Raw genomic sequence first — 55,834 nt, 5'->3', positions numbered from 1 at the left:
TGCCGCGGGAGAGCCGGGAGGGCGCGCTCTACCTGGACGCCGTCGAGCACGCCCGGGCGGCCTGCCCCGAGCACCCCAGCATCGTGCACGGCTCGGTCGCGGCGGCGCTGCGCGGCGAGTTCGGCGACGTCCGGTTCACCGAGCGGACGAAAGGCGGCGAGCTGTTCGTCAATCCGCTGATGACGATCTGGTTCGGCGCCACGGTGGAGGCGCTCGCCGCCCGGCACCTCTATCTGGACCGGATCGAACGCACCGTGCTGATGCGGCAGATCAGTTCGGTCGTCGAGGAATTCCGGGACGGGCTGCCCGCACAGCGCCCACCTCGGGTTTTCCCGCACTGAGCGGCGGGGCCGCGCCCGCCGATGGGCGCACGCCGGCCAATGCGCGCCGGGTTTGCGAGAGTTCACGCCCGGCGCGCACCGGCACTTCGTGCCTCCGCGCCCGCTCCGCCGACGGCGTGTCGCCGCCGCGCCTCGGGCAGACTCCGGCGCGATCATGACTGTCGGCCCGGACGACCCCGTCCGGCGCTCGCCGACGGCCGAGGAAAGGCGACACGGCAGTGCCACAGCCCTTCGAGCTGCCGGACTTCTACGTACCGCACCCCGCCACGCTCAACCCCCACCTCGAACACGCCCGCAGCCACACCAAGCAGTGGGCCCGCGGCATGGGGATGCTGGAGGGCTCGGGCATCTGGGACGAGCACGACCTCGACTCCCACGACTACGCCCTGCTGTGCGCGTACACCCACCCCGACTGCTCGGCCGAGGAACTCGCCCTCGTCACGGACTGGTACGTGTGGGTGTTCTTCTTCGACGACCACTTCCTGGAGCTGTTCAAGCGCACCCAGGACCGCAAGGGCGGCAAGGCCTACCTGGACCGGCTCCCCGACTTCATGCCGATGGACCCCTCCGCCGGCATGCCCGAGCCCACCAACCCCGTCGAGGCCGGCCTCGCCGACCTGTGGCTGCGCACCGTGCCCGGCATGTCCACGGCCTGGCGCGAGCGGTTCCGCGAATCCACCGAGCACCTGCTGTACGAGTCCATGTGGGAGCTCTCCAACATCAACGCCGGCCGGGTCTCCAACCCCGTCGAGTACATCGAGATGCGCCGCAAGGTCGGCGGCGCCCCCTGGTCGGCCGGCCTGGTCGAGCACGCCGTCGGCGCCGAGGTGCCCGCGGCGATCGCCGCCTCCCGGCCGATGCGGGTGCTGCGGGACGCCTTCTCCGACGGCGTCCACCTGCGCAACGACCTCTTCTCGTACCAGCGCGAGGTCGAGGACGAGGGCGAACTCTCCAACGGCGTCCTCGTCCTGGAGACCTTCCTCGGCTGCTCCACCCAGGAGGCCGCCGAGCGCGTCAACGACCTGCTGACCTCCCGGCTGCACCAGTTCGAGAACACCGTCTTCGCCGAACTGCCGCTGCTCTTCGTCGAACACGGCCTCGACCCCGCGGCCTGCACCGACGTCATGAAGTACGTCAAGGGTCTGCAGGACTGGCAGTCCGGCGGCCACGAGTGGCACATGCGCTCCAGCCGCTACATGAACGACGGCGGCGCGATGGCCGAACGCACCCCCCACCTCCCCGGCCCCACCGGCGTCGGCACCCAGGCCGCCGACCTGCTCAAGTCACTGCGCGGCCCGGGCGGCCCCGCCCGTGCCCGCAGCTTCGGCCACACCCCGTTCCGCAAGGTCGGGCCCTCGCTGCTGCCCGACTTCGAGATGCCCTTCCCCACCCGGCTCAACCCGCACCTGGAGGCCGCGCGGCGGGGCGTCGTCGACTGGGCCCACCGGGTGCAGCTGATGGACCCGGTGCCCGGCATCTGGCACGAGGAGAAGCTGGCCGACTACGACTTCGCGCTCTGCGCCGCCGGCATCGACCCGGACGCCACCCCCGAGGAGCTCGACCTCGCCACCGGCTGGCTCGCCTGGGGCACCTACGGCGACGACCTGTACCCGGCCGTGCACGGCGCCGCCCGCGACCTCACGGGCGCCAAGCGGCGCAACGACCGGCTGCTGGAGTTCATGCCGCTCGACGGCCCGGTCACCGCCGTCCCGCTCGACGGCCTGGAGCGCGGCCTCGCCGACCTGTGGGCCCGCACCACCGCGCCGATGGACGACGGCTCCCGCCGCCGCTTCCGCGCCGCGGTCGAGAGGATGCTCGACGCCTGGCTGTGGGAGCTCCTCAACCAGGCGCAGAACCGCATCCCCGACCCGGTCGACTACCTGGAGATGCGGCGCCTCACCTTCGGCTCCGACCTCACCATGAGCCTCGCCCGCCTCGGCCACGGCCGCAGCGTCCCCGACGAGGTCCACCGGCACGCCTCCGTGCAGGCCCTGGAGAACTCCGCCGCCGACTGGGCGATGCTCGTCAACGACGTCTTCTCGTACCAGAAGGAGGTCGAGTACGAGGGCGAGGTGCACAACCTGGTGCTGGTCACCCAGAACTTCTTCGACTGCGACTACCCGACCGCACTCGGCATCGTGCACGACCTCATGAAGTCCCGGATGAGCCAGTTCCAGCACATCGCCGCCCGGGAACTACCGCAGCTCTACGACGACTTCGAACTCGACGCGGCTGCCCGCGCGGTGCTCGACGGCTACACCGCCGAACTCCGGGACTGGATGGCAGCCGTCCTCACCTGGCACCGGCAGTGCCACCGCTACGCCGAGCCCGACCTGCTGCGCCACCACCGCCCGCCCGTCCCGCTCGGCCCGACCGGCCTCGGCACCTCGGGCATCCGCCTTTTCGCCCCGGCTCTGCGGTAGCCGCCCGGGCCCGTCGGCGGACACCCGCCGACGGGCCCGCGGTTCACTTCCGCGCCGCCGCGAGGATCTTCACGGTGGTGTGGAAGAACCGCGAGGTCGCCGTCCCGGCGTAGGCCTTGCCGAAGAGGGCGGCCGGGTTGCCGCCCATCCGGCCGTCCCGCAGGTGCAGCACCACGAAGGCGGCGTACGGCAGGGCACCCACCAGCTCCCAGTCGCCCTTGGGCGAGGCCGTCGGCGGGGCGAGCTCCTCCGGCAGCGGCTCGGACAGGAACAGCACGCACAGCCGCAGCTCCGGGGTGACCTCGATCCCGGCGAACGGGCCGGCGTCGACCACCGCGGCGAGCTCGTCCACCGTGCACAGCACGGTCGGCACCGCGTAGCCGAGCGCCTGCTCCAGGTGCTCCTCGATCCGCGCGGTGAGCGCCGCCCGGTCCTCCTCGCCGGTGGTGAAGAAGACGTTGCCGCTCTGGATGTACGTCCGTACGTCCTGCAGCCCGAGCTCCCCGAACAGCTCCCGGAGCCGCTCCATCCTCACCGTGCGCCCGCCCACGTTGACCGCACGGAGGAAGGCGATGTACGTCTGCGTCATGGCGCCAGTGTGACAGCGACCACTGCCAGACTGGCGCCATGACGACATGGCAGGACTTCGAGCACGAAGCGCCCGACCTCGCCCCGCTGGTGCGGGCCAGGTTCGAGGCCAACAAGCACCACGTGCTGGCCACCCTGCGCCGCAGCGGCGCGCCCCGGGTCAGCGGCACCGAGGTGGAGTTCGTCGGCGCCGACCTGACCATCGGCTCCATGTACGGCGCCGTGAAGGCCCTCGACCTGCGCCGCGACGGCCGCTTCGCGCTGCACAGCAACCCCGGCGACGAGACCATGGCGGACGGCGACGCCAAGGTCTCCGGCACCGCCGTCGAGATCACCGACCCGGCCGAGCTCGCCGCCTACGAGGGCGACCTCCCGCAGCCGCCGCCCGGCCCCTACCACGCCTTCCGGCTGGAGCCCGGGGAGGTCGTGCTGACCACCGTGGAGGGCGACCGGCTGGTGATCCGCTCCTGGCGGCCGGGGGAGCAGGTCCGCGTCTTCGAGCGGACCTGACGGCTCACCCCGGCAGCACGGCTCACTCCGGCAGCACCGAGCGGACGGCCTCCGGCGTCCGCGCCACCACCGCGTGCCCGTCGTCCGCCGTGATGATCGGACGCTGGATCAGGATCGGCTGCCCGGCGAGCGCCGAGATCCAGCGCCCGCGCTCGGCCGCCTCGCGCGGCCACTGCTTCATGCCGAGCTCCTTGGCGGCCGGCTCGTCGAGGCGCGTGATGTCCCAGGGCTCCAGGTTCAGCCGGGCCAGCACGTCCTCCAGCTCGGCCGAGGTCGGCGGCTCGTCCAGGTAGCGCCGCACGGTGTACTCGACACCGGCCGCGTCCAGGTCCTCGACGGCGCTGCGGCACTTGCTGCACCGCGGGTTGATCCAGATCTCCATGCCGTCACCCTATCGAGCGGCCTCCGGGCTGCCCGGGAACTCCCACCCCGCTCGCCGCGGTTGTACCCCCGGGACGTGTACCACCGGGACGCGAGAGGGGAGCCGCGGGTGGACGGCGAGGCGATCATCGAGCAGTTGATGACCCCGGAGGGGCGGGCCGACCCGTACCCGCTCTACGAGCTGGCGCACGGCCTCGGCCCGGTCGCGCCCTGCGGCCCCGGCCTGCTGATGGCCACCGGCCACCGCGTCTGCGACCAGGTGCTTCGCACCCCCGCCTTCGGGGTCGCCGACCCGCAGCAGCGCGAGCTGTGGGAGCCGGACTACGCCGACCACCCCGCCAAGGTCCTGCTGGGCCGGTCGATCCTGGAGACCAATCCGCCGGACCACGGCCGGATGCGCTCGCTGATCGCCTCCGTGTTCACCGCCCGCCGGGTCGCCGCCCTGGAGCCCGCCGTCACCGCCGCCGTGCACCGGCTGCTGGACGCGATGGCCGAGCGGGGCGCCGACGGCACCCCGGTCGACTTCATGGAGGAGTTCGCCTTCCGGCTGCCGGTCGGCGTGATCTGCGAGCTCCTCGGCGTGCCCGAGGCCGACCGCTACCGCTTCCGCGGCCTCGCCGCCGACCTCACCACCACCCTGGAGCTGATCTACGACACCGAGGAGCTCACCGCCGCCGACGAGGCCGCCGAGGAGCTCGCCGACTACTTCACCCGGCTGGCCGCCGACCGCCGCGCCCACCCGCAGGACGACCTGGTCAGCGCCCTCGTCCAGGTCGCCGCCGCCGAACCCGGGCGGCTCTCCGGCCACGAGCTGCTGGCCAACCTGGTGCTGCTGCTGGTGGCCGGCTTCGAGACCACCACCAACCTGCTCGGCAACGCGGTCGCGCTGCTCTTCGAACACCCGGAGGCCGCGGCAGGCCTGCGCGAGGGCACCATCACCCCCGCCGGGCTGACCGAGGAGGTGCTGCGCCACGACTCGCCCGTCCAGTTCACCTCCCGGATCGCCCTCGCCGAGGGCCTGGACGTCGGCGGGATCCCCGCCCCGCCCGGCACCGGCGTCTTCCTGCTGCTCGGCGCGGCCAACCGCGATCCGTCCCGCTACGAGCAGCCCGCCCGCTTCGACCCCGCCCGCAGCAACAGCCACCCGCTGAGCTTCGGCGGCGGCCCGCACTACTGCCTGGGCGCCCAACTGGCCCGGCTGGAGGCACAGGTCGCGCTGCCCGCCCTGCTGCACCGGTTCCCGGCACTCGCCCCCGGCGGCCCCGCCGAACGCAGGGACCGCCTCGTCCTGCGCGGCTACCGCACCCTCCCGGTCCGCCTGGCCTGACCGGGTGTGCCGTTGCGTCCTCAGCCCTCCGGCCCGGCCCACTCCATCAGGTTGGCGAACAGCTCCGCCTGCTCGCGGGCGTCGTCCAGGGCGTGGTGGGTGTGCGGCAGGTCCGGGCGCAGCCCGGCCGGCATCGACCGCTTGCCGATCCCCGCGAACGGCACCCCGGCCCGGGTCGCGTACAGCGTCTTCATGTCCAGGCACCCGGAGTGCCCGAACGGGCTGCGCCCGGCGAACTCCATCAGGTACCAGTACAGGAACAGCCAGTCGTACGGCGCCGGGTACCCCACCATGACCGGCCGCCACCGCTGCCCGTCCGCGCCGCGGCACACCTGCTCCACCCAGGCGCAGAAGGCCTTCATCGCGGCGGCCGGCTCGGCCCCCTCGCGCAGCAGCACCGCCCGGTCCAGCCCGGAGACGGCCAGCGCCGGCGGGTCGAACCGCTCCGAGACCGGCCGCAGCTCCCGGTAGAACCCCGCGGACTGCAGCCCGGCCCGCCGGAACCCGTCCGCGTCGTGGTACCCGGCGACGACCGCGCCGAAGGAGATCATGGAGAAGGAGCCGGGGATCGGGCCGTCGGCCTCCACGTCCACGGAGATGTAGAGGGTCGGGGTGGTGCGGCGGGCAGTTGACATGCTGCGGATTCTTCCCGCCCCGAAGACCCCACCGCGACCGCTTTTACCGCGAGAATCGGCGCATGGCCCAGCCCGCCCTGATCCCGCCCGTCCCGTCCCGGCTGCCCGAACGCGTCCGCTGCCGCCGCTGCGGCCGCGCCCTGCACGACCCGGTCTCCCGGATGCTGCGGCTGGGCCGCGAGTGCCGCGCCCTGCACGACCCGGTCTCCCGGATGCTGCGGCTGGGCCGCGAGTGCCGCGGCCCGCAGGATCCGGTGCGGGTCGTCGCCGGGGAACAGGAGACCCTGCCCGGGCTGGCAGCCCCCACCGCGACGGAAGGCGCTGCGCCGTGACCGAGGACCTCCGTGCCCGGCTGGACACCCTGGCGACCGAGGCGTACCGCCCCGAACTCGCCGGGCTGGACCGGCTGCCCACCCTGGAGATCGCCGCGCTGATGAACGGCGAGGACCGGACCGTCCCCGAGGCGGTCGGCCGGCGCCTGCCGGAGATCGCCGCCGCGGTGGACGCGATCGCCGAGCGGCTCGCCCGCGGCGGCCGGCTGGTCTACGCAGGTGCGGGCACGGCGGGGCGGATCGGTGTGCTGGACGCCGCCGAGTGCCCGCCGACCTTCGGCACCGACCCCGGGCTGGTGGTCGGCCTGATCGCGGGCGGCCCGGAGGCGGTGCTGAACGCCGTCGAGGGCGCCGAGGACAGCCGGGAGCTCGCCCGCGCCGACCTGGACGGGATCGGCCTGACCGCCGACGACGCGGTGATCGGCGTCTCCGCCTCCGGCCGGACGCCGTACGCGGTGGCCGCCGTCGCCCATGCGCGGGCGCGCGGTGCGCTGACCGTCGGCCTGGCCTGCACCGAGGGTTCCGACCTCGGCGCGGCGGCCGAGCACCCGATCGAGGTGGTGGTCGGCCCGGAGATCCTCACCGGGTCCACCCGGCTCAAGGCCGGCACCGCCCAGAAGCTGGTGCTCAACATGGTCTCGACGATCACCATGGTCCGGCTCGGCCGCACCTACGGGAACCTCATGGTCGACCTGCGGGCCACCAACGAGAAGCTCCGCGCCCGCTGCCGCCGGATCGTCGCCCTGGCCACCGGCGCCGACCCCGAGGCCGTGGACGAAGCCCTGGACGCGGCCGACGGCGAGGTGAAGCCCGCGGTCCTCGCCCTGCTCACCGGCCTCGGCCCGGCCGGGGCGGCCGCCCTGCTCGCCGAGCACGGCGGCCGCCTGCGCGAGGCCCTGGACGCCGCCGGGACGCAACCCGGCCCCCGCCCCGCGAAGGGGGACGGGGGCCGGTGACCCGTGGGCCCGCAGGAACCGTGGGGCCTACAGGTCGAAGTAGAGCTCGAACTCGTGCGGGTGCGGCCGCAGCGCGATCGGGGCGATCTCGTTGGTGCGCTTGAAGTCGATCCAGGTCTCGATCAGGTCGGGGGTGAACACCCCGCCCGCGAGCAGGTACTCGTGGTCGGCCTCCAGCGCCTCGAGGACGGCCTCCAGCGAGGACGGCACCTGCGGGACGGCGGCGTGCTCGTCGGGCGCCAGCTCGTAGAGGTCCTTGTCGACCGGCTCCAGCGGCTCGATCTTGTTCTTGATGCCGTCCAGGCCCGCCATCAGCATGGCGGAGAAGGCCAGGTACGGGTTGGAGGACGGGTCGGGCGCGCGGAACTCGATGCGCTTGGCCTTGGCGTTCGACCCGGTGATCGGGATGCGGATCGCGGCCGAGCGGTTGCGCTGCGAGTACACCAGGTTGACCGGCGCCTCGAAGCCCGGCACCAGGCGGTGGTAGGAGTTCACCGACGGGTTGGTGAAGGCCAGCAGCGAGGGCGCGTGCCGGAGCAGGCCGCCGATGTAGTACCGGGCGGTGTCGGAGAGGCCCGCGTAGCCCTGCTCGTCGTAGAAGAGCGGGGAGCCGTCGCTCCACAGCGACTGGTGGACGTGCATGCCGGAGCCGTTGTCGCCGAAGATCGGCTTGGGCATGAAGGTGGCGGTCTTGCCGGCCCGCCAGGCCACGTTCTTGATGATGTACTTGAACAGCATCAGGTCGTCGGCGGCGTGCAGCAGGGTGTTGAACTTGTAGTTGATCTCCGCCTGGCCGGCCGTGCCGACCTCGTGGTGCTGCCGCTCGACCTGCAGGCCGGCGGCGGCGAGCTCCAGCGACATCTCCGCGCGCAGGTCGGCGAAGTGGTCCACCGGCGGCACGGGGAAGTAGCCGCCCTTGTACTTCACCTTGTAGCCGCGGTTGCCGCCCTCCTCGATCCGGCCGGTGTTCCACGCGCCGGCGATCGAGTCGATGTGGTAGTACGAGGCGTTGGCGCTGGTCTCGTAGCGGACCTCGTCGAACACGTAGAACTCGGCCTCCGGGCCGAAGAACGCGGTGTCGGCGATGCCGGAGGAGGCGAGGTAGGCCTCCGCCTTCTTGGCCACGTTCCGCGGGTCGCGGCTGTAGGCCTCGCCCGTGATCGGGTCCTGGATGAAGAAGTTGATGTTGAGGTGCTTCTCGGAGCGGAACGGGTCGAGCCTGGCGGTCGCCAGGTCCGGGACGAGGGCCATGTCGGACTCGTGGATGGCCTGGAAGCCCCGGATCGAGGAACCGTCGAACATCAGGGTCTCGGACGGGTCGAAGGTCGACGCAGGCACTGAGAAGTGCTGCATGACGCCCGGCAGGTCGCAGAACCGGACATCGACGAACTTGATGTCGTTGTCCGTGATGTACTGCCTGACCTCGTCGGCGTTGGTGAACATCCATCCTCCTCAGCGTGCGGTACGGCCCACCGTAGGAGCCGGCCGTTTCCGGTTGGTGATTTCCCCGTCCTCTGCATGTTAACCAGCGGCACCTGCCATGTGGGCAAAGTCATACGGCCCGGGGCAAATCACCCACCCGGTGCCGCGCCCACCGCGCAGTGGTCCAGACCACTCGGCGCGGCGCGGACACGCGCCGGGGGAGGCCGCCGAAGATCGCCCGTAACGCCCGGATACTGTGGATTTCGTGGATACCAGAGATGCGTTGGGATCGTGGCTGGACGGGCCGAAGGCCGCCGCCGAGAAGATGGGCGCCGAGTTCGGCTACCGCGGCGAGCGCCTCGGCCTGCCGAAGGAGGGCCCCGGCTCCGTCGCCGGCCCGGGCCGCCGCCTCGGCGCCCTGTTCGTCGACGGCTGGCTCTGCAGCCTCGTCGCGTACGGGCTGCTCGCCGGCGGCGACCAGGGCTCGGCGAACCTGTGGACGACCCCGCTGTTCTACCTCGTCACCGTGCTCCTGCTGACCACCAGCGGCACCACGGTCGGCAAGCGGCTGTTCGGCCTGCGGGTCGTCCGGCTGGACGGCGCCCGCGCCTCCATCCCCCAGGTGCTGCTGCGCACCCTGCTGCTCTGCCTGGTCGTCCCCGCCGCCATCTGGGACCGCGACACCCGCGGCCTCCACGACAAGGCCGTGGGCTGCGTGGAGGTCCGCATCTGACGCAGGGCACCACTCGGGGGCGCGGGGAACCGCGCGATCCGGATGCGGTTCACGTTCGCTGGTCGAGGTGAACCACACACGGGTTGCGCAGTTCCCCGCGCCCCTCGGGTTTCCCGCGGCCCCTCGGTATTCGCCTCCGGACGTCGAACGGCCCCGCCGCAAGGGATGCGGCGGGGCCGTGGTGTGAAGTCGGGTGGAGCCGGTCTCAGCGGACCTGGCCGCCCTTGGGCATCCGGGCGCCCTTGGGCATCGGGCCCTTGGGGATCGGCGCCCGGGAGAGCAGGTCGCCCAGCGCGCGGAGCCGGTCGTTGGTCTCGGTGACCTGCGCCGGGGTGATCGCCCGCGGCAGGCGCATCAGGTGGATCTGCAGCTTCTTCAGCGGGATCTCGCCCTCGCCGTTGCCCACCATGATGTCGTGCACCGGGATGTCGCCGACCACACGGGCCATCTTCTTCTTCTCGGCGACCAGCAGCGCACGCACCCGGTTCGGGTTGCCCTCGCCGATCAGCGCGATGCCGGGGCGGCCGACCGCGCGGTAGACCGCGTCCTGGCTGCGGGTGACCGCAACCGGGGTCGGGTTGGCGCTCCAGCCGCGCCGGATGTTGTTCAGCACCGCCGCGACCGCGCCCGGCTGGCCCTCCATCTGCCCGAAGGCGGCCCGCTCGGCACGGCGTCCGAAGACCACCGCCATCGCCAGGAATCCCACGACGAAGCCGAGGATGCCCAGGTAGACGGGGTGTCCGATCGCAAAGCCGATGGCGAGGAACACGCCGAAGGTGATGAGGCCGACGCCGGCGATGATCAGGCCGATCTTGCTGTCGACCTGCTTGGTCATGGTGTACGCCTGGCGGATCTGCTTCAGCCGCCCGGGGTTCTCGGATGTTTCCCTCGCCATAGGGCTCATGGTACGTGCCGGGGGGGCGGGATATCCAAGGGCGGTGCCCCTGGGGCGCCGCACGCCTCCCCGCGAGGGATCAGGCGTGCCGCCGTGCGGCCGACAGCGGGCCCTCCGCGGCCGCGTCCAGCTCGCGCTCCGCCGCGTGCCGCCGGTTCTCGCAGACCGCCGCCCAGGCGTTCCTGCGGGCCTGCCGCTGGCCGCCCGCCAGCAGCACGCTCTCGGCGTACCGCAGCGCACCGGCCACCGACGGCACCCCGGCCGACAGCAGACCGCGCGGCGCTCCGCTCACTGCCTCCATGCTCAACAGCTCCCCTCAAGACCGACGGACGGCTGACTGTTCCAGGCTCGCCCGGCGGTGTTACCGATCGGTGACCTGCCGGTCAAAGTCGCATGAAAGCCGCACGACCGCAAGACGGCCGCGCCGCAGGTACGCCGGAGGGCGGCAGGCCGAGCCCGCCGCCCCCGGAAAGTCCGTACACACCCGCACGGGCCGCCTCAGACCGCCGCCCGCTCGCGGTGCTCCAGGGCCTGCCGGTACAGCCGCCCGGCCCGGTACGAGGAGCGCACCAGCGGGCCGGACATCACACCGGCGAAGCCGAGCTCCTCGGCCTCCTCCTGCAGCTCCACGAACTCCTGCGGCTTCACCCAGCGCTCCACCGGGTGGTGGCGCAGCGAGGGCCGCAGGTACTGGGTGATGGTGATCAGCTCGCAGCCGGCGCCCACCAGGTCGGCCAGCGCCTGGCTGACCTCCTCGCGGGTCTCGCCCATGCCCAGGATCAGGTTCGACTTGGTCACCAGCCCGGCCGCGCGGGCCTGGGTGATGACGTCCAGCGAGCGCTCGTAGCGGAACGCCGGGCGGATGCGCTTGAAGATCCGCGGCACGGTCTCCACGTTGTGCGCCAGCACCTCGGGCCGGGAGGAGAACACCTCGGCGAGCTGCTCCGGCACCGCGTTGAAGTCCGGGATCAGCAGCTCGACGCCGGTGCGGCCGCCCTCGCGGGCCGCCGTCATCGCGTGCACCTGGCGGACCGTCTCGGCGTACAGCCAGGCGCCGCCGTCCTCCAGGTCGTCGCGGGCGACACCGGTGATCGTCGCGTAGTTCAGGTCCATCGTGACGATGGACTCGGCGACCCGGCGCGGCTCGTCCCGGTCGAACTCGGCGGGCTTGCCGGTGTCGATCTGGCAGAAGTCGCAGCGGCGGGTGCACTGGTCACCGCCGATGAGGAAGGTCGCCTCGCGGTCCTCCCAGCACTCGAAGATGTTCGGGCAGCCGGCCTCCTGGCAGACCGTGTGCAGCCCTTCCTTCTTCACCAGCGAATGGAGGGCGTTGTACTCCGGGCCCATCTTCGCCCTGGTCTTGATCCACTCGGGCTTCCGCTCGATGGGGGTCTCGCTGTTGCGGACCTCCAGGCGGAGAAGCTTCCTGCCGTCGGGCGCGACAGCGGACACGTGCAACTCCTAGAACTAGACGGGGTACCCCCAGGGTACGCCTGTGCTTTCAGGGCCTGTACCGGGCCTGCGCCCGGCAATCGCAGGCAACCGGGCTACCGATCGGTAGATTCCCGGGGTCAGTGGGCGAGCGCCGGCTCCGGCAGTTCGGCGAGGACGGCCGCCAGGTGCTTCTGCACCACCGGCAGCGCATCCGCGACACCGAACGGCCGGTCCAGCTCCCCGGCCAGCGAGCCCACCCCGGCATCCCGGATCCCGCACGGCACGATCCGGTCGAACCACGTCATGTCGGGGTCGCAGTTCAGCGCGAACCCGTGCATCGTCACCCCGCGGGCCACCCGCACGCCGATCGCCGCCAGCTTCCGGTCGTCACCGCGCTGGCCCGCGTTCGACGGCGCGTACTCCGGGCCCGCCAGCCGCGGGTCGATCCCCAGCGGCAGGCCCATCCGCAGCGTCAGCTTGCCGATCTCCACCACCTGCGACGGGTCCACCACCGCATCCGGGAGCTCCTCGCCCAGCACCCACACCCCGCTGCGGCCCTCGACCCGGGACGTCGCCACCCCGAACTCGCCGCAGGCGCGGATCAGCGCCTCCTCCAGCCGGCGCACGTACGCCACCACGTCGATCGGGTCCGGCAGCTTCACGATCGGATAACCCACCAGCTGACCGGGGCCGTGCCAGGTGATCTCACCACCGCGGTTCACCTGCACCACCGGGGTGCCGTCCAGCGGGTAGTCCTCCGGGTTGGTGCGCCTGCCCGCCGTGAAGACCGGCGGGTGCTCCAGCAGCAGCACGGTGTCGGGGATCTCGTCCGCGACGCGCAGGGCGTGCAGCCGCTGCTGCTCCTCCCACGCGTCCGGGTACGGGACGGCACCCTCGCCTATCCCCATCGTCACGAACCGTACGTTCTCGCTCACCGCTGCTCCTTGCCAGGCGTTCGAGACCAACCCGGTCACTGTACGCCTGCCCCGGAACGAGTCGGTCGCCCCTACGGGCTCGCCAGGAGCTGGAGCCTGAGGGCGAGCTGCAGTTCCAGTGACCGCTCCGGGGAGTTCCAGTCGGGGCCGAGCAGTACCTCGATCCGGTCCAGCCGTTGGACGACCGTGTTCACGTGCACGTGGAGTTCGTCCTTGGCGCGGGTGAGGCTGCCGCCGCAGTCGAAGTAGGCCCGGAGCGTCCGCACCAGTTCCGTGCCCCGCCGGGCGTCGTAGTCGACCAGCGGGCCGAGCACCGAGCCGACGAACGCGCCCACGTCGTGGCCGTCGCCGAGCAGGACGCCGAGGAAGCCGAGCCCGGCGGCGGAGGCGCCGTGGCCCTCGCGTCCGAGCACCCGCAGGGCCCGCACGCACCGCACCCCCTCCCCGTGCGCCGCAGAGAGCGCGGCGGGCCCGGCGGCGGGGCCCCCTGCGCCGACGGTGACGGGGCAGCCGGCGAGCCGGGCGAGTCGTTCGGCGGCCTCGGCGGCGGCGCGGTCGGGCGGGCTGCCGTCGTCGGGGAGCAGCAGGACGACGGCCTCGCCGTGCTCGGCGCTGATGCCGCGGGTGCCGAAGAGGTAGCGGGAGGCGGCGCCGGCCAGCCGGGCCCGGTCGGCGGGGTCGGTCGCGGCGACGAGGACGAGGTGCGGGCGTCCCAGGTCGACGCCGAGCCGGCGGCCGCGGGCGGCGAGACCGGCCGGGTCGCGGCCGGGGGCGGTGAGCAGGTCGGCGAGGAGTTCGCCGCGGACGCGGTTCTCGGTCTCGGCGACGGAGCGCCGCAGCAGCAGGAGCAGGGCGGTGACGACACTGGCCCGTTCGAAGATCCGGCGGTCGGCGTCGTCGAGGCCGGGCCGGCCGCGCAGGACGAGGCCGCCGAGCAGGTCCTGGCCGGCGAGGACGGCGCAGATCCAGTCCTGGCCGCGGCGGACGGCGCGGCCCTCGGTGCGGGAGGCGGAGAGCGCCTCGGCGAGGCCGTCGTGGCCGCCGGGGCGGCCGGTGAGCTGGTGGCCCTCGGTGTCGTGGACGGCGACCTCGCCGCCGAGCAGGGTGGCGACCTCGGCGGCCACGTCGCCGACCTCGGCGCCGCGCAGGACGAGGTCGGTGAGCCGGTCGTGGGCCTGTTCGGCGCGCTGGACGGCGGCCGCGTGGGCCTGGATGACGTGGTTGGCGGCGGCGAGGTCGGCGAGGGCGTTGCGGGTGTCGGCGAGCGCGTTCGCGGTGTCGAGGGCGACGGCGGCGTGCGCGGCGAGGGTGCAGAGCAGCGCGACCTCCTCGGGGGAGAACGCGCGGGGTGTGCGGTCCGCGGCGAACAGCACGCCGATGACCTGTCCGCCGAGCAGCAGCGGCACGCCGATGATCGCGACCAGGCCCTCGTCGAGGACGCCGGCGTCGATCGTCCCGGTGTGGTGGAACCGCTCGTCGGTGCGGTAGTCGGGGGTGGCGTACGGCCGGGCGGTCTGGGCGACCAGGCCGCCGAGGCCGTCGCCGAGGCTGAGCCGCAGGTTCTGGAACAGCTGGGAGACCGAGCCGTCGGTGACCCGCATGTACGTGTCGCCCGCCTCCTCGTCCGGGAGGGTGAGGTAGGCGGTGTCGGTGCCGAGCAGCATCCGGGCCCGGCGGACGATGGCCTGCAGCACCGCGTCGAGGTCGCGGGAGGCGGCCAGGTCGCCCGCGGTGTCGAACAGGGCGGTCAGTTCGGCCTCGCGGCGGCGGTGCTGGCGGAGCGTCCGGTGCACCCGCAGGGCCTGCCAGGTCGCGGTGTCGATCTCGGCGAGCACCGGGGCGGGGGCGCCCTGCCGGCGGGCCTCGGCGAGCACCTCGGCGAAGTCCTCGGTCGCCGCGCCGGAGGCGAGCAGGTCGATCAGCCGGCGCAGGGCGGGTGCGGAGCTGTCGTGGGGCTCGTTCATGGTGCGGGCCATCGTGCCATTCATCCGTGCCGTTCGGGAGCGGAGCGGCCCGGGGCGCCCGGGCACGGTGGCCCCGGGCGCCCCGGACTGTTCAGCCGACCGGGACGGTCTCGCGGGCCGTCTCGGCCTCGGCCAGGTCGCCGCCGCGGGTCTCCCGGGCGCAGAGCACCGCGACGATCGTGATGACGGCGGCGATCGCCACGTACACCGCGATCGGGGTGGCGCTGCCGTAGTCCTTGAGCAGGGCGGTGGCGATCAGCGGCGCGGGGGCGCCGGCCGCGACCGAGGAGAACTGGGCGCCGATGGAGGCACCGGAGTACCGCATCCGGGTCGCGAACAGCTCGGAGAAGAACGCCGCCTGCGGGGCGTACATCGCGCTGTGGAAGACCAGACCGACGGTCACCGCCGCGACCAGCGCGCCGAAGGACCTGGTGTCCACCATCCCGAAGAAGACGAACGCCCAGATGCCGACGCCGGCCGCACCCACCAGGTACACCGGCCGGCGGCCGACCCGGTCGGAGAGTGCGCCGAACAGCGGGATCAGCGCGAACTGGATCGCGGAGGCGATCAGCACCGCGTTCAGTGCGGTCTGCTTGGGCAGGTGGACGTGGCCGACCGCGTACGCCAGCACGAAGGTGGTCATCACGTAGTACGAGATGTTCTCGGCCATCCGGGCGCCCATGGCGACCAGCACGTCACGCCAGTGGTTGCGCAGCACCGCGACGATCGGCGGCTGCTCGGCCGTCTTCCGGGCCTTCGCCGCGGCCAGCGCCTGCTGGAACAGCGGCGACTCGTCCACCGAGAGCCGGATCCACAGGCCGACCATCACCAGCACCGCGGAGAGCAGGAACGGCACCCGCCAGCCCCACGACAGGAAGGCCGCGTCCGACTGCACCGTCGTCATCAGCGACAGCACACCCGCCGCCAGCAGGTTGCCCGCCGGGGCGCCGCCCTGCGGCCAGGACGCCCAGAAACCGCGCCGCCTGCGGTCCCCGTGCTCGGAGACCAGCAGCACCGCACCGCCCCACTCGCCGCCCAGCGCGAAGCCCTGCACCAGTCGCAGCGCGGTGAGCAGCAGCGGCGCGGCGACACCGATCTGGCGGTACGTCGGCAGACAGCCGATCAGGGTGGTCGCGCCGCCCATCAGCAGCAGGCTGAGCACCAGCAGCTTCTTGCGGCCGATCCGGTCGCCGAAGTGACCGAAGACCAGGGCGCCCAGAGGCCGGGCGGCGAAGCCGATGGCATAGGTGAGGAAGGACAGCAGGGTGCCGGTCAGCGGATCGCTGTCCGGGAAGAACACCTTGCCGAAGACCAGTGCGGCGGCGGTGCCGTACAGGAAGTAGTCGTACCACTCGATCGTGGTGCCGATGAGGCTGGCACCGACGACCTTGCGGAGCGGGGCGCCTGGTCTCGCGACGTCGGGAGAGTGGGCCATGGTGTCACCTGATTCTCGGGGGAGGGGCTGTGCAGGAGGGTCGGGCACCGGGCGGGGGCACCGGCCGGCGGGGGTCAGTGGGCCGTCCAGCCGCCGTCCACGGGGAGGCTGGCGCCGGTGATGTACGAGGCGGACGGCGAGCACAGCCAGAGCGCCAGCTGCGCCACCTCGTCCGGCTCGATCAGCCGCTTGACGGCGGTGCGGTCGAGCATGATCTGCTCCACCACCTCGTCCTCGCGGATGCCGTGCGCCAGCGCCTGGGCGGCCACCTGCCTCTCGACCAGGGCGGTGCGCACGTAGCCGGGGTTGATGCAGTTGCTGGTCACGCCGTAGGGGGCGCCCTCCAGGGCGGCGGTCTTGCTGAGCCCCTCCAGCGCGTGCTTGGCGGTCACGTACGCGGACTTGAAGGCGCTGGCGCGCAGGCCGTGCACGGAGGAGATGTTGACGATGCGTCCCCACTCGTTCTCGTACATGTGCGGCAGGGTGCGCCGGATGATCCGGAACGGGGCCTCCACCATGACCCGCTGGAGCAGGGTGAAACGGTCGGTGGGGAACTCGTGCAGCGGCGCGACGTGTTGCAGGCCGGCGTTGTTGACCACGATGTCGGCGTCGTCCGGCAGGGCCTCCACCGCCCCGGGGTCGGAGAGGTCGGCGACGACGGCGACCCCGCCGATCCGGTCGGCGAGCTCCTCTGCCGGGCCGGTGGCGAGGTCGACGACGTAGACCTTCGCGCCGGCCGCGGCGAAGGCCTCGGCGCAGGCCCGGCCGATGCCGGAGGCGGCGCCGGTGACCAGCGCCGTCCGGCCTTGCAGCGGCCGGCGCGGGTCGGTGGCTGAAGTGGTGTCCATGGCCGAGAACGGTAGGAAGGCGGCGGCCGCGCTCCTATGTGCCAGGTGGACACAGGGCTGCGCCGCGGGGTGTGGGGTTCTCACATGGGCCGGCCCCGGGCGCACCGGTGGTGCGTCCCAAACACCGTGTGCGCCCGCTTCCCCGTATTGGGCGCCCTTGCATCACCCGTTCGGAGGATTGCACGCCCGAATCGACCCATAGCGCCCGAATGCTCGCTACTGTCACGCCGATTCCCGACAGGGGCGTCGCCCGAAAACCGGGGGGACCGGAGCGGCGCCCGAGAGGTGTTGACTGACATGCCCCAACGGCCTGTGACCGACAGCCCGGCGTACGGACCGCTCGATGCGCTCGACCCGCACGAAGTGCAGGCCGGGTCCCCTCCGCACGTGTCCGGCGAAGACGACGACCGCCCGGCGGAGGCCGGCCCGGGCGGCCACCGCACGCAGAACCCGCAACTCGCCGCGCTCATCGAGGAGTCCGGCTTCTCCCACGCCGGCCTGGCCAGACGCGTGGACCAGCTCGGCCTGGAACACGGCCTCGACCTGCGCTACGACAAGACGTCCGTCACCCGCTGGCTGCGCGGCCAGCAGCCGCGCGGCGCCACCCCGGCACTGATCGCCGAGGTCTTCACCCGGCGGCTCGGCCGCCGCCGGCTCACCGCCCAGGACGTGGGCCTGGACGCCTGCGCCCCGGTCTACGCCGGGCTGGAGTTCGCGGAGACCCCGCAGGAGGCGGTCGACATCGTCGCCTCCATGTGGCGCAAGGACAACGGCCCGTACGCCGAACTCCGCAAGATCGCCTTCACCCCGGCCGGCCTGGTCGTCCCCAGCCGGGACTGGCTGATCGGCCGCACCGACGAGCGGGTCGCCCGGGACGCCACCACCCTCTCCCCGGAGGAGCTGGCCGGCCACCGGCCCGCGCCGGGGGCGGCCCGTCCGACCGCCCGGCCCGTCCCCGGGCGGGTGCCGCAGCAGGCCCGGCGGCCGCTGCCCGGCGGAGAGGGCTCCGAGGGGTCCGCGCCCGGCCGCGACAACCGCCCCGCGGTGCGGGTCGGCCGCGGCGACATCGCCGCGATCCGCGCGGTCGGCGACCTCTTCCGCGCCCTGGACCACGCCTACGGCGGCGGGCACGCCCGCCAGGCGCTGGTGCGCTACCTGGAGTCCGAGGCCGAGCCCATGCTGCGCGGCCGCTACGGCGAGCAGATCGGCCGGGCGCTGTTCGGCGCCGTCGCCGACCTGACCCGGCTGGCTGGCTGGACGTCCTTCGACATCGCCGCCCACGGCCTCGCCCAGCGGTACTTCGTCCAGTCGCTGCGGCTCTCCCAGGCCGCGGGCGACCGGGTGCTCGGCGGCTTCGTACTCACCACCATGAGCCAGCAGGCCGTCCACCTCGGCCACGGCCGGGAGGCGATCCAGCTGGCCCGGGTCGCCCAGCAGGGCGTCGGCACCTCCGCCGCCCCGGTGGTCCAGGCGCTGATGCACGCGGCCGAGGCCCGCGGCCACGCGCTGATCGGCGACGTGCGCTCCTGCACCGCGGCCATGGTGCGCTGCGAGCGGGCGCTCGCCACCGCCCGGCCCGGCGACGAGGCACCGTCCTGGTCGCGCTACTTCGACGAGGCCCAGCTGGCCGACGAGTTCGCCCACTGCTACCGCGACCTGCAGCAGTGGCGCCCCGCCGCCCAGCACGCCGAGAAGTCGCTGCGGCTGCGCGCCCCGGCCTACGCCCGCAGCCGCATCCTGTGCCGCCTGGTCCTCGCCACCGCCCGGCTGGGCATGGGTGAGGTCGAGGAGTCCTGCACGATGGCGGGGGAGTCGCTGCGCGCCGCCGGCGAGATGCGCTCCGCCCGCACGGTGGAGTACCTGCGCGACTTCCACCGGCGGCTCGCCCCCTACCGGGCCACGCCGACCGTCCGCGCCTTCGAGGAGGCGGCCCGCCAGGCGGGGGTGATCTGAACGCCCGTCGGCCCGCCCGGTGGCCGGGCGGGCCGGAGCGGTTCCGCGGTCAGGCCGCCACGTCGGAGGCCCGCACCGCCGTCTCGAGACCGAGGTCGCGCAGCACCGCCTGCGCGGCCCGCCGCCCGGACACCAGCGCGCCCTGCACACTGCTGGTGTCCCGGTGGTCGCCGCAGACGTACAGCCCGGCGAGCACCCGCACCGAGCGGCGGAAGTGGTGCGGCGCGGGCATCGCCGGCACGGCGTCCGGCGCGTGGCGCACGCTCAGGAACTCCCACCCGGCGGTGGAGGTGCCGTACAGCTCCGCCAGGCGCCGGCGCACCACCGGCTCGAACCCGGCCGGGCCGCCGATGTCGTAGGTGCGGCGGCCCAGCACGGTGGTGGCGACCAGCGCCCGGCCGACCGGCGCGTACGAGGGGTGCACATCGCTGAGCACCAGCGTGTGGGCGACCCCGGAGCCGTCGGCGTCGAGCAGCAGCGCCGGCTCGCCGAGCGGGGAGCGGTCGGCCGCGTGGAAGTACGTGGTCACCGGGTGGAAGTCGGGCAGCCGCAGCCCGGGCAGCAGCGCGGCCGCGGAGCGCGCGTCGCAGGCCAGCACCACGGCCTGCGCGCCGATCCGGCCGTGCCGGGCGGTCTCCACGCCGTCCGCCGAAACCGCGGTCACCTCGACGTTGAGGCGTACGGCGCCGGCCGGCAGACCCTCGGCGAGCTGAGCGGGCACCGCCGCCGTCCCGCCTGCGGGCAGACAGAGCCGGCCGCGGGCGTAGGAGCGCAGCACCAGGTCGGCGACCCGGCTGCTGGTGCCGAGCGACCGGTCGGCGAGCAGGGCGCCGAACAGCGGCCGCAGGAAGCCGTCGACGGTGCGGCCCGTCAGGCCGCGGTCGGCGAGGGCCCGGGCGGCCGTGGTCTCCGGCCGGGCGAGCAGCCGGGGGACGGGCGTCGCCGCGAGCCGGCCGAGGGTGGCGGCCAGCCGGGCCCGGTCCAGCGGGCTGCCCAGCGGACCGCCGGCGCGCAGACCGCCGCGCTCACCGGCCGTCCGCGCGGAGGCCTGCGGCGGGATCCCCACCCGGTGCCGGCGGCCCGCGCTGTGCACCAGGACGCCGGGCGCGAGGGGGCGCAGCTCCAGGCGGTCGAGGTCGAGGCGGCGGGCGGGCTCCGGGTGGTCGGTGTTCAGCAGGTGGATGCCGTGGTCGAGCCGGAATCCGTCCAGCCCGTCCGAGGCCATCCGGCCGCCGATGCGCCGGGTGGCCTCCAGGACCTGGACGCTGAGGCCCTGTCCGGTCAGCGCGCGGGCGGCGGCCAGGCCCGCGAGTCCGGCACCGACCACGACCACGTCCGGATCGGACGGCTGGCGGGTGCGGCGGGTGAAGTCGTATGCGGGCACGGGTGTGCTCCCTCCCTGACGGCGGCCTCCGGCCCGCGCGGCGGCGGCCGGGCCCGTGGAGCTCCGGCCGAGGCGGGCAGCGGGGTGCCGGGATACGGTCCGTCAACGTGATGCCCCGTCACTGCGCGGATAGACAAGCGCGTCCGGCCGAATCGGGGAAACGTTCGGGTCGTGGTGGCACTGCGGAGGGGCACGGTCACCGACCGTGCGCCGGACCAGCGGCGATCCGGCGGCGCCGGGCGCGTACGGTCACCGGGGGCGCAATGGCGCGCCCTCCGTGTGCAACCGTGCGCCCCCGTGCGCCGGGCAGTGGACCGGGTCCGCCCCCGCACACAGGGGCGGATACCCGGAAGCGGACCCTCTCAGTCCTCCAGCGCCGAACGCACCGCGGAGTCGACGTCCGGGTGCCGGAACCGGAACCCGGCCGCCAACAGCCGGTCGGGCACCACCCGGTGGCTGCCCACCACCTCCACCGCCATCTCGCCCAGCGCGGCCTGCAGCGCCAGGGTCGGCACCGGCAGCACCGTCGGCCGTACCAGCGCCCGGCCCAGCGCCTCCGTCAGCTCGGCGTTGGTCACCGGCTCCGGGCCGGTCAGGTTGACCGGCCCGGACATCTCCGGACGGTCGATCAGGAACCGCAGCGCCGCCACCTCGTCCGCCCGCGAGATGATGCTCCAGTACTGCCGGCCGGAGCCCAGCCGCCCGCCCAGCCCCAGCCGGAACAGCGGCACCATCCGCCCGGCGGCGCCGCCGGCGGCCGACAGCACCAGGCCGGTGCGCGGGTGCACCACCCGGATGCCCGCGTCGGCGGCCGGCCTCGCGGCGGCCTCCCACTCCTGGCACACCCCGGCGAGGAAGTCGTCCCCGGCCGGCGCGGTCTCGTCGATCACCCGGTCGCCGGTCTGCCCGTAGTAGCCGACCGCGGAGGCGCTCACCAGCACCCTCGGCGGCCGCTTCAGCTTCGCCAGCGCACCCGCCACCGTCTCGGTGCCGAGCACCCGGCTGTCCCGGATCTCCTGCTTGTACGCCCGTGTCCAGCGCCGGTCGCCGACCCCGGCGCCGGCCAGGTGCACCACCGCGTCGGTGCCCTCCAGGCCGGCCGCGTCCACCTGCAGCAGGTGCGGGTTCCAGCCCACCCCGACCGTGCCGTCCGGCTGCTTGCCGACCCGGCTGCGGTGGCGCACCAGGCGCACCACCTCGTGGCCGTCCGCGAGCAGCGAGCGGACGAGAGCGGAACCGATCAGACCCGTGGAACCTGTCACCGCAATGCGCATGCCCCCATCCTTCCAGGACCTGTGGCCAAACCCCGGCCATTGCCCCTCATGTGTGCCCGACCACCCTTGACGGCACCGCCTACCATGGCGCGGTGCACACCGACGAGCTGATGATCCGTACGGGCCGCGCCGAGGACGACGCGGCGCTCGCCGCGCTGGACCGCTCGGTCTGGTCCACCCTCAGCGAGGTGGCCCCGCAGAGCCCCGAGGGCAGCGCCTTCTTCGACGAGCGGCACACCCCCGACGAGTACCTCGTCGCCGAACTCGGCGGAGCCGTGGTCGGCTACACCCGCCAGGTGCCGCCCACCCCGCTGGCCAGCAACCGGCACGTCCGGCAGATCCAGGGCCTGGCGGTGGCCCGCGAGGCCCGCGGCCGGGGCGTCGGCCGGGCCCTCGTCGAGGCCGCCTGCGAGGCCGCGGCGGCGGCCGGCGCCCGCCGCATCACCCTGCGGGTGCTCGCCCACAACGAGCCCGCCCGCCGCCTCTACGAGCAGTGCGGCTTCCGGGTGGAGGGCGTGCTCCCGGGCGAGTTCCTGCTCGACGGCGAGTACGTCGACGACGTCTGGATGGGCCGCAGCCTGCCTGCCTGACCGCCCGCTCGCCGCTGTTCTGTCGGGGCGCTCCCGCGCTCCTCGCTTTCGGCTCCGACGGGCAGGAGGGGCCCACCCTTCTGCACAGGCGGGCCCTTCGGTTCGCGCCCGCGCACACCGGGTTCCTGACGGCCGGTCCAATCGTGACCTTGCCGCCCCTGCCGGGCTGCACCCCGGGACCGGTACCGTACGGCCGTGAGCACATCGACTCCTCCCGGCTGGTACCCCGTCCCGGAGACCGGGCCGGGCGGCGCCGCGCAGGAACGCTGGTGGGACGGCACCGCGTGGACCGCCGAGGTCCGCCCCGCCCAGTCCGCCGCGGCCGCGCAGCCCGCGCAGATCGCCGACGCCCCCACCCAGGCCTGGTCGGGCCAGCCCGTGGCGCCCGCCCAGGGGTACGGCTACCCGCAGCAGCAGTCGGCGCCCTACGGCTACCCGCAGCCCGGCCCGCCGTACGCGTACCCCTCGGCCGTGCCCGGCCCGAAGAACCGCAACGGGCTGATCATCGGCATCGCGGCCGGCGTGCTGGCCCTGGCCGTGATCGCCGGCGTGGTGCTGGTGCTCGCGGACGGCGACAACGACCCGCCGGTGGTGGTCGCCCCGCCGCCGTCCGCCGCGTTCTCGGCGTCCCCGCGGACGAGCCCCAGCCTGCCGCGGACCAGCCCGAGCCCGCGCAGCAGCTCCTCCGCGCTCGCCGGCAGCACGCTCACCGACATCATCCACGGCTGGCGCGTCCCGCGGCCCACCGGCTGGACGGTGCACAGCAGCAACGGCTCGCAATCGGTGTGGGAGGTCACCGGCCCGTACGACTGCGGCATGGAGACCCAGTGCATCCGCGGCCAGTTCTCCGTGGAGACGGTGTCCGTGCCCGGCACGGACGCCGCCACGGTCGCCAAGGCCGCCATGGCCGAGTACGCTCCGCGGATCTTCGGTGACCTCACCAGCCACGAGGAGCTGACCTCCGGCTCGATCACCGTCGCCGGCGCCACCGGCTACGCCGTCCGCTGGCACGTCACGCCCAAGCAGGGTGCCTCGGGCTACGTCCTGATGGTCGCCGTGCCGGACGCCCGCGGCAGGGGCTTCGTGATGATGCACGGCGGCGTGGACGACGACCCCAAGGCGCCGGACCCGGGCACGCTCGACGCCATCGTCAAGGGCATCCGCTCCACCACGGCCGACAGCAACGCCTGACCGCCGCAATGCCTGAACGGCAGCCCGGTCGGCACCGTGCCGGCCGGGCTCACTCCTCGCCGAAGCGCTCCCACAGCCGGGGGAAGCGCTTCGCCATGATGCCCGCGTCCTCGAAGTCGAAGGGAGCGCCCTCCGGGCCGTCCTGCTGCTCCAGTCCCAGATCGGGCAGCGGCAGGCCGGTCAGCTGCTCGTGCGCCTCGTCGGCGGCGTAGCCGAGGTCCTCGGCCTCGCCGTCCTCCTCCTCGTCGAAGTCGGGGAGCAGCGCGGCCAGCTCGTCCGGTTCGTGCACCGCGTGCTCGTACACCTCGCGGCCCTGGCCGATCAGCCAGCACCGGAAGAAGTCGAAGTCGTCCGCGGTGGCGCCGCCCAGCATCAGGTGCGCGGCACCCCAGAGCTCGGTCGTGAAGGCCCGCTGGAAGCGTGCCTCGAACAGCCGGGCGAAGTCGATCACATCGTCCGGGGTGAGCTGCACCAGCCGGTCGACCAGCGCGTCCGCCTGGTCGTCCGGATCTCCCTCTGCGGCCGCGCGGGTGTCGTCGATCAGCTGCCAGAAGTCCGTCTCGTACATCACCGCTCCAGCATCCACGCTGACCCCGGTGAATGCATGCGAGGCACGCGAGGAGCGGCTCAGCCGATCCTGGACGGCGCGAAACCCCCGCCCCGAGCCGAAGGGCCCGCCGGTGCCGAAAGGGTGGACCCCTCCTGCCCGTCGGCGGGCAAGGAGGGCGAGCGCGAGGGCGACACCCGCCCCGAGCCGAAGGACCCGCCGGTGCCGAAAGGGAGGAGCGAGGGAGCGCAGCGACGGAGCGACGACCGTCGGCGCCGGGTCAGGAGGGCCCGGAGGCGAGCGGGCGACAGAACAGCGGCGAGCGGGCGACAGAACAGCCCCCGTCCCGGCGAACCGGGGCGGGGGCTGTGCATGCCTTGCGGCGTCGTCCTTACAGGCCGAGCTCGACCTCGAACTCGGCGGCCTCCAGGATCTCCTTGACGGCCACCAGGTAGCGGGCGGCGTCGGCGCCGTCCACCAGGCGGTGGTCGTAGGAGAGCGACAGGTAGGTCATGTCGCGGATGCCGATGGCGGTGCCGCCGTCGGACTCGATGACCACCGGACGCTTCACCGTGGCGCCGATGCCCAGGATCGCGACCTGGTTCGGCGGCACGATGACGGTGTCGAACAGCGCACCGCGCGAGCCGGTGTTGCTGATGGTGAAGGTGGCGCCGGACAGCTCGTCCGGGGTGATCTTGTTGCCGCGCACCTTCTGGGCCAGCTCGGCGGTCTTCTTGGAGATGCCGGCGATGTTGAGGTCGCCCGCACCCTTGATGACCGGGGTCATCAGACCCTTCTCCGAGTCCACCGCGATACCGATGTTCTCGGTGTCGAAGTAGGTGATGGTGCCCTCGGCCTCGTTGATCCGGGCGTTGATGACCGGGTGGGCCTTCAGCGCCTGGGCGGCGGCCTTGACGAAGAACGGCATCGGGGACAGCTTCACGCCCTCGCGGGCGAGGAAGGAGTCCTTGGCCTTGCCGCGCAGCGACATGATCTTGGTGACGTCCACCTCGACCACGCTGGTCAGCTGGGCCTGCTCGTGCAGGGCCTTCAGCATGTTGTCGCCGATGGCCTTGCGGATGCGGGTCATCTTGACCGTCTGGCCGCGCAGCGGGGACGGGGCGGCGGCAGCCTTCGGCGCGGCGGCCGGGGCGGCGGGCGCGGCCTGGGCGGCCTTCGCGGCCTCGGCGGCGGCCAGCACGTCCTGCTTGCGGATACGGCCGCCGACACCGCTGCCGGTGACGGCCGAGAGGGCCACACCGTGCTCGGCGGCGAGCTTGCGCACCAGCGGGGTGACGTACGCGTCGCCGTTGTCCGCGGCCGGGGCGGCGACCGGGGCCGGAACAGCCACCGAAACGGGCGCGGGCGCCGGAGCGGCCGGAGCCGGGGCAGCGGCCACGGGGGCCGGGGCCGGGGCCGGGGCGGGCGCCGGCGCGGGGGCCTCGACCACGGGGGCCGGAGCGGCAGCCGGAGCCGGAGCAGCGGCCGGAGCCGGTGCGGCGGCGGGGGCCGGTGCGGCGGCGACCGCGCCCGCGGCACCGATCAGCGCGAGCTGGGCGCCGACCTCGGCGGTCTCGTCCTCGCCGACCAGGATCTTCACCAGGGTGCCGGCGACCGGCGACGGGATCTCGGTGTCGACCTTGTCGGTGGAGACCTCGAGCAGCGGCTCGTCGACCTCGACGGTGTCGCCCTCGGCCTTCAGCCAGCGGGTGACGGTGCCCTCGGTGACCGACTCGCCCAGCGCGGGCAGCAGCACCGGCGTGGCGTCCGTCGGGGCGGCGGCCGGGGCCGGAGCGGCGTCGGCGACCGGGGCGGGGGCAGCGGCGGGGGCCTCGGCGACCGGGGCCGGGGCGGCGGCCGGCGCAGCCTCCGCGGCCGGGGCCGGAGCGGCCGCGGGGGCGCCCGAGCCGTCGTCGATGATGGCCAGCTCGGCGCCGACCTCGACCGTCTCGTCCTCGCCGACCTTGATCGACGCGAGGATGCCGGACGCGGGGGCCGGGATCTCGGTGTCGACCTTGTCGGTGGAGACCTCGAGCAGCGGCTCGTCGGCCTCCACGCGCTCACCCTCGGCCTTCAGCCAGCGGGTGACGGTGCCCTCGGTCACGCTCTCGCCCAGTGCGGGCAGTGTTACTGAGACCGCCATGGTTTCAGCGACTCCTATCAAGTCTTGCGTACAGGAATGGACAACTAAGGGGTGCCGCGGATCAGTCGTGCGCGTGCAGCGGCTTGCCGGCCAGCGCCAGGTGCGCCTCGCCCAGGGCCTCGGACTGGCTGGGGTGCGCGTGGATGAGCTGCGCGACCTCGGCGGGCAGGGCCTCCCAGTTGTAGATCAGCTGGGCCTCGCCGACCTGCTCGCCCATGCGGGCGCCGACCATGTGGACACCCACCACGGCGCCGTCCTTGACCTGGACGAGCTTGATCTCGCCGGCGGTCTTCAGGATCTTGCTCTTGCCGTTGCCGGCCAGGTTGTACTTGAGCGTGACGATCTTGTCCTTGCCGTACTGCTCGACGGCCTTGGCCTCGGACAGGCCGACGGACGCCACCTCGGGGTTCGAGTAGGTGACGCGCGGGATGCCGTCGTAGTCGATCGGGACGGTCTTCAGGCCCGCCAGGCGCTCGGCGACGAGCATGCCCTCGGCGAAGCCGACGTGGGCGAGCTGCAGGGTCGGGACGAGGTCGCCGACGGCCGAGATGGTCGGCACGTTGGTGCGCAGGTACTCGTCGACCAGGACGTAGCCGCGGTCCATCGCGACGCCGGCCTCCTCGTAGCCGAGGCCGGCCGAGACCGGGCCGCGGCCGATGGCGACGAGCAGCACGTCGGCGTCGATCTGCTTGCCGTTCTCGGTGGAGACGCGGACACCGTTCTCGGTGTACTCGACGCCCGAGAAGCGGGCCTTCAGCTCGAACTTGATGCCGCGCTTGCGGAAGGCGCGCTCGAGCAGCTTGGAGCTGTTCTCGTCCTCCAGCGGGACGAGGTGCGGCAGGGCCTCGACGATGGTGACGTCGACGCCGAAGGACTTCCACACGGACGCGAACTCGACGCCGATGACGCCGCCGCCGAGGATGACGGCCGACTTCGGGATGTAGTCGAGCTTGAGGGCGTGGTCCGAGGAGATGATCCGGTTGCCGTCGATGGTCAGACCGGGCAGCGACTTCGGCACCGAGCCGGTGGCGAGGACGATGTGGCGGCCCTCGACGCGCTGGCCGTTGACGTCCACCGAGGTCTGCGAGGACAGCCGGCCCTCACCCTGGATGTAGGTGACCTTGCGGGAGGCGACCAGGCCCTGCAGGCCCTTGTACAGGCCGGAGACGACGTCGTCCTTGTACTTGTGGACGCCCTTGATGTCGATGCCCTGGAAGGTCGCGAGCACGCCGAACTCGGCGGCCTCGCGGGTCTCGTCGGCGACCTCGGCCGCGTGCAGCAGGGCCTTGGTGGGGATGCAGCCGCGGTGCAGGCAGGTGCCGCCCAGCTCACCCTTCTCGATCAGCGCGACGCTCAGACCCAGCTGGGCGGCGCGGAGCGCCGCGGCGTAACCGCCGCTTCCGCCTCCGAGAATGACTACGTCGAAAACGGTGCTGGCGTCGTTCGCCACGTCACGTCCTCCATGCAAAGGGGTGCGGTTCGCCGGGCCGGTCGCGGTCCGGTGGTGTGGGAAGCCTTTGTAAGGCGCCCAGTCGTGCCGGAAATACATCTTTGCACTTGTTCGAGGCGACTGGTGTCCGGGGCCGCCCCCACCGGCGCAGCCGGGCGGTCACAGGGCGCTCGAATGCCCCGTACGGGTGGGTATCACCGCAGCTCACAGCGGTGGTGCAGGGACGGAGAGCGGGGGTGCCGGAGGCCCGGGATCGGGCTTCTTCCGCTCTGCGGAAGACAGTTTCGCCCGCGGCGAACACCGTCTCGGAATGTGGCCTTCGCCACCCCCTCGGTATTACCGGCTGGTAATGGGAAAACGCCGAGGGGTCCGGCGCCCACCCGGGCACCGGACCCCTCCGCGGATTTCCGCAGGCCGTCAGGCGCCGGCCGCCACGTCCTCCGCGTACCGCACCAGGGTGCGCACGGCGCTGGCGGTGCCGCCCTTCGGGGTGTAGCCGAACGGGCCGCCCTCGTTGAACGCCGGACCGGCGATGTCCAGGTGCGCCCAGTCGGTGCCCTCGGCCACGAACTCCTTCAGGAACAGGCCGGCCACCAGGCCGCCGCCCATCCGCTCGCCCATGTTGGCGAGGTCGGCGATCGTCGACTCGACCATGCCCTTGCGCAGGTCCGCGGGCAGCGGCATCGGCCAGGACTGCTCGCCGACCGCGGTCGCGGTCTCGTGCAGGCGGGTGCGCAGCTCGTCGTTGTTGGACATCACGCCGAAGGTGCGGGTGCCCAGAGCCAGCACCATCGCGCCGGTCAGGGTGGCGACGTCCACGATGACGTCCGGGTTCTCCTCGCCGGCCCGGACGATCGCGTCGGCCAGCACCAGGCGGCCCTCGGCGTCGGTGTTGAGCACCTCGACGGTCTTGCCGCCGTACATCCGCAGCACGTCGCCGGGGCGGGTCGCCGTGCCGGACGGCATGTTCTCGGCCAGCGCCAGCCATGCGGTGACGTTGACCTGCAGGCCCAGGCGCTTGGCGGCGACCACGGCGGCGAACACCGCGGCGGCACCGGACATGTCGCACTTCATGGTCTCGTTGTGGCCGGCCGGCTTCAGCGAGATGCCGCCCGAGTCGTAGGTGATGCCCTTGCCGACGAAGGCCAGCGAGGCCTTCGCCTTCGGGTGGGTGTAGGCCACCTTCACCAGGCGGGGCGGGTTCGCGGAGCCGTTGCCGACGCCCAGGATGCCGCCGAAGCCGCCCTTGAGCAGCGCCTTCTCGTCCAGCACCTCGACCTTGAGGCCGTGCTCCTTGCCGGCCGCCTGGGCGATCGCGGCGAAGGACTTCGGGTTGAGGTCGTTCGGCGCGGTGTTGACCAGGTCGCGGGCGCGGTTCATCTCCTCGCCGACCGCGGTGGCGCGCTCGACCGCGGCCTTGGCGTCCTTGCTGCCCTTGCGGGTGGCGAGCAGCACCAGCTCGCCGACCGGGGCCTTGCCGTTCTCGCCCTTGTAGGTGCCGAAGGAGTACGCACCGAGCAGGCCGCCCAGCGCGACCGCCTCGAGCTCCTCCGCGGTCTCGGCGGGCAGCAGCAGCGCGGCCTTCTTCGCACCGGCCAGCGTGCGGGACGCGACACCGGCGGCGCGGCGCAGCGACTCCGCGGCGAAGCCGTCCTCGGACGCGTCACCGAGGCCGACCGCCAGCACGAGCGGGGCCTTCAGCCCGGCGGCCGCCGGGACCTTGACCGCCTCGCCCTCGGCGCCGGTCGCGCCCAGGGTGGCGAGGACCTCGGTCAGCGTGCCGTCGAACGCCTCGGCCACGGCCTCGGCGCCGGGGGCGAGCACCAGGCCCTTGGGGCCCTTCGCCACGCCGACCACCAGGGCGTCCGCGCGCAGGCTTGCGGCGGAGGAGGTGCTCACAGACAGAGTTGTCACGACGATGCGTCCTGTTCTTTCGCGGTCCACGGCCGGTGACGGCTCGGGGTGTGCCGTACCGGCATAACCCCGGCTCACTCCGCGGGGAAACGGGGCGCAGGGCTACGGTGCACCCCGCATGGTAGTCCGCATACTGGGACTCCGCGGCGGCAGGGCGCCCGGGCCCCGGCCGACCGGGCGTACACGGTGTGACGAACCGCGCGAACCGGACGCCGCCGCCGGCCCCTGCTCAGCCCGTCCCGATCAGTGCCAGCGCCACCAGCGCGCCGGTCGCGGCGGTCTCCGCCATGGCGCCGAGCACGTCCCCGGTGATCCCGTCCAGCCGTCGCACGCAGCGCCGCAGCAGCAGCACCGCGCAGCCCAGTCCGACCGCCAGCGCCGCAGGCCACACCGGGGCCCGCAGGCCGAACGGCAGCCCGGCCGCACCCAGCAGCACCGCGCAGCCCGCGGTCACCGCCACCGCCCCGAGGGCCGGCACCGTGCCGGCGACGGCGGCACCCAGCCCGCCCGGCCGGGCGGCGGGCACGCCGGCGCGGCAGCCCCAGCCGAGCGCACAGCGCCCGGCGACCGCGGCGGTGAGCACCGCCAGCGCGCCGCGGCCGAGCGATGCGTCGAACTGCCCTGCTATGACCGCGATCTGAGCCAGCATCACCAGAACGAGCGTCAGCACGCCGAACGGCCCGATGTCCGACTGCTTCATGATCCGCAGCGCGTCCTCGGCCGGTTTCCCGCTGCCGAGACCGTCGGCGACGTCGGCCAGCCCGTCCAGGTGCAGCCCGCGGGTCAGCGCGGCGAGCACCCCGACGGCGGCCACCGCACCGAGCAGACCGCCCGCGCGCCAAGCCGCCAGCGCCCCGGCGCCCGCCGCGAGCGCACCCAGCACCACACCCACCAGGGGAGCGGCGAGCATCGCCCGGCCGGCCGTCGGACGGTCCCAGCGGTCGACCCGGACCGGCAGCACCGACAGCGTGCCGAAGGCGAAACGCAGCCCGTCCGGCACGTCAGCCCAGGCCCAGCAGCTCCGCCGCGGTCGGCAGCTTCGCCGGCGGGCGGGGCTCGGCCGGTGCGGCGGCCGGCACCGCGGCGGGCTCGGCCAGCGCGTCCGAGGCGGCCTGCAGCAGCGGCAGCGCCAGCAGGGCGCCGACACCCTCGCCGGCCGTCACGCCGAGCTGCTGCAGCGGCGTCAGGGTGAGCCGGTCGTACGCCTTCGCCTGGGCGGGCTCGCCGCTGTCCTGGCCGGCCCGCCACCACTCGGGGGCCCGGAAGGCGACCCGCTGGGCGACCAGTGCACAGGCCGCGGACACCACGCCGTCGAGCACCACGGGCAGCCGGCGCACCGCGGCCTGCAGCAGGAAGCCGGTGATCGCGGCGAAGTCGGCGCCGCCGGTCGCCGCGAGCAGCGCCAGCTGGTCGCCGAGCACCGGGCGGGCCCGGCGCAGCGCGTCGCGGACGGTGGCGCACTTGACCATCCACACCCGGTCGTCGATGCCCGAACCGCGGCCGGTCACGGCGGCCGCGTCGGTGCCGCACAGGGCGCCGACCAGGACGGCCGCGACGGTGGTGGAGCCGGCACCGATGTCGCCGAGCAGCACCAGGTCGGTGCCGGCGTCGGCCTCCTCGTCGGCGATCGCCATACCGGCCCGGAACGCGCGGGCGGTCTCCTCGGCGGTCAGCGCGTCCTCGACGTCGATCCGGCCGGAGCCGCGCCGCACGCGGTACTGCGACACCTCGGCCGGGAACTCGCCGGGGGCGGCATCGACCGAGAGGTCGACGACCCGCACGGCGGCGCCGTAGCGGCGGGCGAGCAGCGCGACCGGTGCGGTGCCCTCCAGCACGGCGTGCACGCGGTCCGCCGTGGTACGGCCGGGGACGGGCCGGGAGACGCCGAGCCCGGCGACGCCGTGGTCGCCGGCGAACAGCAGCACCTTCGCGGCGGTCACCGGCCGCAGCGGGGCCGCGCCCTGGACGGAGGCGAGCCAGGCGCCGAGCTCCTCCAGCGCGCCGAGACCGCCCGGCGGCAGGCCGAGCTGCTGCCGGAACTCCTCGGCGGCCTTGCGGGCGGCCTCGTCGGGCCGCTCGACGAGGGAGGAGAAACTGTCGAGATCCACGGTCGTGTCCATCGCTCGGAAGGCTACACGGCGGCGGCTTTCACGGTCAGCACCTGCCCGGCCACCACCAGCAGCACCTGCTCCGAGGCGTCGGCGACGGCCATGTTGAGCCGCCCGAGGGTGTCCCGGAAGCGCCGCCCGGCGGGGGTCGCGGGCACCACGCCCATGCCGACCTCGTTGCTCACCGCGACGGCCCGGCGCCGGGTGCTCCGCCAGGCCGCGGCGAGTGCGTCGCAGCGCCGCTGCACCGCCTGTTCGCCGCCGTCGTGCCAGCTGTCGTCGGCCCAGGCGCCGTGCTCGTCCATCACCGCGGTCAGCCACAGGGCGAGGCAGTCGATCAGCACCGGGGCGCGGTCGCCGTCGTCGGCGAGGACGGCCTCCAGGTCGCAGGTCTCCGCCGTGCGCCAGCCGGCCGGCCGCCGGTCGCGGTGCAGCCTGACCCGCTCCGCCCACTCCCGGTCGCCGTCGCGGGTGCCGCCGGTCGCCACGTACAGCACGTCGTCGTGCGCGCCGAGCAGCTGCTCGGCGCGGGTGGACTTGCCGGAGCGGGCGCCGCCGAGGAGGAGGGTGCGGGGGAGTGCCATGCGGATCATCCTGCCCTACCAGGTATGGGGCGCGGCCGGGCGGGCACGCTAGTGTGCGCACGACGGCGTGGTCACCGAGCGGGAGGAGTCCGACACATGGTGTGGACGTGGCGGTTCGAGCAGCAGGACGGCACCGGGGTCGACCAGCCCGGCGGCCAGGAGGAGTTCCCCGGCCAGGGTGACGCCGAGTCGTGGATCGGCGAGACCTGGCGGCAGCTGCTGGAGGACGGCGTGGACCGCGCCGTGCTGCTGGAGGACGACCGGGTCGTCTACTCGATGAGCCTGCACGAGGGCTGAGCGGCACGGCAGAGAGGTCGGCCGGTCCTGCCCCCGCGCGGCCCCGGTCGGCTGCGCGTTACTTGGTGCCGACGAGGTGGAGCAGGGCGGCGACCTGGCGGTACGGGTCCTGGCGGCCGGCGCGTTCCTCGGCGTCGAGCAGCTGGGCGAGCTGCCGGCCGTCCACCGGCGCCGCCTCCTCGGGGGTGGCGTCGGTGAAGACCCGGACGCCGTACCAGTGCCGCAGCGGCACGGAGATGCCGGAGAGCGTGGTGGTCAGCTCGGCGAGGTGGTGGGCCCGTGCGGGCACGCCGTACCGGTCGGTGCAGCGGTAGGAGTCGAAGGCGGCGAGTGCCGCCCGCCAGTCGCCGGCCAGCGCGGGCCGCATGGCCAGGGCGTCCGCGTTGCGGACGAGCAGCGACAGCACGCCGCCGACGTCCAGCACCCGGGCGAGCGCGGCGAGCAGCGGGTCCGGATCGGCGAGGTACATCAGGGCGCCGTGGCAGAGCACGGCGTCGAAGGAGCGCGGCGGGAACCACCGGCCGCAGGCGTGCCCGTCGCCGCCGATCAGCCGGATGCGTTCCTGGACGTCGGCGGGCTCGGCGGCCACGGCGGCCTGGGCCGCGCCGAGGGTGACCGGGTCGGGGTCGACCCCGGTGACCCAGTGCCCGGCGCGGGCGAGCCGCACCGTCTGGGTGCCCTGGCCGCAGCCCACGTCGAGGACGCGCAGGCCGGTACGGCCGGCCAGCTGCTCGGCGAGCTGCCGGGTCAGCAGTTCGTCGCGGACGACGGTCTGCAGACCGCCCGGGCGGCCGGGCCACGGCCCGGCCGCGTGCCGGCCGCCGCCGCCGACGGCGGGCAGCCGGTCGTGTCCGCCGACGCCCTGGCCGGGCAGCGCGTACAGCCCGGATGCCTCCTGCTGGACGGGCAGGGCCCAGGGCGGCGGCACCGGCTCCGCGGTCAGGGCCGCTCGCCCCGCTTCACCTGCGGCTTGGGCAGGCGCAGACGGCGCATCTGCAGGGTGCGCATCAGGCCGTAGGGGACGGCGCCGCGGGTGTTCTGGTCGGGGAAGCGCTCGCGCAGGGCCTTGCGCAGGCCGAGGCCGAGGCGGACGAAGTCGAGGATGACCAGGACGAAGAAGACCAGGAACAGCAGCGTGGAGAGCAGCCGCAGGATGTCCACCTGGACGATGCTGAGCACCAGCACCACGACCGCGTACGGCAGGAAGAACTCGGCCATCGACCAGCGGGAGTCGACGTAGTCGCGCACGTAGCGGCGCACCGGGCCCTTGTCGCGGGCGGGCAGGTAGCGCTCGTCGCCCTCGAGCAGGGCGGTCCGCTGCTTCTCGCGCTCGGAGCGCATCCGCTCGCGGGACTGCCGGGCGGCCTCCTTGCGGTCCTTGGGGACCGTCACGCGGGTGCGCAGGCCGGCCTCGGCCTCGCTGCGCTTGGGCGTGGGGCGGCCCTTCTTGGCCTGCGGGTCGCGGGGGGTCTTCTCGTCCTGCTCGGCCAGCGCGGTCGCGGCGGAGGAGGCATCATCACGGCGTCGGAACACACCCCCAGCGTACGTGTTGGCCGGATGCTTTCCGCAGCGCCGGTCGGCACGAACGGATATCGATCGTCCCCGTCTCCCGTACGGGGGCCCCTCGGCCGTCCGGATCATGGTCTCAGGGTCGTGTCCACCCCAGGGACGATGCCGGACAGTGTGCGGCTGTAGCAGTCTTGTTGCAGCTCGTGCACTGCGGCGACCGGCTCGCTGCACATAGACTCGACGTGTTACGAGACGGAATTCGCAGGCCCGTAGAAGGGGGCACCCGAGGCCCATGAGCGACGGAATCATGAAGCGTATGGGGCTGATCTTCCGCTCCAAGGCCAACAAGGCACTGGATCGTGCGGAGGACCCGCGGGAGACGCTCGACTACTCCTACCAGAAGCAGCTGGAGCTGCTGCAGAAGGTGCGCAGGGGTGTCGCCGACGTGGCCACCTCGCGCAAGCGCCTGGAACTCCAGCTGACCCAGCTGCAGCAGCAGTCCTCGAAGTACGAGGACCAGGGCCGCAAGGCGCTCTCGCTCGGCCGCGAGGACCTCGCCCGCGAGGCGCTCACCCGCAAGGCGAACCTGCAGTCCCAGATCACCGACCTCGAGACGCAGTACCAGCAGCTGCAGGCCGAGGAGGAGAAGCTCACGCTCGCCTCCCAGCGGCTGCAGGCCAAGGTGGACGCCTTCCGCACCAAGAAGGAGACCATCAAGGCGACGTACACCGCGGCTCAGGCGCAGACCCGGATCGCCGAGTCCTTCTCCGGCATCTCGGAGGAGATGGGCGACGTCGGCCTCGCCATCCAGCGGGCCGAGGACAAGACCGCCCAGATGCAGGCCCGGGCCGGCGCCATCGACGAACTGCTCGCCTCCGGCGCGCTCGACGACGCCAGCGGTCTCGGCCGCAAGGACGACATCGAGGCCGAGCTGGAGCGGGTGGCCGGCGGCAGCGACGTCGAGCTGGAGCTCGCCCGGATGAAGGCCGAGCTGACCGGCGGCTCCCCGGCCGCCGCCCCGCAGGCGATCGAGCAGGGACAGCAGGACTCGGGGAAGATCAACTACAACAAGTAATACCGGACAGCAACACGTACCCGGACAGGGAGACGCGCCGGCATGATCATGAGGGTCATGGGTGAGGGGCAGTTCGAGGTGGGCGAGAGCCACCTGAACCGGCTCAACGAGCTGGACGACGAACTGCTCAAGGCCGTGGAGTCGGGGGACGACGAGAAGTTCCGGGCCGCGCTGGAGGGCCTGCTGGGCGCGGTCAAGGAGTTCGGCAGCCCGCTGCCGGACGACTCCCTGGAACCCTCCGACCTCATCCTGCCGGACGTGGAGGCGACCATCGCCGAGGTCCGCGAGATGCTGCGCGGCGAGGGGGACGGCCTGATCCCCGGCCTGCCGGAGTAGGTCCCGTGACACGCCGAAGGGCGGGCACCCCGTACGGGGTGCCCGCCCTTCGGCGTGCTGCGGTGCGGCGGAACGTTACGGCAGGGCCAGCATCCGGTCGAGCGCGGCCTTGGCGTACTTCTCCGTCTCCGGGTCGACGGTGATCACGTTCGGCACCCGGCCCTCGACCAGCGACTCCAGCGCCCACACCAGGTGCGGGAGGTCGATCCGGTTCATGGTCGAGCAGAAGCACACCGTGCGGTCGAGGAAGACGACCTCCTTGTCCGGGTGCGCCTTGGCCAGGCGGCGGACCAGGTTGAGCTCGGTGCCGATGGCCCACTTGGAGCCGGGCTCGGCGGCGTCCAGCGCCTTGATGATGTACTCCGTCGAGCCGACCATGTCGGCCGCGGTGACCACCTCGTGCCGGCACTCCGGGTGCACCAGCACGTTGACGCCCGGGATGCGCTCGCGGACCTCGTTCACCGAGTCCAGGTTGAAGCGGCCGTGCACCGAGCAGTGCCCGCGCCACAGGATCATCTTCGCGTCCCGCAGCTGCTCGGCGGTCAGGCCGCCGTTCGGCTTGTGCGGGTTGTAGAGCACGCAGTCGTCGAGGGAGAAGCCCATCTCCAGGACGGCGGTGTTGCGGCCCAGGTGCTGGTCGGGCAGGAACAGCACCTTCTGGCCCTGCTCGAACGCCCACTCCAGCGCCCGCTTCGCGTTGGAGGAGGTGCAGATGGTGCCGCCGTGCTTGCCGGTGAAGGCCTTGATGTCGGCCGAGGAGTTCATGTACGAGACCGGCACGGTCACGTCCGCGATGCCGGCGTCGGCGAGCACGTCCCAGCACTCGGCGACCTGCTCGGCGGTGGCCATGTCGGCCATCGAGCAGCCGGCGGCGAGGTCCGGCAGGACGACCTGCTGGGCGTCCGAGGTGAGGATGTCCGCGGACTCGGCCATGAAGTGCACACCGCAGAAGACGATGTACTCGGCCTCCGGGCGGGCCGCCGCGTCGCGGGCCAGCTTGAAGGAGTCGCCGGTCACGTCGGCGAACTCGATGACCTCGTCGCGCTGGTAGTGGTGGCCGAGGATGAAGACGCGGTCGCCCAGCTTCGCCTTGGCGGCGCGGGCGCGTTCGACCAGGTCGGGGTCGGAGGCGGCGGGCAGGTCCCCGGGGCACTCGACGCCGCGCTCGCTCGCGGGGTCGGCCTCGCGGCCGAGCAGCAGCAGCGCCAGGGGCGTCGGGTCGGGGTCGACGCCGTAGGTCTCGGTGGTGGTGGTCACGGGCGGGTGCCCTCCTGTGCGGCCGATCTTCCGGCCCCTGCCGAGCTGCGGCTTCACCGCGGGGCCTTCTCGTCTATCTGACGCTATCTATGATAACCCGTTAGCGTCACTCTGACGATGGCCGTTCTGTCGATGTGACGAGAACCGCTCGCCGGATCGGCGCCTTCACCGGCGTGGCCCGGCCGCCATCGGGCCGCCATCGCGTTGTCTTGGACCATGAAGGCGATTGTGATCAGGAAGTACGGCGGCCCCGAGGTCGTCGAGTACACCGACGTGCCCGATCCCAAGGTCGGACCGGACTCCGTACTGGTCCGGGTCAGGGCCGCCGGCGTCAACCCGGTCGACTGGAAGCTCCGCGAGGGGTACCTCGACGGCATCATGGACGTCCACTTCCCGCTGATCATGGGCTGGGACATGGCCGGCACCGTCCAGGCCGTCGGCGGCGGCGTCACCGAGTTCAAGCCCGGCGACGAGGTCGTCGGCTACGTCCGCAAGGACTCCGCCGAGCACGGCACCTACGCCCAGCTCGTCTCCGCCCCCGTCCGCACCCTCGCCCGCAAGCCCGCCTCGCTCGACTGGGCCCAGGCCGGCGGCCTGCCGCTCGCCGGGCTCACCGCCCACCGGGCACTCGTCACCACCCTGCGCATCCGCGAGGGCCAGACCGTCCTGGTGCACGCCGCGGCCGGCGGCGTCGGCAGCCTCGCCGTCCAGATCGCCACCGCCCACGGCGCCCGGGTCATCGGCACCGCCGGCGAACGCAACCACAACTACCTGCGCGAACTCGGCGCCGAACCCGTCGCCTACGGCGAGGGCCTGGTCGACCGCGTCCGCGCACTCGCCCCCGACGGCGTCGACGCCGCCCTCGACCTGATCGGCGGCGACGCCGTCGAGGTCTCCGCCCAGCTCGTCCGCGACCCCTCCGGCATCGCCTCGGTCACCGACTACGGCGTCGTCGCCCGCGGCGGCCACTACGTCTGGGCCCGCCCCGACGCCGCCGGCCTCGAGGCGCTCGGCCGCCTCGCCGACGAGGGGAAGCTCCGCGTCCCGGTCGCCTCCACCTTCCCGCTCTCCCAGGCCGCCTCCGCCCAGGCCCTCAACGCCGAGGGCCGCACCCGCGGCAAGATCGTGCTGCTGGTGGACTGAGACCGACCGGCAACAGGGAGCGCCGGTCGGTCCCGAACCGCGCGTCCGCCAGAATGGGGCGGTGTGCCGTCCCACCCCGACGGCCCCACCGCCCCCGCACGCACCACCAGTGGAGTCCCCGGCATGAGCACGCACCGACCCTCGGACCCGGGCGGGGCGTCGCTCGACGAGACCGACCGCCTCCTGCTGGAACACCTCAGCAAGGACGGCCGCGCCTCCTACGCCGAGATCGGCCTGCTCGCCAACCTCTCCGCCACCGCCGTCCGCCGCCGCATCGACCGGCTCCGCGCCCGCGGCATCGTCCGCGGCTTCACCGTCGTCCTCGACCCCGCCCTGCTCGGCTGGCAGACCGAGGCCTTCGTCGAGATCTACTGCCGCGAGCGGACCAGCCCCGAGGAGCTCCTCGCCAGCCTCCGCCAGTTCCCCGAGGTCGTCGCCGCCTGGACGGTCACCGGCGACCCGGACGCCCTCGTCCACCTCCGCGCCGCCGACACCCGGCACCTGGAGGCCGTCATCGAGCGCATCCGCAAGGAGCCCGGCGTCCAGCGCAGCCGCAGCTCCGTGGTGCTCTCCCGGCTCATCGGCTGACCCCTCCGGCACCCACGCAGGAAAGCTGCGCGACCCCCCTCGAACACGCACGAAAGCTGCCCGCGCGGCCCCGTTCCGACGCGCGCCGCAACAGCGCCGCTGCCTACGCTGATCGTGTCCGGTACGCCCCAGAAACCCCACTGGCACCGGCCCGCACAGCCCCGCAGCCCGAACGAGAGGGACCCCCGTGTCCGCAGCCCCCGACCGCATGCACCAGCCCGACAGCCGGCTCGTGGAGCTCGTCTTCGACTACATGCGCGAGCGGCTGCAGTACAACCCCGTCCCGCTCGACCACCCCGGCGACGGCGAGCACCTGCGCACCCACCTCTCCGGCCTGCTCAACGAGCACGGCAACGACCCCGGCGACGTCCTCAAGCTCTACGACCACGAGCTGTCCCGGGCCGTCATCTCCGCCGACAGCCCCCGCTACCTCTCCTTCATCCCCTGCGCCCCCACCAAGGCCGCCCTGCTCTTCGACATGGTCGTCTCCTGCGCCTCCCTCCAGGGCATCTCCTGGCTCGAGGCCGCCGGCGCCATCGCCGCCGAGAACCAGGTGCTCCGCCTGATAGCGGACCGCGCCGGACTGCCCGCCTCCGCCGGCGGCACCTTCGTCTCCGGCGGCTCCGCAGGCAACCTCTCCGCCCTCGTCGTCGCCCGCGACACCGCCCGCCGCAGGCTCGGCGTGGGGCCCGAGGCCCGGCTGCGGATCGCCGTCGCCGACCAGGTGCACTCCTCGGTCAAGAACACCTTCAACATCATCGGCGTCGAGGCCTTCGTCGTCCCGACAGTGGACCGCCGCTTCACCGGCGAGGCCCTGCGCGCCGCCCTGGCCGCCGACCCGAACCCCGAGACCGTCATCGCCGTGGTCGGCACCGCCGGCACCACCAACGAGGGCATCGTCGACGACCTCCAGGGCCTCTCCGAGGTCACCCGCGAACGCGGCCTGTGGTTCCACGTCGACGGCGCCTACGGCGGCGCCGGCCTCTTCGCGCCCTCCGTCCGCGAGCGCTACAACGGCATCGAGCACGCCGACTCCTTCGTCGTCGACCCGCACAAGTGGCTCTTCGCGCCCTTCGACTGCGCCGCCCTGCTCTACCGCAACCCGCAGCTCGCCCGCGCCGTGCACACCCAGGACGCCTCCTACCTCGACGTCCTGCACACCGAGGGCGACGAGTGGAACCCCACCGACTACGCCTACCACCTCACCCGGCGCGCCCGCGGCCTGCCGCTCTGGTTCTCCCTCGCCGTCCACGGCACCCAGGCCTACACCGACGCCATCGAGACCGGCCTCAAGCTGGCCCAGGACACCGCACAGCTCATCCGCGACACCGAGCACCTGGAACTGCTGCACGACCCGCAGCTCTCCGCGGTCTGCTTCCGCCGCAAGGGCTGGACCCACCAGGACTACTACCGCTGGTCGCAGCAGCTGCTCGCCGACCAGATCGGCTTCGTCACCCCCACCGGCTGGGACGGCGAGACCGTCGCCCGCTTCGCCTTCCTCCACCCCGGCACCACCATGGACATGGTCGAGGAGATCCTCGCCACCATGGCGTGAGACCAGTAGGGGCGCATGGGCGGACCCCCCAGCCTTCGGCCGGGAGGTCCGCCCATGCGCCCCTTGCGGTCGACCCCGTCAGAGAAAGGCGCCGCTGGGGATGTACGGCAACGGCGGCCGCATCCCCCGCAGGCCCAGGTAGCCCCGGGTCTCCAGGCTCAGCCCCACCTCCAGGCCGACGTCCACCGCCCACTCCTGCTCCGCCGTGAGGAACTCCACCCGGGCCTCCGTCCCGTCCGGCACCCGCGCCAGCGCCTCCCGCAGCAGCCGCGTCGCGATCCGCTTCGACGTCGCCGCCAGCGCCTTCACCCCGCCGCCGTCCCGGTAGCAGTAGCCGCTGCCCGCCAGCGAGTCCGCGACCAGCAGCTCCTCGTAGTGCGCCAGCATGAACCCGTGGTCCGGGCCGTGCGCGGCCCCCCGCAGCCGGCGGTCCACCGAATCCAGCAGGTGGAACTGCGCCGCCCCGCCGGGGTGCACCGGGATGTCGCCCGGGTCCAGCAGGCCCGCCCGGTCGACCTGCCCGCGCAGCAGCATCGCCGGGTGCAGCGTGAACCCGGCCAGTCGGTACCGCCGCGCGGCCGCCGGCGACGGCGAGGCGCACAGCATCCCGCGCAGGCACCCCCGCCCGTGCCCGGCCGCGTGCTCCAGCAGCAGCCGCCCCACCCCTTGGCCCTGCACCGCCGGGTCGACCACGTACAGCGCCAGCAGCCACAGGCCCTCGCGCCGCAGCGACAGCGCCGCCCCGACCGCCCGGCCGTCCTGCTCGGCCAGCCAGCACCCCTGCGGGTCGGTCTGCGCGAGGTGCCGCGTCCGCGACTCGTGCCGCACCGCCCGGCCGGGCCCTTCGAGGGGCTCCCCGAAGGCCGCCCACGCCACCTCCCTGACGGCCACGGCATCCGCGGCACTGTCCCTGACCCGGCGAACGATCACGCATCTCATCCTGGCCCCCGGCGGCCCCCGCCGCGGCGGGTTTGCCGAGATCGGAGGCCGAGCTCCGTGCGGCGATGTGCGAGCATGGGAGACGTGGGGGAGCGGGCGACGAAAACGTCCCCCGGAAATACCACCGACCGGAAATGAATCCGGGAGGCCGCCGGTTGGCACTGGCGGCACACTGTCGTCACAGACCGGGAGTAAGCATGACCGTCCAGGACGAGACCACCGTCGAGAGTGGCATCATCCTCACCGACGCCGCCGCGGCCAAGGTCAAGGGCCTGCTCGAGCAGGAGGGCCGCGACGACCTCGCGCTGCGCGTCGCCGTGCAGCCGGGCGGCTGCTCCGGCCTGCGCTACCAGCTGTTCTTCGACGAGCGCTCGCTGGACGGCGACGTCGTCAAGGACTTCGGCGGCGTGAAGGTCGTCACCGACCGCATGAGCGCCCCGTACCTCGGCGGCGCCACCGTCGACTTCGTCGACACCATCGAGAAGCAGGGCTTCACGATCGACAACCCCAACGCCACCGGCTCCTGCGCCTGCGGCGACTCCTTCAGCTGAGCCGCGCCACAGCCGAACTGCCGGAGGGCGGCCCCGATGCGGGGCCGCCCTCCGGCGTTCTGCGGCGTCAACCGGCCGGGGTCAACGCGGCCCGCCCGGCGTGTCACCCAGCACGGTGAGCCCCGTCCCCGACGTCATGTCGATCACATTGCGCTCGCCCAGCGGCTGCGCCAGCTGCGCCGACACGGAATCCCGCTTCGCGAGCGCCGGGCACTCCTTGCCGCGCGGCGCCGGCTTCGACACCACCACCCGGACGCGCACCAGCCCCGGCGCCTGCTCGTCCGCCCTCAGGGCGTACTCCTCGCACACCCCGCCGTAGAAGTACACGGTCAGGTGCGTGCGGTCCGTCAGCGAGTACCCGATCGCAGGCAGGCTGGCCGCGGTCGGAGCGGGCTCGCCGACGGCTATCCCGGGACCGGTCGGCTGCCCCGGCTCGGGGGCCGCCGTCGGGCTGTCCGACGGGCTCGGCGAGGGCGACCCGGACGGGGCGCTCGCGCCCGCCGTCGGCTGCGCGGAGGGCGCGCCGCCCGCGCTGCCCGCGGTCTGCGACCCACAGGCCGCCACTGCCGAGACGGCGAGCGCCACCCCCGCCGCCAGCACGGCGGCCCGCCGCCGGCGAGCGGCCCCGAACGGTACGACTGCGGTCCTTGCGTCCATGGTGCGACTTCCTCCCGAGGGTCCAGCGAACCCGCCACCGAAGCGGTGCTGCGCCGGTTTGACGTGCCCCGGAGAAAACCGGTTCCACCCGGCCGGAGGGCGCAGGGGAGAAGGGGGTGGCGCTGCGTCGGTCAGCTGCCGTACTCGGCCATCGACGCGACCAGCCGCTGCGCGCCGGAGGGCACCGACACGCCCGAGGGCCGGACGGCCGCGGGCTGCGGGCCCGCAGCCAGCAGCGGCCAGAACAGGCCGAGCCGGCGGGACGAGCTGACCAGGGCGTCGAGGGTGTCCCCGTCCGCCTCCCCGCAGAGCGCGCTCGGGACAAGGCCGGGGGACTGGGTGGGCATCATCGCTGTCTCGCTCCGATCGCCGGGCCGCGGCCTCGTTGCCGCGGCGCGCCTGGCCGGGGCCGGACGACGCCGGCCCCGTGTTGCGACCCTAGGCCGCCGCAGGTCACCCCACCAGGGCTACTCCGGGGTAGTACCGGTTCGGGTCGACCCGGTCTCCGGGACACTTGGCTGTACCGTAGGTGGGTCCACCGCTGCTTCCGGCCGCCATCAGGCCACCCGAGGAGACCCCCGTGCGTATCGCCGTCGCCGGCTCGATCGCCACCGACCACCTGACGACCTTCCCCGGCCGCTTCGCCGACCAGCTGGTCGCGGAGCAGCTGCACACCGTCTCGCTCTCCTTCCTGGTCGACACCCTCGACATCCGCCGCGGCGGCGTCGGCCCCAACATCGCCTTCGGCATGGGCGTGCTCGGCCTGCGCCCCGTCCTGGTCGGCGCGGCCGGCGCAGACTTCGACGAGTACCGCAGCTGGCTGGAGCGCAACGGCGTGGACACCGACTCGGTGCACATCTCCGAGACCCGCCACACCGCCCGCTTCATGTGCACCACCGACCTGGACCACAACCAGATCGCGTCCTTCTACACCGGCGCCATGGCCGAGGCCCGCAACATCGAGCTCAAGCCGATCGCCGACCGCGTCGGCGGCCTCGACCTCGTCCTGATCGGCGCCGACGACCCGCAGGCGATGGTCCGCCACACCCAGGAGTGCCGCAGCCGCGGCTACGCCTTCGCCGCCGACCCCTCCCAGCAGCTGGCCCGCCTGGAGGGCGACGACATCCGCGAGATCGTCGACGGCGCCGCGTACCTCTTCACCAACGAGTACGAGGCCGCGCTCATCGAGTCCAAGACCGGCTGGGACGCCGAGGAGCTGCTGAACCGCGTCGGCACCCGCGTCACCACCCTCGGCCCCAAGGGCGTCCGGATCGAGCGCAAGGGCGAGCCCGCGATCACCGTCGGCTGCCCCGCCGAGGAGCGCAAGGCCGACCCGACCGGCGTCGGCGACGGCTTCCGCGCCGGCTTCCTCGCCGGCCTGTCCTGGGACCTCGGCCTGGAGCGCGCCGCCCAGGTCGGCTGCATGCTCGCCACCCTGGTGATCGAGACCGTCGGCACCCAGGAGTACGAGCTGCGCCGCGCCCACTTCACCGACCGCTTCGCCGCCGCATACGGCGAGGAGGCCGCGGCCGAGGTCCGCGCCAAGCTCGCCTGACCCCGCCCGGTCGCCGGGTGAACGCTCAGTCCACCCGGCGGACCAGGTAGGCCGTGCCCCGGTCCGCGCCGTACTGCGCGGCCGGGGCCTCGCCGAGGTACTCCTGCTCGCGCATGGCGCACCAGGCCGGGATGTCCAGCCGGGCGGCCTCGTCGTCGGCGAGCACCACCACGGTGCCGCCGGGCGGGACCTCGCCGATCCGCCGGGCCAGGTCGATCACCGGCAGCGGGCAGCGCTTGCCGAGGTCGTCCAGCACCAGCGTCTCCGCGTCCTCCTCCGCCGGACCGTCAGCCGCCCCGGCCGCCCCGTCGTCCGCCGGCTCCTCCTCGGCCGTCGCCGCTGCTGCCGAGGGCGCCGGCAGGTCGAGGCCGAGTGGCGCCCGCACCCCGGAGACCAGCTCCGGCAGTACCGCGAGGAACCGCTCCACGTCCTCCTCCGCGGCCCCGAACGGCAGCGAGACCCGCACATTGCCCTCGGTCAGCACCCCCATCGCGGCCAGCACGTGGCTCGGTGTCAGGGTGGAGGAGGTGCAGGAGGAGCCGGAGGAGACCGCGAAGCCCGCCTTGTCGAGCTCGCCGAGCAGCACCTCGCCGTCGACGTAGAGGCAGGAGAAGGTGACGATGTGGGGCAGCCGCCGCACCGGGTCGCCGACCACCTCGACCTCCGGCACCAGCTCCGGCACCCGGGTGCGGATGCGTTCCACCAGCCCGTGCAGCCGGGCGTTCTCCCGTTCCGCGTCGGCGCGCACGGCGCGCAGCGAGGCGGCGGCGGCCACGATCGCCGGCACGTTGACGTAGCCGGGCACCCGTCCGCGCTCCCGCTCGTCCGAGGGCAGCGGGGAGGCGTACCGGACGCCCTTGCGGACGGCGAGCACGCCGACGCCGGCCGGCCCGCCCCACTTGTGGGCGCTGGCCGCCAGCAGCGACCAGCCGTGCGGGACGGGCAGCCGCCCGGCGCTCTGCGCCGCGTCGACCAGCAGCGGGATGCCGACGTTGCCGCACAGGTCGGCCACCTCGTCGACCGGCTGGACGGTGCCGACCTCGTGGTTGGCGCTCTGCAGCACGGCGAGCGCGGTGGTGTCGCGGAACCGGGCGGCGAACCGGGTGGCCTTCACCCGTCCGTTGCGGTCCACCGGGACGACCGACACCTCGCCGCCCTGCGCCTCGTGCAGTTCGGCGGTGTGCAGCACGCTCGAGTGCTCGACGGCGGAGTGCACCAGGTGGGCGCCGCGGCGGCGGTTGCCGCGCAGGGCGCCGAGCATGCCGAGCTGAACGGCCTGGGTGCCGCTGGCGGCGAAGGAGACCTCGTCCGCCCGGGCGCCGAGCTCCGCGGCGACGGTCTCGCGTGCGGCGTCCAGCAGCATCCGGGCCTGCCGGCCGGAGCGGTAGAGCCGTGCCGGGTCGGCCCACCCCTCGTCGATCGCGGCGTTCAGCGCCTGCCGGGCGACGGGGTGCAGGGGTGCGGTGGAGGCCACATCGAAGTACGACACCCTTCCACGCTATCCCCGCTCGGCGGGTCGACGTGCAGGCGCCCGATTTCGCCGTGTTCGTCCCGTCCGACGGGCCGTCACCCGCGTGTCGCATCCGGGTCCCCCGATCGGGCGTGCGACCCTCGAATGCCCGCCATGACCTGGGCCTACGGACCTGCCGGGGCTGATCGGGTAGGCGGGCGGCGCGTTAGCGGGGGCTGCTCGTGAGTGCCGCATAAGGATGGAGTAGCGTTTGGCCCGCATAAGCATTCAAACCGTGCCCGTGGCCGGGTCGCCGGGGAGGCGAACAGCACTCCCGGAGGCGGCGCGATCGCGGGCGAGACTTCGGGAAGGCGCTACGTGAGTCCCAACGGCTCCGACCGCTCGCCGCGGCGCACGATGCGGCGGAAGCTGCCTCAGGCGCTGGCACTGGGCCTCGTCATCGCGACCGCCACCGGCTGCTCGGCCAACGACCTCCCCAGGCTTGGCCTCCCCTCGCCCGTCACCGAGGAAGGCCCCCTGGTCCTCCACATGTGGCAGGGCTCGTGGATCGCGGCGCTGGCAGTGGGCGCACTGATGTGGGGTCTGATCCTCTGGAGCGTGATCTTCCACCGGCGTAGCCGCACCAAGGTGGAGATCCCCGCTCAGACCCGGTACAACGTGCCCATCGAGGCGCTGTACACCGCGGTCCCCCTCGTCATCGTCTCGGTGCTCTTCTACTTCGTCGCCCGTGACGAGGCGGTACTGACCAAGGTCAGCGCCAAGCCGCAGCACGTGGTGAACGTGGTGGGCTTCCAGTGGAACTGGGCGTTCAACTACGAGAACACCGAGATCCCGGACCCGGCGAACACCAACGCCGCGTACGACGTCGGCACGCCGGCCGAGGTGCCGACCCTGTACCTGCCGATCAACGAGTCGGTGGAGTTCGTCCTCACCTCCAACGATGTGATCCACGACTTCTGGCCCGTCAACTTCCTCATGAAGATGGACGTCGTGCCGGGCGTGGTGAACCGGTTCGAGGTGACCCCGACCTCCTTCGGCACCTTCGCCGGCAAGTGCGCCGAGCTCTGCGGTCAGGACCACTCCCGGATGCTGTTCAACGTCAAGGTCGTCACCCACGACCAGTACGAGCAGCACCTGAAGGAGCTTCGGGCCAAGGGCCAGTCCGGCGCGGTGCCCTCCGGCCTCCTCGGTCCCGCCGAGCACACGGGAAGTGAAAAGAAGTGACCATCCTCAACGAGCCCGCCGCGGCCGGCGGGGGCGCCGGGGGCGTCACGGCCGGCAAGAGCGCCCGTGTCGGCAAGCGGGGCAACGCGATCGTCAAGTGGCTCACCACCACCGACCACAAGACGATCGGCACGATGTACCTGGCGACCTCGTTCGCCTTCTTCCTGATCGGCGGCATCCTCGCCCTGGTCATGCGCGCCGAACTCGCCCGTCCGGGGACGCAGATCCTCTCGAACGAGCAGTTCAACCAGGCGTTCACCATGCACGGCACGATCATGCTGCTGATGTTCGCGACCCCGCTGTTCGCGGGCTTCGCGAACTGGATCATGCCGCTGCAGATCGGCGCCCCCGACGTCGCCTTCCCGCGTCTGAACATGTTCGCCTACTGGCTCTACCTGTTCGGCTCGATCATCGCGGTGGCCGGCTTCCTCACCCCGCAGGGCGCCGCCGACTTCGGCTGGTTCGCCTACTCGCCGCTGTCCGACGCCGTCCGCTCGCCGGGCGTGGGCGCCGACATGTGGATCATGGGCCTGGCCTTCTCCGGCTTCGGCACCATCCTCGGTGCGGTCAACTTCATCACCACCATCATCTGCATGCGCGCGCCCGGCATGACGATGTTCCGGATGTCGATCTTCGTCTGGAACGTCCTGCTGACCGCCGTGCTGATCCTGCTGGCCTTCCCGGTCCTGGCCGCCGCCCTGTTCGCCCTCGAGGCGGACCGCAAGTTCGGGGCGCACGTCTTCGACCCGGCCAACGGTGGCGCCATGCTGTGGCAGCACCTGTTCTGGTTCTTCGGCCACCCCGAGGTCTACATCATCGCGCTGCCGTTCTTCGGCATCGTGTCGGAGATCGTCCCGGTCTTCAGCCGCAAGCCGATGTTCGGCTACTCCGGCCTCATCGCGGCCACCATCGCGATCGCCGGCCTGTCCGTGACCGTGTGGGCCCACCACATGTACGTCACCGGCCAGGTGCTGCTGCCCTTCTTCTCCTTCATGACCTTCCTGATCGCCGTCCCGACCGGTGTGAAGTTCTTCAACTGGGTCGGCACCATGTGGAAGGGCTCGCTCAGCTTCGAGACCCCGATGCTGTGGACGATCGGCTTCCTGGTCACCTTCCTCTTCGGTGGCCTGACGGGTGTTCTGCTCGCCTCCCCGCCGATCGACTTCCACGTCTCGGACTCGTACTTCGTCGTCGCCCACTTCCACTACGTGGTCTTCGGCACCGTCGTCTTCGCGATGTTCGCCGGCTTCCACTTCTGGTGGCCGAAGATGACCGGCAAGATGCTCGACGAGCAGCTCGGCAAGATCACCTTCTGGACGCTGTTCATCGGCTTCCACGCCACCTTCCTGGTCCAGCACTGGCTCGGTGCGGAGGGCATGCCCCGCCGCTACGCCGACTACCTGGCCTCCGACGGTTTCACCACGCTGAACAGCGTCTCCACCGTCGGCTCGTTCCTGCTCGGCCTGTCGATCCTGCCGTTCCTCTACAACGTCTGGAAGACCGCCAAGTACGGCGAGAAGATCGAGGTGGACGACCCGTGGGGCTACGGCCGCTCGCTGGAGTGGGCGACCTCCTGCCCGCCGCCGCGGCACAACTTCCTCACCCTGCCGCGCATCCGCTCGGAATCCCCGGCGTTCGACCTGCACCACCCGGAGATCGCCGCGCTGGACTACCTCGAGAACCACGGTGAGCAGGCCAAGCACTTCGCGGGCGTGACCCCGGCGCAGTACGACCGTCCGCAGCTGGGCAAGTCCAAGAAGGAGGGCGACGCCTGATGAAGGAGCAGGGCAAGATCTTCGGCGGTTTCGCCGCCTTCATTCTGATCATGGCCATCGTCTACGGTCTGTGGTCGAAGGAGCCGGCCGGTACCACCGCGCTGTTCCTGGCGTTCGGCCTGTGTGCCTTCATCGGCTACTACCTGGCCTTCACCGCCCGCCGGGTCGACAGCGGCGCCGGTGACAACCCCGAGGCCGAGGTCGCGGACGACGCCGGCGAGCTGGGCTTCTTCGCCCCGCACAGCTGGCAGCCGCTCTCGCTCGCGGTCGGCGGCGCGCTCGCCTTCCTCGGCGTGATCTTCGGCTGGTGGCTGCTCTGGTGGTCGCTGCCGATCATCCTGGTCGGCATCTACGGCTGGGTCTTCGAGTTCTACCGCGGCGAGGACCAGAACCAGTAAGGTTCCGGCACGTCGGAGCAAGGGCCGGGCACCCCCTCGGGGGGCGCCCGGCCCTCGCGCGTTCCCCGGGCCGCCCCACGATCTCTCACCCGCCTGGTGCAACGGCCGTCCCTCCCGGGGTGCTGACGGCTCCCGCTCGTTCCTAGGCTCTGGTACATCGTCGGGAGACCTCGGAGGCACCGGTGAACGGTTGTCGGAGACTCGCACACGGCCGGGCCGGCATAACGGCCCTCATCCTGCTGGCCCCGATCGCGGCCTGCTCGTCCGGAAGCCCGGACTCGGCCGTCGGGCCGGTGACCCGCATCGTGGACGCCGCACCGCTGGTGCGGACCCCGTCCGGCGAACGGGTCGACCCAGGAAAGCCCTTCACGGTGACCGCCGAACCCGGCAGCACCCTCACGGACGTCACCGTCTCCGGCCCGGACGGCCGCCTGGTGGCCGGCAGCCTGTCGGAGGACGGGCGCAGCTGGCAGACCACCGGGAAGCTGCGGGCCGGCACGGCCTACACCGTCCGAATAGCCGCTGACGACGGCAAGGGCGGCCGCGGCGAGACCACCTCCTCGTTCAGCACGCTGGCGGCGCAGAACCTGCTCACCGCCCAGCTCGGCCCGGACTCCTCCGGCAGCGGCGTCTACGGCGTCGGCCAGCCGCTCACGGTGAAGCTCTCCGCCCCGGTGAAGGACCCGGCGGCCCGCCGCGAGGTCGAGCAGGGCCTCACGGTGACCTCCCAGCCCGCCGTCACCGGCGCCTGGTACTGGGTCGACGACAGCAACCTCCACTTCCGCCCGCAGGAGTACTGGCCGGCCAACGCCACGGTGAAGCTGTCCTTCGACCTCACCGGCATGCCGGTCTCGGACGGCCTCTACGGCGGCGAGCCCAGCAGTCTCTCCTTCCGCACCGGAGACCGGGTGGAGGCCGTCGTGGACGCGGCCTCGCACCAGCTGACGTACCGCCGCAACGGCGAAGTGGTCCGCACCATCCCGGTGACCACCGGCAAGCCCGGCTTCGACACCCGCAACGGCATCAAGGTCGTGCTCGGCAAGGAGGCCAGCGTCCGGATGAGCGGCGACACGATAGGCATACCCTCCGGCAGCGCCGACTCGTACGACCTGCAGGTGGAATGGGCCACCCGGGTGACCTGGAGCGGCGAGTACGTGCACGCGGCCCCCTGGTCGGTCGGCTCCCAGGGCCGGGCCAACGTCAGCCACGGCTGCACCGGGATGAGCACCGAGAACGCCAAGTGGTTCTACGACAACACCCGGGTCGGCGACATCGTCCAGGTGGTCAACAGCCTGGGCCACGAGATGGAGCCGTTCGGCAACGGCTTCGGCGACTGGAACATCTCCTGGACGGACTACGTGAAGCACTCGGCGACGGGCGGTCAGATCTCCACCGCCGGTGCCACCGAGAGTGCCGCCAGGGCCTCCGGGGACATGCAGCCCCAGCTCTGACCGCCACCCCGCCGGGCCTCATCCCCGGAAGGCGACCTGGAGGGCCGTGTCGACCGCGGCCAGCGCCTCGTCCCGGGTGAGGCCCAGCCGGTGCACCCGCTCGGCGAACTCGGCGGCCGCCGCCGCGGCCAGCCGGTGGGCGCTGTCGCCGGTCGCGGCGATCGTCGTGCCGCGCCGGCCGTGCGTCTCCACCACGCCGTCGGCCTCCAGCTCCCGGTAGGCCCGGGCGACGGTGTTCGCGGCCAGGCCCAGCTCCTCCGCCAGTGCGCGGACGGTCGGGAGCTTCAGCCCCACGGGCAGTTCCCCGCTGCGGGCCTGCTCCGCGATCTGGCTCCGCACCTGCTCGTACGGGGGAGTGGCGGCGGTGTGATCGATGCTCAGCTGCACAGGGCCATTGTGACAGGGCACCGGGCGGTGCCGGGCCCTCCGCGGCCCGCGCGGACAGGGAAAGGCCGAGGGCCCCTGCCGGATTCGGCAGGGGCCCTCGGACCGTGGCGATCAGTACGGGATCAGTGGTGGCCGTGGCCGCTGGTGATCTCGTGGTGCTCCTCGGCGGTCGGCTTGGCGATCTGGGCGCCCTCGCCGTAGAAGGCCCCGGAGAGCTTGGCGCGGGTCTTCGCGATGCGGCCGACCTTGCGGGCGACACCGTTCTCGTCGACCTCGGCCGGCAGCTCGATCGGCTGCGGCTGCTCGTGCGCGGTGAGCTTGTACAGCTTGTCCTGCGGGAGCTGCTCGTGGACCTCGACGAACTCGCCGTGCGGCAGGCGCTTGATGATGCCGCTCTCGCGGCCGTGCAGCACCTTGTCCTTGTCGCGGCGCTGCAGGCCCAGGCACCACCGCTTGGTGATGAAGAAGACCAGCACCGGCACGACGAAGAAGCCGACCCGGACGAAGTAGGTGATCGAGTTGATCGACAGGTGCAGGTGCGTCGCGATCAGGTCGTTGCCACCGCCGATGAGCAGCAGCACGTAGAGGCTGATCCAGGCCGCACCGAAGCCGGTGCGGACCGGCGCGTTGCGCGGGCGGTCGGCGATGTGGTGCTCGCGCTTGTCACCGGTGACCCAGGACTCGAGGAACGGGTACAGCCAGATGACGGCCAGGACCAGCGGGAAGACCATCAGCGGGATGAACACACCCAGGTTGAGGGTGTGGCCCCAGGCCCGGATCTCCCAGCCCGGCATGACGCGGATCAGGCCCTCGGAGAAGCCCATGTACCAGTCCGGCTGGGCGTCGGTGGACACCTGGTCGGGGCGGTACGGGCCGTACGCCCAGATCGGGTTGACGGTCGCGATCGCCGAGGCGGCCGCGATGACGCCGAACACCAGGAAGAAGAAGCCACCGGCCTTGGCCATGTAGACCGGCATCAGCGGCATGCCGACGACGTTCTTCTCGGTGCGGCCGGGGCCCGCGAACTGGGTGTGCTTGTGGTAGAAGACCAGGATCAGGTGGGCCACCAGCAGGCCCAGCATGATGCCCGGGATCAGCAGCACGTGGATGGTGAAGAACCGCGGCACGATGTCGGTGCCGGGGAACTGACCGCCGTACAGGAAGAACTGGAGGTAGGTGCCGACGATCGGCACCGCCAGGATGGCGCCCTCCATGAAGCGGATGCCGGTACCGGACAGCAGGTCGTCCGGCAGCGAGTAGCCCATGAAGCCGTCGAACATGCCGAGGAAGAGCAGACCGGCGCCGAAGAGCCAGTTGATCTCGCGCGGCTTGCGGTACGCGCCGGTGAAGAAGACGCGCATCATGTGCACCAGCATCGCGGCGACGAAGACGATCGCCGCCCAGTGGTGGATCTGGCGGATCAGCAGACCGCCGCGCACCTCGAAGCTGATGTCCATGGTCGAGGCGTACGCCTCGGACATCCGGATGCCGTTGAGCGGGGCGTACGAACCGTGGTACACGGTCTCGGCCATGCTCGGCTGGAAGAACAGCGTCAGGTAGACGCCGGTCAGGATGATGATGATGAAGGTGTAGAGGCAGATCTCGCCAAGCATGAAGGACCAGTGGTCCGGGAAGATCTTGCGCAGGTTGGACTTGGCGAGGGTGTAGATACCCAGCCGTCCGTCCGTCCAGTCAGCGGCAGCCTCGAACTTGTTCGCGGGCTTGGCGCGGGTGCTGGCCGGCTTGGAGGCGCCGCTGTTGGCGCTGTTCGCGGTGCTCACGGCCGCTCCCAGTAGCTCGGGCCGACGGGCTCCTGGAAGTCGCCGGTGGCGACCAGGAAGCCCTTCTCGTCAGTGGTGATCTTCAGCTGCGGCAGCGGGTGGCCGGCCGGGCCGAAGATGACGCGCGCGCCGTCCGCCAGGTCGAAGGTCGACTGGTGGCAGGGGCAGAGCGCGTGGTGCGTCTGCTGCTCGTAGAGGCTGATCGGGCAGCCGACGTGGGTGCAGATCTTCGAGTAGGCGAGGATGCCCTCGAACCCGAGCTCGGCGGAGTTCTTGTCCTTGATGTCCTCCGGCGCGATGCGGACGATCATCAGGGCGTCCTTGGCGATCTGCTGCTGGAAGAACTCCTGGTCCTCCTCCAGGCCCTCGGGCTTGGCGAAGGTCAGCGAGCCGACCACGATGTCCTCGGGCTTCATCGGCTCGTTGGTGTTCATGTTGATCAGCGGCAGCGGCTTGGCCGGGGTGGCCACGCGCCAGCCGGTGTGCGCCAGCTTGTCCTCGGGCAGCGGGCCGAGGTCGCGCAGCAGCACGACGCCGGACAGCGGCACCAGGGCCATCGAGCCGATCAGGGTGTTGCGCAGCATCTTGCGGCGGCCGAAGCCGGACTCCGCGGCGCCGGTCCGGAACTGCTCGATGACGTCGGCACGCAGCTCGTCGTCGGCCTCGATCGGGTGGCGCTCGGCCGGGATCTCGTGGTCCGACATCAGGGTGCGCGCCCAGTGGACGGCACCCGCACCGATGCAGAAGAGCGCCACACCGAGGGTCATGCCGAGCGCGAAGTTCAGCGCGCTGACGTGGCCCAGCGGGAAGATGTAGACGATCTTGTCGATGTCGATGGCCACGTACGAGGCGATGAACCCGACGGTGGCGAGCATCGAGACGATGAACAGCAGGGAGACCTGCCGCTCGGCGCGCTTGGCGGCGCGCTCGTCGATGTCGGTCCGGCGCGGCTCGTGGGCCGGCAGACCGGGGTCGGCGAACGGGTCGCCGTGGACGGCGACCTCGTGCCCTTCGGAGCCGTGCGGCTCCGGCAGCTTCTCGTCAGACATCTCGTGGCTCATGACTTCTTGGCCTTGGTGGTGTGGGCGGCGACCCAGATCGCGGTCACGATGAGCGCACCGAGGGCGAAGATCCAGCCGAACAGACCCTCGGTCACCGGACCGAGGCTGCCCAGGGACAGGCCACCGGGGTTGGGCTCGTCGTTGGTGTGGCTGACCCAGGCCACGATCTGCTTCTTCTGCTCCTCCGGCATGGTGGTGTCGGGGAACGACGGCATGTTCTGCGGGCCGGTCTGCATGGCCTCGTAGATGTGCTTCGGGGAGGTGTTCTCCAGCGTCGGGGCGTACTTGCCCTTCGTCAGGGCACCGCCCTTACCGGCGAAGTTGTGGCACTGGGCGCAGTTGGTCCGGAAGAGCTCGCCGCCCTTGGCCACGTCGTTCGGGTCGGTGGAGGTGTACTGCTCCTTGGTCGGAGCGACCGGGCCGGGGCCGAGCGAGGCCACGAAGGCGGCCAGCTGGTCGATCTGCGCCTGGGAGTAGACGACCCTCTTCGAGGGCGCCTGGGCGCCGCTCTGCTGGGCCGGCATGCGGCCGGTGCCGACCTGGAAGTCGACCGCGGCGGAGCCGACGCCGACCAGGCTGGGGCCGTCGGAGGTGCCCTGGCCGTCGAGGCCGTGGCAGGAGGAGCAGCCCACGGCGAAGAGCTTCCTGCCCTCGTCGATCGCGAGCGACTGCGCGGAGGTGTCGGCCTGCGCCTTCTCGGCGGGCGCGAACGCGGCGTACAGCCCCCCGGTGGCCGCCAGGGCGAGAAGTAGGACGACCAGCGCCGCCAGTGGGTGGCGCCGTCGTGCGGAGAGCTTTTTCACGGATTAACCCCGGTGTCAGGATCTGGTCGGCTGGGTGGCTGCGCCCGAGGGGCCGGTCTGCTCGGGGCCGGTACCCGGGTCGGGGCGGACTGGTCGGCGGGGCTCCCGCTCGGGGCGGGTGCTCTCCGGCCGGCGGCCAGCGACCTGATCAGCCTTTACTTGATCAGGTAGATGGTCGCGAACAGGCCGATCCACACGACGTCGACGAAGTGCCAGTAGTACGACACGACGATCGCGGCGGTGGCCTGCTCGTGCGTGAACCGCCTGGCGGCGTACGTCCGCCCCAGGACCAGCAGGAAGGCGATCAGACCACCCGTCACGTGCAGACCGTGGAAGCCGGTGGTCAGGTAGAACACCGTGCCGTACGGGTCGGAGGACAGGGTCAGGCCGTCCACCTTGACCAGCTCGGTGTACTCGAAGACCTGGCCGCCGATGAAGATCGCACCCATCACGAAGGTGATGTAGAACCACGAGCGGAGCTTCTTGACGTCACCGCGCTCGGCGGCGAACACGCCGAGCTGGCAGGTGAGGGAAGAGAGCACCAGGATCGTGGTGTTCACCGAGGAGAACGGCACGTTGAGGGCGTCCGCCTTCTCGGTCCAGAACTCTGGGCCCATGACCGAGCGGAGCGTGAAGTACATCGCGAACAGGGCCGCGAAGAACATCAGCTCCGAGCTCAGCCAGACGATGGTTCCGACGCTGACCAGGTTCGGCCTGTTGACCGCTCCGTGCGCGTGTCCGGTTTCTGTTGCTGTTGCTGTCGCCACGACGGACATTATGTCGGTCCCTTATTCCGTCTTCACGCCGGGGGTGCTCCTCGGAGTGTCCGGTGCGTGAGGTAGGCCCCCCTGGTTGCGACCTGCCGGAACGCGCCGCGCCCGGCCGTCGGGCCGTCCGTTTTCTGACGGTTGTTCGATACGGGTGACCCCGGGTACCCCGAGCGGGTGAGATCCGTGCGCGGCGACTTGAGAGAGATCGCGTCAGGGGCTCACCGGAAGCCGCCCTCCGGAGTAGCATCCGAAGACGGACGTGGCCCGGATCACACTGGGCCGTTCGGCGCGGCACATATAAGAGGACGAGCACCCGGGAGCAGGGCCCATGGCGCACACGACCGACGAGACGCTCACCGTTCTCGTCTACAGCGACAACCGCAACACCCGCGAGCAGGTGACCCTGGCACTCGGCCGCAGGCCCGCCGCGGACCTCCCGGCCGTGGAGTACCTGGAGTGCGCGACCACTCCGGCCGTGCTGCGCGCCCTGGAGAAGGGCGGCATCGACCTGTGTGTGCTCGACGGCGAGGCCGTCCCGGCCGGCGGCCTCGGCCTCACCCGCCAGCTCAAGGACGAGATCTACGGCTGCCCGCCCGTCCTCGTGCTGATCGGCCGGCCGCAGGACTCCTGGCTCGCCGCCTGGAGCCGCGCCGACGCCGCCATCGCCCAGCCCGTCGACCCGGTGGCCCTCGCCGAGGCCGCGGCCACCCTGCTCCGCGCCCGGATCGCCAAGCGGACGCCCGCCCACCACTGACCGGGCACGCGGCGACCACCCGTCTCACCAGGAGAGAAGGGACGGCGGGATCGGCGCGGCCGCCCGCCGCCGCTCGCTAGGCTGACTCCGTCCCCTGTATCGGCGCACTACCGATGAGAGCTGGAGTCGGCCATGGTGAACGTGAACCCTGCGAACGGCGGCGAGGACCCCGTGCAGGTGGTCCGCACCTGGCCGGACGT

The 55,834-nt window shown here is 72.7% G+C and carries 55 protein-coding genes and 1 pseudogene (2 of these 56 running past the window's edge); 24 read left to right on the top strand and 32 right to left on the bottom strand.

The features are described 5' to 3' along the window. Together ACQ614_RS10740 and ACQ614_RS10735 are read left to right on the top strand one after the other, a co-directional pair. Positions 1-341, top strand: partial view of a DUF1152 domain-containing protein gene (locus ACQ614_RS10740; RefSeq protein ID WP_431678239.1) — the final stretch only. The gene continues 628 nt to the left of window position 1, outside the view; the window shows 341 of its 969 coding nt (coding positions 629-969); the start codon falls outside the window, past its left edge; the stop codon is at positions 339-341. 218 nt (positions 342-559) lie between these two features. Then, positions 560-2,764, top strand: coding sequence for a terpene synthase family protein (locus ACQ614_RS10735; RefSeq protein WP_431678238.1), 2,205 nt, complete (start codon positions 560-562; stop codon positions 2,762-2,764). A 43-nt stretch (positions 2,765-2,807) separates the two neighbouring features. Here the strand turns inward: ACQ614_RS10735 and ACQ614_RS10730 are convergent, their stop codons facing one another. Then, the gene (locus tag ACQ614_RS10730; RefSeq protein ID WP_431678237.1) at positions 2,808-3,353 is read right to left on the bottom strand and encodes a DUF1697 domain-containing protein; all 546 of its coding nucleotides are present in this window, start codon (positions 3,351-3,353) and stop codon (positions 2,808-2,810) included. Between the two features lie 38 nt (positions 3,354-3,391). Between ACQ614_RS10730 and ACQ614_RS10725 the strand changes: the two genes are divergently transcribed. After that, the gene (locus ACQ614_RS10725) at positions 3,392-3,862 is read left to right on the top strand and encodes a pyridoxamine 5'-phosphate oxidase family protein (RefSeq protein ID WP_431678236.1); all 471 of its coding nucleotides are present in this window, start codon (positions 3,392-3,394) and stop codon (positions 3,860-3,862) included. 22 nt (positions 3,863-3,884) lie between these two features. On the opposite strand, the gene ACQ614_RS10720 is transcribed toward ACQ614_RS10725, so the two are convergent. Further along, positions 3,885-4,244, bottom strand: coding sequence for an ArsC/Spx/MgsR family protein (locus ACQ614_RS10720; RefSeq protein ID WP_431678235.1), 360 nt, complete (start codon positions 4,242-4,244; stop codon positions 3,885-3,887). A 108-nt stretch (positions 4,245-4,352) separates the two neighbouring features. Between ACQ614_RS10720 and ACQ614_RS10715 the strand changes: the two genes are divergently transcribed. After that, positions 4,353-5,570 carry a cytochrome P450 gene (locus ACQ614_RS10715; RefSeq protein ID WP_431678234.1) on the top strand — a complete coding sequence of 406 codons (1,218 nt, stop codon included), beginning with the start codon at positions 4,353-4,355 and terminating at the stop codon, positions 5,568-5,570. A gap of 20 nt (positions 5,571-5,590) precedes the next feature. On the opposite strand, the gene ACQ614_RS10710 is transcribed toward ACQ614_RS10715, so the two are convergent. Further along, positions 5,591-6,205: a 3'-5' exonuclease gene (locus ACQ614_RS10710; protein WP_431678232.1), complete on the bottom strand. Its 615-nt coding sequence runs from the start codon at positions 6,203-6,205 to the stop codon at positions 5,591-5,593. Positions 6,206-6,267: 62 nt separating this feature from the next. Here ACQ614_RS10710 and ACQ614_RS10705 point away from each other — a divergent pair, with 62 nt between their 5' ends. Next, the gene (locus tag ACQ614_RS10705; protein WP_431678231.1) at positions 6,268-6,537 is read left to right on the top strand and encodes a DUF6011 domain-containing protein; all 270 of its coding nucleotides are present in this window, start codon (positions 6,268-6,270) and stop codon (positions 6,535-6,537) included. Further along, the gene (murQ, locus tag ACQ614_RS10700) at positions 6,534-7,493 is read left to right on the top strand and encodes an N-acetylmuramic acid 6-phosphate etherase (RefSeq protein ID WP_431678230.1); all 960 of its coding nucleotides are present in this window, start codon (positions 6,534-6,536) and stop codon (positions 7,491-7,493) included. The genes ACQ614_RS10705 and murQ overlap by 4 nt, the downstream gene beginning before the upstream one ends. A 27-nt stretch (positions 7,494-7,520) precedes the next feature. Here the strand turns inward: murQ and glnA are convergent, their stop codons facing one another. Beyond that, positions 7,521-8,936: a type I glutamate--ammonia ligase gene (gene glnA, locus ACQ614_RS10695; RefSeq protein ID WP_431678228.1), complete on the bottom strand. Its 1,416-nt coding sequence runs from the start codon at positions 8,934-8,936 to the stop codon at positions 7,521-7,523. Positions 8,937-9,180: 244 nt separating this feature from the next. Between glnA and ACQ614_RS10690 the strand changes: the two genes are divergently transcribed. Beyond that, positions 9,181-9,648, top strand: a complete 468-nt coding sequence (locus ACQ614_RS10690) for an RDD family protein (protein ID WP_431678227.1) — start codon at positions 9,181-9,183, stop codon at positions 9,646-9,648. 205 nt (positions 9,649-9,853) lie between these two features. Here ACQ614_RS10690 and ACQ614_RS10685 read toward each other — a convergent pair whose 3' ends face one another. The 7 genes from ACQ614_RS10685 to ACQ614_RS10655 form a co-directional block, all read right to left on the bottom strand. Further along, entirely contained in the window at positions 9,854-10,552 is a 699-nt protein-coding gene (locus ACQ614_RS10685) for a DUF4191 domain-containing protein (RefSeq protein WP_431678226.1), read from the bottom strand. A 70-nt stretch (positions 10,553-10,622) separates the two neighbouring features. After that, positions 10,623-10,844 (bottom strand): hypothetical protein, encoded by a 222-nt coding sequence (locus ACQ614_RS10680; protein ID WP_431678225.1) that lies wholly within the window; start codon positions 10,842-10,844, stop codon positions 10,623-10,625. Positions 10,845-11,041: 197 nt separating this feature from the next. Continuing rightward, the gene (lipA, locus tag ACQ614_RS10675; RefSeq protein ID WP_363489239.1) at positions 11,042-11,995 is read right to left on the bottom strand and encodes a lipoyl synthase; all 954 of its coding nucleotides are present in this window, start codon (positions 11,993-11,995) and stop codon (positions 11,042-11,044) included. A 119-nt stretch (positions 11,996-12,114) separates the two neighbouring features. Beyond that, the gene (gene lipB / locus ACQ614_RS10670; protein WP_431683887.1) at positions 12,115-12,885 is read right to left on the bottom strand and encodes a lipoyl(octanoyl) transferase LipB; all 771 of its coding nucleotides are present in this window, start codon (positions 12,883-12,885) and stop codon (positions 12,115-12,117) included. Between the two features lie 98 nt (positions 12,886-12,983). Beyond that, positions 12,984-14,876 carry a helix-turn-helix domain-containing protein gene (locus ACQ614_RS10665; protein WP_431678224.1) on the bottom strand — a complete coding sequence of 631 codons (1,893 nt, stop codon included), beginning with the start codon at positions 14,874-14,876 and terminating at the stop codon, positions 12,984-12,986. Between the two features lie 91 nt (positions 14,877-14,967). Then, positions 14,968-16,311, bottom strand: coding sequence for an MFS transporter (locus ACQ614_RS10660; RefSeq protein ID WP_431678223.1), 1,344 nt, complete (start codon positions 16,309-16,311; stop codon positions 14,968-14,970). A 74-nt stretch (positions 16,312-16,385) separates the two neighbouring features. Further along, positions 16,386-17,159: a 3-hydroxybutyrate dehydrogenase gene (locus ACQ614_RS10655; RefSeq protein WP_431678221.1), complete on the bottom strand. Its 774-nt coding sequence runs from the start codon at positions 17,157-17,159 to the stop codon at positions 16,386-16,388. 387 nt (positions 17,160-17,546) lie between these two features. On the opposite strand from ACQ614_RS10655, the gene ACQ614_RS10650 reads away from it, so the two are divergent. Further along, positions 17,547-19,112 carry a regulator gene (locus ACQ614_RS10650; RefSeq protein ID WP_431678220.1) on the top strand — a complete coding sequence of 522 codons (1,566 nt, stop codon included), beginning with the start codon at positions 17,547-17,549 and terminating at the stop codon, positions 19,110-19,112. A 49-nt stretch (positions 19,113-19,161) separates the two neighbouring features. Here the strand turns inward: ACQ614_RS10650 and ACQ614_RS10645 are convergent, their stop codons facing one another. Beyond that, positions 19,162-20,496: an NAD(P)/FAD-dependent oxidoreductase gene (locus ACQ614_RS10645; protein WP_431678219.1), complete on the bottom strand. Its 1,335-nt coding sequence runs from the start codon at positions 20,494-20,496 to the stop codon at positions 19,162-19,164. Between the two features lie 362 nt (positions 20,497-20,858). Further along, complete coding sequence (locus tag ACQ614_RS10640) at positions 20,859-21,770, bottom strand: TIGR01777 family oxidoreductase (RefSeq protein WP_431678218.1); 912 nt, start codon at positions 21,768-21,770, stop codon at positions 20,859-20,861. 110 nt (positions 21,771-21,880) lie between these two features. Between ACQ614_RS10640 and ACQ614_RS10635 the strand changes: the two genes are divergently transcribed. Next, positions 21,881-22,360 carry an N-acetyltransferase family protein gene (locus ACQ614_RS10635; protein WP_431683886.1) on the top strand — a complete coding sequence of 160 codons (480 nt, stop codon included), beginning with the start codon at positions 21,881-21,883 and terminating at the stop codon, positions 22,358-22,360. A 195-nt stretch (positions 22,361-22,555) separates the two neighbouring features. Continuing rightward, positions 22,556-23,551, top strand: coding sequence for a DUF2510 domain-containing protein (locus tag ACQ614_RS10630; RefSeq protein ID WP_431678217.1), 996 nt, complete (start codon positions 22,556-22,558; stop codon positions 23,549-23,551). 49 nt (positions 23,552-23,600) lie between these two features. On the opposite strand, the gene ACQ614_RS10625 is transcribed toward ACQ614_RS10630, so the two are convergent. The 7 genes and pseudogenes from ACQ614_RS10625 to cobU all read right to left on the bottom strand — a co-directional run. Then, positions 23,601-24,119 carry a DUF4240 domain-containing protein gene (locus tag ACQ614_RS10625; protein ID WP_431678216.1) on the bottom strand — a complete coding sequence of 173 codons (519 nt, stop codon included), beginning with the start codon at positions 24,117-24,119 and terminating at the stop codon, positions 23,601-23,603. A gap of 370 nt (positions 24,120-24,489) precedes the next feature. Further along, on the bottom strand, positions 24,490-26,241 hold the full coding sequence (gene sucB, locus ACQ614_RS10620) for a 2-oxoglutarate dehydrogenase, E2 component, dihydrolipoamide succinyltransferase (RefSeq protein ID WP_431678215.1): 1,752 nt from the start codon (positions 26,239-26,241) through the stop codon (positions 24,490-24,492). 61 nt (positions 26,242-26,302) lie between these two features. Next, positions 26,303-27,691, bottom strand: a complete 1,389-nt coding sequence (gene lpdA / locus ACQ614_RS10615; protein ID WP_363489257.1) for a dihydrolipoyl dehydrogenase — start codon at positions 27,689-27,691, stop codon at positions 26,303-26,305. A gap of 417 nt (positions 27,692-28,108) precedes the next feature. Further along, positions 28,109-29,605 carry a leucyl aminopeptidase gene (locus tag ACQ614_RS10610; protein WP_431678214.1) on the bottom strand — a complete coding sequence of 499 codons (1,497 nt, stop codon included), beginning with the start codon at positions 29,603-29,605 and terminating at the stop codon, positions 28,109-28,111. A gap of 229 nt (positions 29,606-29,834) precedes the next feature. Beyond that, positions 29,835-30,605, bottom strand: a complete 771-nt coding sequence (locus ACQ614_RS10605; RefSeq protein ID WP_363489261.1) for an adenosylcobinamide-GDP ribazoletransferase — start codon at positions 30,603-30,605, stop codon at positions 29,835-29,837. A gap of 1 nt (position 30,606) precedes the next feature. Continuing rightward, entirely contained in the window at positions 30,607-31,725 is a 1,119-nt protein-coding gene (locus tag ACQ614_RS10600; RefSeq protein WP_431678212.1) for a nicotinate-nucleotide--dimethylbenzimidazole phosphoribosyltransferase, read from the bottom strand. 11 nt (positions 31,726-31,736) lie between these two features. Then, positions 31,737-32,285 (bottom strand): annotated as a pseudogene (gene cobU / locus ACQ614_RS10595) (bifunctional adenosylcobinamide kinase/adenosylcobinamide-phosphate guanylyltransferase); the annotation flags it as partial. A gap of 108 nt (positions 32,286-32,393) precedes the next feature. On the opposite strand from cobU, the gene ACQ614_RS10590 reads away from it, so the two are divergent. Then, complete coding sequence (locus ACQ614_RS10590) at positions 32,394-32,594, top strand: hypothetical protein (RefSeq protein WP_363489265.1); 201 nt, start codon at positions 32,394-32,396, stop codon at positions 32,592-32,594. A 58-nt stretch (positions 32,595-32,652) separates the two neighbouring features. Here the strand turns inward: ACQ614_RS10590 and ACQ614_RS10585 are convergent, their stop codons facing one another. Together ACQ614_RS10585 and ACQ614_RS10580 are read right to left on the bottom strand one after the other, a co-directional pair. Next, on the bottom strand, positions 32,653-33,522 hold the full coding sequence (locus ACQ614_RS10585) for a class I SAM-dependent methyltransferase (RefSeq protein WP_431678211.1): 870 nt from the start codon (positions 33,520-33,522) through the stop codon (positions 32,653-32,655). A gap of 11 nt (positions 33,523-33,533) precedes the next feature. After that, positions 33,534-34,127 carry a DUF3043 domain-containing protein gene (locus ACQ614_RS10580; protein WP_431678209.1) on the bottom strand — a complete coding sequence of 198 codons (594 nt, stop codon included), beginning with the start codon at positions 34,125-34,127 and terminating at the stop codon, positions 33,534-33,536. Positions 34,128-34,395: 268 nt separating this feature from the next. Here ACQ614_RS10580 and ACQ614_RS10575 point away from each other — a divergent pair, with 268 nt between their 5' ends. Together ACQ614_RS10575 and pspAA are read left to right on the top strand one after the other, a co-directional pair. Beyond that, positions 34,396-35,178 carry a PspA/IM30 family protein gene (locus tag ACQ614_RS10575; protein WP_363489271.1) on the top strand — a complete coding sequence of 261 codons (783 nt, stop codon included), beginning with the start codon at positions 34,396-34,398 and terminating at the stop codon, positions 35,176-35,178. 42 nt (positions 35,179-35,220) lie between these two features. After that, positions 35,221-35,514: a PspA-associated protein PspAA gene (gene pspAA, locus ACQ614_RS10570; protein WP_363489273.1), complete on the top strand. Its 294-nt coding sequence runs from the start codon at positions 35,221-35,223 to the stop codon at positions 35,512-35,514. Positions 35,515-35,589: 75 nt separating this feature from the next. Here the strand turns inward: pspAA and nadA are convergent, their stop codons facing one another. Further along, the gene (gene nadA / locus ACQ614_RS10565) at positions 35,590-36,771 is read right to left on the bottom strand and encodes a quinolinate synthase NadA (RefSeq protein WP_431678207.1); all 1,182 of its coding nucleotides are present in this window, start codon (positions 36,769-36,771) and stop codon (positions 35,590-35,592) included. Between the two features lie 216 nt (positions 36,772-36,987). On the opposite strand from nadA, the gene ACQ614_RS10560 reads away from it, so the two are divergent. The 3 genes from ACQ614_RS10560 (at position 36,988) to ACQ614_RS10550 (ending at position 40,057) form a co-directional block, all read left to right on the top strand. Further along, on the top strand, positions 36,988-37,914 hold the full coding sequence (locus ACQ614_RS10560; protein WP_431678206.1) for an NADP-dependent oxidoreductase: 927 nt from the start codon (positions 36,988-36,990) through the stop codon (positions 37,912-37,914). Between the two features lie 123 nt (positions 37,915-38,037). Next, positions 38,038-38,502 (top strand): Lrp/AsnC family transcriptional regulator, encoded by a 465-nt coding sequence (locus tag ACQ614_RS10555; RefSeq protein WP_363489279.1) that lies wholly within the window; start codon positions 38,038-38,040, stop codon positions 38,500-38,502. 187 nt (positions 38,503-38,689) lie between these two features. After that, positions 38,690-40,057, top strand: a complete 1,368-nt coding sequence (locus ACQ614_RS10550) for a pyridoxal phosphate-dependent decarboxylase family protein (protein ID WP_431678204.1) — start codon at positions 38,690-38,692, stop codon at positions 40,055-40,057. Between the two features lie 78 nt (positions 40,058-40,135). On the opposite strand, the gene ACQ614_RS10545 is transcribed toward ACQ614_RS10550, so the two are convergent. Further along, the gene (locus ACQ614_RS10545) at positions 40,136-40,987 is read right to left on the bottom strand and encodes a GNAT family N-acetyltransferase (protein ID WP_431678202.1); all 852 of its coding nucleotides are present in this window, start codon (positions 40,985-40,987) and stop codon (positions 40,136-40,138) included. A gap of 206 nt (positions 40,988-41,193) precedes the next feature. Here ACQ614_RS10545 and ACQ614_RS10540 point away from each other — a divergent pair, with 206 nt between their 5' ends. Then, a complete protein-coding gene (locus tag ACQ614_RS10540; RefSeq protein WP_055587162.1) occupies positions 41,194-41,547 on the top strand; it encodes a HesB/IscA family protein in 354 nt (117 codons plus the stop codon). 81 nt (positions 41,548-41,628) lie between these two features. Here the strand turns inward: ACQ614_RS10540 and ACQ614_RS10535 are convergent, their stop codons facing one another. Both ACQ614_RS10535 and ACQ614_RS10530 read right to left on the bottom strand, forming a co-directional pair. After that, the gene (locus ACQ614_RS10535) at positions 41,629-42,204 is read right to left on the bottom strand and encodes a hypothetical protein (protein WP_431678201.1); all 576 of its coding nucleotides are present in this window, start codon (positions 42,202-42,204) and stop codon (positions 41,629-41,631) included. A gap of 131 nt (positions 42,205-42,335) precedes the next feature. Then, positions 42,336-42,551: a hypothetical protein gene (locus tag ACQ614_RS10530; protein ID WP_363489287.1), complete on the bottom strand. Its 216-nt coding sequence runs from the start codon at positions 42,549-42,551 to the stop codon at positions 42,336-42,338. A gap of 233 nt (positions 42,552-42,784) precedes the next feature. Here ACQ614_RS10530 and ACQ614_RS10525 point away from each other — a divergent pair, with 233 nt between their 5' ends. Then, complete coding sequence (locus ACQ614_RS10525) at positions 42,785-43,759, top strand: carbohydrate kinase family protein (protein ID WP_431678200.1); 975 nt, start codon at positions 42,785-42,787, stop codon at positions 43,757-43,759. A 25-nt stretch (positions 43,760-43,784) separates the two neighbouring features. Here the strand turns inward: ACQ614_RS10525 and ACQ614_RS10520 are convergent, their stop codons facing one another. After that, positions 43,785-45,248, bottom strand: a complete 1,464-nt coding sequence (locus ACQ614_RS10520; RefSeq protein WP_431678198.1) for a cysteine desulfurase/sulfurtransferase TusA family protein — start codon at positions 45,246-45,248, stop codon at positions 43,785-43,787. A 339-nt stretch (positions 45,249-45,587) separates the two neighbouring features. Between ACQ614_RS10520 and ctaC the strand changes: the two genes are divergently transcribed. The 4 genes from ctaC (at position 45,588) to ACQ614_RS10500 (ending at position 50,078) form a co-directional block, all read left to right on the top strand. Further along, on the top strand, positions 45,588-46,454 hold the full coding sequence (gene ctaC, locus ACQ614_RS10515; protein WP_431678196.1) for an aa3-type cytochrome oxidase subunit II: 867 nt from the start codon (positions 45,588-45,590) through the stop codon (positions 46,452-46,454). Beyond that, on the top strand, positions 46,451-48,229 hold the full coding sequence (ctaD, locus tag ACQ614_RS10510) for an aa3-type cytochrome oxidase subunit I (RefSeq protein ID WP_431678195.1): 1,779 nt from the start codon (positions 46,451-46,453) through the stop codon (positions 48,227-48,229). The genes ctaC and ctaD overlap by 4 nt, the downstream gene beginning before the upstream one ends. Then, positions 48,229-48,627, top strand: coding sequence for a cytochrome c oxidase subunit 4 (locus ACQ614_RS10505; RefSeq protein WP_431678193.1), 399 nt, complete (start codon positions 48,229-48,231; stop codon positions 48,625-48,627). The genes ctaD and ACQ614_RS10505 overlap by 1 nt, the downstream gene beginning before the upstream one ends. Before the next feature lie 182 nt (positions 48,628-48,809). Further along, positions 48,810-50,078: an Ig-like domain-containing protein gene (locus ACQ614_RS10500; RefSeq protein WP_431678192.1), complete on the top strand. Its 1,269-nt coding sequence runs from the start codon at positions 48,810-48,812 to the stop codon at positions 50,076-50,078. Between the two features lie 18 nt (positions 50,079-50,096). On the opposite strand, the gene ACQ614_RS10495 is transcribed toward ACQ614_RS10500, so the two are convergent. The 5 genes from ACQ614_RS10495 to ctaE all read right to left on the bottom strand — a co-directional run bounded on the left by ACQ614_RS10495 (position 50,097) and on the right by ctaE (position 54,886). Further along, a complete protein-coding gene (locus ACQ614_RS10495; RefSeq protein ID WP_431678190.1) occupies positions 50,097-50,465 on the bottom strand; it encodes a GntR family transcriptional regulator in 369 nt (122 codons plus the stop codon). A gap of 122 nt (positions 50,466-50,587) precedes the next feature. Continuing rightward, the gene (gene qcrB, locus ACQ614_RS10490; RefSeq protein WP_431678189.1) at positions 50,588-52,246 is read right to left on the bottom strand and encodes a cytochrome bc1 complex cytochrome b subunit; all 1,659 of its coding nucleotides are present in this window, start codon (positions 52,244-52,246) and stop codon (positions 50,588-50,590) included. After that, positions 52,243-53,295, bottom strand: coding sequence for a cytochrome bc1 complex Rieske iron-sulfur subunit (gene qcrA / locus ACQ614_RS10485; protein ID WP_431678188.1), 1,053 nt, complete (start codon positions 53,293-53,295; stop codon positions 52,243-52,245). Before qcrA ends, qcrB begins: the two co-directional genes overlap by 4 nt. A gap of 8 nt (positions 53,296-53,303) precedes the next feature. Next, a complete protein-coding gene (qcrC, locus tag ACQ614_RS10480; RefSeq protein ID WP_431678187.1) occupies positions 53,304-54,110 on the bottom strand; it encodes a cytochrome bc1 complex diheme cytochrome c subunit in 807 nt (268 codons plus the stop codon). 155 nt (positions 54,111-54,265) lie between these two features. Beyond that, positions 54,266-54,886, bottom strand: a complete 621-nt coding sequence (ctaE, locus tag ACQ614_RS10475) for an aa3-type cytochrome oxidase subunit III (protein ID WP_431678186.1) — start codon at positions 54,884-54,886, stop codon at positions 54,266-54,268. 322 nt (positions 54,887-55,208) lie between these two features. On the opposite strand from ctaE, the gene ACQ614_RS10470 reads away from it, so the two are divergent. Continuing rightward, positions 55,209-55,634 (top strand): hypothetical protein, encoded by a 426-nt coding sequence (locus ACQ614_RS10470; protein ID WP_431678185.1) that lies wholly within the window; start codon positions 55,209-55,211, stop codon positions 55,632-55,634. 132 nt (positions 55,635-55,766) lie between these two features. Continuing rightward, positions 55,767-55,834, top strand: partial view of an anthranilate phosphoribosyltransferase gene (gene trpD / locus ACQ614_RS10465; RefSeq protein WP_431678184.1) — the 5' end (the start) only. The gene runs 1,006 nt beyond the window's last position; 68 of the gene's 1,074 nt are visible here — the first part of the coding sequence; its start codon is at positions 55,767-55,769; its stop codon lies beyond the right edge, outside the window.

It is taken from the genome of Kitasatospora dryopteridis, assembly GCF_050749075.1.
Lineage (GTDB): Bacteria > Actinomycetota > Actinomycetes > Streptomycetales > Streptomycetaceae > Kitasatospora.
This window is presented reverse-complemented; position numbering and strand designations above follow the sequence as displayed.

What these genes read in the sequence shown, in the direction of transcription:
- ACQ614_RS10730 (WP_431678237.1), bottom strand. Translation starts at nt 3,353, where the DNA reads ATGACGCAGACGTACATCGCCTTCCTCCGTGCGGTCAACGTGGGCGGG.
- ACQ614_RS10725 (WP_431678236.1), top strand. Translation starts at nt 3,392, where the DNA reads ATGACGACATGGCAGGACTTCGAGCACGAAGCGCCCGACCTCGCCCCG.
- ACQ614_RS10720 (WP_431678235.1), bottom strand. Translation starts at nt 4,244, where the DNA reads ATGGAGATCTGGATCAACCCGCGGTGCAGCAAGTGCCGCAGCGCCGTC.
- ACQ614_RS10710 (WP_431678232.1), bottom strand. Translation starts at nt 6,205, where the DNA reads ATGTCAACTGCCCGCCGCACCACCCCGACCCTCTACATCTCCGTGGAC.
- ACQ614_RS10705 (WP_431678231.1), top strand. Translation starts at nt 6,268, where the DNA reads ATGGCCCAGCCCGCCCTGATCCCGCCCGTCCCGTCCCGGCTGCCCGAA.
- glnA (WP_431678228.1), bottom strand. Translation starts at nt 8,936, where the DNA reads ATGTTCACCAACGCCGACGAGGTCAGGCAGTACATCACGGACAACGAC.
- ACQ614_RS10685 (WP_431678226.1), bottom strand. Translation starts at nt 10,552, where the DNA reads ATGAGCCCTATGGCGAGGGAAACATCCGAGAACCCCGGGCGGCTGAAG.
- ACQ614_RS10680 (WP_431678225.1), bottom strand. Translation starts at nt 10,844, where the DNA reads ATGGAGGCAGTGAGCGGAGCGCCGCGCGGTCTGCTGTCGGCCGGGGTG.
- lipB (WP_431683887.1), bottom strand. Translation starts at nt 12,885, where the DNA reads ATGGGGATAGGCGAGGGTGCCGTCCCGTACCCGGACGCGTGGGAGGAG.
- ACQ614_RS10665 (WP_431678224.1), bottom strand. Translation starts at nt 14,876, where the DNA reads ATGAACGAGCCCCACGACAGCTCCGCACCCGCCCTGCGCCGGCTGATC.
- ACQ614_RS10660 (WP_431678223.1), bottom strand. Translation starts at nt 16,311, where the DNA reads ATGGCCCACTCTCCCGACGTCGCGAGACCAGGCGCCCCGCTCCGCAAG.
- ACQ614_RS10655 (WP_431678221.1), bottom strand. Translation starts at nt 17,159, where the DNA reads ATGGACACCACTTCAGCCACCGACCCGCGCCGGCCGCTGCAAGGCCGG.
- ACQ614_RS10640 (WP_431678218.1), bottom strand. Translation starts at nt 21,770, where the DNA reads ATGCGCATTGCGGTGACAGGTTCCACGGGTCTGATCGGTTCCGCTCTC.
- ACQ614_RS10635 (WP_431683886.1), top strand. Translation starts at nt 21,881, where the DNA reads ATGATCCGTACGGGCCGCGCCGAGGACGACGCGGCGCTCGCCGCGCTG.
- ACQ614_RS10625 (WP_431678216.1), bottom strand. Translation starts at nt 24,119, where the DNA reads ATGTACGAGACGGACTTCTGGCAGCTGATCGACGACACCCGCGCGGCC.
- sucB (WP_431678215.1), bottom strand. Translation starts at nt 26,241, where the DNA reads ATGGCGGTCTCAGTAACACTGCCCGCACTGGGCGAGAGCGTGACCGAG.
- ACQ614_RS10600 (WP_431678212.1), bottom strand. Translation starts at nt 31,725, where the DNA reads ATGGACACGACCGTGGATCTCGACAGTTTCTCCTCCCTCGTCGAGCGG.
- ACQ614_RS10590 (WP_363489265.1), top strand. Translation starts at nt 32,394, where the DNA reads ATGGTGTGGACGTGGCGGTTCGAGCAGCAGGACGGCACCGGGGTCGAC.
- ACQ614_RS10575 (WP_363489271.1), top strand. Translation starts at nt 34,396, where the DNA reads ATGAGCGACGGAATCATGAAGCGTATGGGGCTGATCTTCCGCTCCAAG.
- pspAA (WP_363489273.1), top strand. Translation starts at nt 35,221, where the DNA reads ATGATCATGAGGGTCATGGGTGAGGGGCAGTTCGAGGTGGGCGAGAGC.
- ACQ614_RS10560 (WP_431678206.1), top strand. Translation starts at nt 36,988, where the DNA reads ATGAAGGCGATTGTGATCAGGAAGTACGGCGGCCCCGAGGTCGTCGAG.
- ACQ614_RS10555 (WP_363489279.1), top strand. Translation starts at nt 38,038, where the DNA reads ATGAGCACGCACCGACCCTCGGACCCGGGCGGGGCGTCGCTCGACGAG.
- ACQ614_RS10540 (WP_055587162.1), top strand. Translation starts at nt 41,194, where the DNA reads ATGACCGTCCAGGACGAGACCACCGTCGAGAGTGGCATCATCCTCACC.
- ACQ614_RS10535 (WP_431678201.1), bottom strand. Translation starts at nt 42,204, where the DNA reads ATGGACGCAAGGACCGCAGTCGTACCGTTCGGGGCCGCTCGCCGGCGG.
- ACQ614_RS10530 (WP_363489287.1), bottom strand. Translation starts at nt 42,551, where the DNA reads ATGCCCACCCAGTCCCCCGGCCTTGTCCCGAGCGCGCTCTGCGGGGAG.
- ACQ614_RS10505 (WP_431678193.1), top strand. Translation starts at nt 48,229, where the DNA reads ATGAAGGAGCAGGGCAAGATCTTCGGCGGTTTCGCCGCCTTCATTCTG.
- qcrA (WP_431678188.1), bottom strand. Translation starts at nt 53,295, where the DNA reads ATGTCTGACGAGAAGCTGCCGGAGCCGCACGGCTCCGAAGGGCACGAG.
- ctaE (WP_431678186.1), bottom strand. Translation starts at nt 54,886, where the DNA reads ATGTCCGTCGTGGCGACAGCAACAGCAACAGAAACCGGACACGCGCAC.
- ACQ614_RS10470 (WP_431678185.1), top strand. Translation starts at nt 55,209, where the DNA reads ATGGCGCACACGACCGACGAGACGCTCACCGTTCTCGTCTACAGCGAC.